We start from the raw sequence: 55,019 nt of genomic DNA, 5'->3' as shown, positions 1-55,019 counted from the left end.
CGTGATCGCCGACTTCAGCGTCTGCGAGAAGATGCTGCAGTACTTCATCAACAAGGTTCACGAAAACAGTTTTCTGCAGCCCAGCCCTCGCGTGCTGATCTGCGTTCCATGCAAGTCCACCCAGGTGGAGCGTCGTGCCATCCGTGAGTCGGCCCTGGGGGCCGGTGCCCGCGAAGTGTTCCTGATCGAAGAGCCTATGGCTGCCGCTATCGGCGCCGGCCTGCCGGTTGAGGAAGCGCGCGGTTCGATGGTGGTCGATATCGGTGGTGGTACCACTGAAATCGCCCTGATTTCCCTGAACGGTGTGGTGTATGCCGAATCCGTGCGCGTAGGCGGCGACCGCTTCGACGAAGCGATCATCACTTATGTACGTCGCAACTACGGCAGCCTGATCGGTGAATCCACCGCCGAGCGGATCAAGCAGGAAATCGGTACCGCTTACCCGGGCGGCGAAGTGCGCGAAGTCGATGTTCGCGGCCGTAACCTGGCCGAAGGCGTTCCACGTGCCTTCACCCTGAACTCCAACGAAGTGCTGGAAGCTCTGCAAGAGTCCCTGGCCACTATCGTTCAGGCAGTGAAAAGCGCTCTGGAGCAATCGCCGCCGGAATTGGCTTCCGATATCGCCGAGCGTGGCCTGGTGCTGACCGGTGGTGGCGCGTTGTTGCGTGACCTCGACAAGTTGCTGGCCCAGGAAACCGGTCTGCCGGTGATCGTCGCCGAAGACCCGCTGACCTGCGTTGCCCGCGGTGGTGGCCGTGCACTGGAAATGATGGATAAACACACCATGGACCTGCTCTCCAGCGAATAAGATCGCCAGGATGGTTCATGCTTCGTCGGCAGGCAGCACTTTGCAGTGCTGCCTGTTGGCGTTTATCTTCTTCAATCTGCATCCAGGCCGGTTAGATGCCGTATGAATAAAGAGAACATTTGCCTGGGAGGAGCGGCTTATTAAACCGCTTTTCGCCAAAGGCCCCTCATTGGGCGTGCGCTTATTGGTGCTGGTCGTGCTTTCGGTCGCGCTGATGGTGGTCGATGCCCGCTTTGCGCTGCTCAAGCCTGTGCGTAGCCAGATGTCGCTGGTGCTGATGCAGACCTACTGGATCACCGACCTGCCGCAACGTCTCTACCAGGGCGTGGCCAGCCAATTCGGCAGCCGCACCGAGCTGGTTGCCGAGAACGAAAAACTCAAGACTGAAAACCTGCTGCTGCAGGGGCGCCTGCAAAAGCTCGCGGCCCTTACCGAGCAGAACGTTCGGCTGCGCGAGTTGCTCAATTCTTCCGCACTGGTCAACGAGAAGGTCGAAGTGGCCGAGTTGATCGGCATGGACCCCAACCCGTTTACCCATCGCATCATCATCAACAAGGGTGAGCGCGACGGTGTGGTCCTTGGCCAGCCGGTGCTCGATGCCCGTGGCTTGATGGGCCAGGTGGTTGAGCTGATGCCCTACACCTCGCGAGTATTGTTGCTGACCGACACGACCCACAGCATCCCGGTGCAGGTCAACCGTAACGGCTTGCGTGCAATCGCCAGCGGCACCGGCAATCCGGAGCGCCTGGAACTGCGGCATGTGGCCGATACCGCCGACATCAAGGAAGGCGACCTGCTGGTCAGCTCCGGTCTCGGCCAGCGGTTCCCCGCCGGCTACCCGGTGGCGACGGTCAAGGAAGTGATCCACGATTCCGGCCAGCCGTTCGCCATTGTCCGCGCCGTGCCGACCGCTGCCCTCAACCGTAGCCGTTACCTGCTGCTGGTCTTCAGTGACAACCGCACGCCGGAAGAGCGCGCCAATGACGCCGCGCAGGCCCAAGAGGCGGAAGACAAGCAAAACGGTACGGCGCCGATCATTCCGGCGACGGTGCCGAAGCCCGCGTTCGTAGGGCCGCCTGCACCGGCAGCCGCTCCGGCGGCGCCCGTAGCAACCCCGGCCAAGCCGGCCGCCCACAGTGCGCGGCCAGCCAAACCGGCAGCAGCTAAACCACCGGCCGCGACGCCAGCCGCCAGGCCGGCGGCAACCACCCCGGCAACTACGCGGCAGAGGGAGGAATAATGGCCGGTACTCATTCGCGCAATGGCTGGATCGTCTGGCTGACATTTGCCATCGGTTTGCTGCTCAGCGTGTCGCCACTGCCGCAATTCATGGAGATCCTGCGCCCACTGTGGCTGGCATTGCTGCTGGCCTTCTGGTCGCTGAACCTGCCGCACAAAGTGGGCATGGTCACTGCGATGTTTCTGGGCTTGGCGGAAGATGTGCTCTATGGCACTTTGCTTGGGCAGAACGCGTTGATCCTGACCCTGATTACCTTTCTGGTGCTGTCGTTGCAACAGCGCCTGCGCATGTTTCCGATGTGGCAGCAGTGCCTGGTGATCCTGGTGATCTTCGGCCTGGCGCAGTTGGTGCAACTATGGCTCAGCGCCTTGACCGGTAACCGCCAGCCAACCCTGGCATTGGTGTTACCGGCTCTGGTCAGTGCGCTACTGTGGCCCTGGATCAGTTTCGGCCTGCGCGGCCTGCGTCGTCGTTATAAAATCAATTGAATGGATTGCGAGGCTCTGCCTGGTTATCGAACTCTACAGGGAGAGTCTGGAATGAATTCGCTTTATCTGGCCTCGGGCTCTGCGAGGCGACGTGAGCTGCTAACCCAGATCGGTGTGCCTTTCACCGTGGTCAGCGCCGCTATTGATGAAACTCCTCTTGCAAACGAACCCGCCGTTGCCTATGTCGAGCGTCTTGCGCGTGGCAAGGCCATGGCAGGTTTTGCTGCGCTTGAACATTCTTCCGGCGCATGTGTGTTGGGTGCCGACACGGCTGTGATCGTCGACGGCCAGATCCTCGGCAAGCCGGTGGATCAGGCCGATGCGCTGGCGATGTTGCTGGCGCTTTCTGATCGCGAGCATGAAGTCCTCACCGCGATTGCTGTTACTGATGGGCTGCGCTGCGTAACCCAATGTGTAAGCAGCCGTGTACGTTTTCGCGGGGTTTCTGTCGAAGAGGCTACAACTTACTGGCACAGTGGCGAACCTCAGGACAAGGCGGGGGGCTATGCTATTCAAGGGTTGGGTTCGGTATTTGTGACCGGTCTCAATGGCAGTTATTCCGCCGTGGTCGGCTTGCCGGTGTGCGAAACCGCGCAACTGCTTGGCCAATTCGGCATACCCTGTTGGCAAAACCTCACCGTGCGCTGATCGCTTCACTCCAGCGCCCAGCCTTAAGCGATCGGCCACTATTGTGAAAACGCCTGAACGAGACCCAGCCATGAGTGAAGAGATTCTGATCAATATCACGCCGATGGAATCGCGCGTGGCGGTGGTAGAGAACGGTGTTCTGCAAGAAGTGCATGTCGAGCGCACCCAGAAGCGCGGGATCGTCGGCAATATCTATAAAGGCAAAGTGGTGCGCGTGTTACCGGGGATGCAGGCAGCGTTCGTCGATATCGGCCTGGACCGTGCTGCGTTTATCCATGCCTCGGAAATTTCCCTGCGCGAAGGCCCGGCGGTGGAAAGCATCAGTGCTCTGGTGCATGAAGGGCAGAGCCTGGTCGTGCAAGTCACCAAGGACCCTATCGGCTCCAAGGGCGCACGCCTGACCACCCAGCTATCGATTCCATCACGCTACCTGGTGTACATGCCCCGTACTGCCCATGTCGGCATCTCGCTGAAAATCGAAGACGAAGCCGAGCGTGAGCGCCTGAAAAAGGTCGTCAGTGATTGTGTGGCCGCTGAGGGCATCAAGGAAGCGGGTGGTTTTATCCTGCGCACGGCCGCTGAAGGCGCCGGCGCGGATGAGATCCTGATGGACATCCGTTACCTGCGGCGTTTGTGGGACCAGATAGGCGCGCAGATCAAGACCGTTGGCGCACCGAGCGTCATCTATGAAGACCTGGGCCTGGCGCTGCGCACCCTGCGCGACCTGGTCAGCCCAAAGATCGAGAAAATTCGCATCGACTCGCGGGAAACCTTCCAGCGCACCACGCAGTTTGTTGCCGAACTGATGCCGGAAATTGCCGATCGCCTGGAACACTACCCTGGCGAACGTCCAATCTTTGACCTGTATGGCGTCGAAGATGAAATTCAGAAAGCCCTGGAGCGCAAGGTGCCACTCAAGTCCGGAGGCTATCTTGTGGTAGACCCGGCAGAAGCCATGACCACCATCGACGTGAATACGGGCGCGTTCGTAGGGCACCGCAACCTGGAAGAAACCATCTTCAAGACCAACCTCGAAGCGGCTACGGCGATTGCCCGCCAACTGCGCCTGCGCAACCTCGGTGGCATCATCATCATCGACTTCATCGACATGGAAGACGAAGAGCACCAGCGTCAGGTGTTGCGCACGCTGGAGAAGCAACTGGAGCGCGATCACGCCAAGACCAATATCATCGGTATCACCGAGCTTGGCCTTGTGCAGATGACCCGCAAGCGTACCCGTGAAAGCCTTGAGCAGGTGCTGTGCGAGCCTTGCAGCAGTTGCCAGGGGCGCGGCAAGTTGAAGACCCCAGAAACGGTTTGCTACGAGATTTTCCGGGAAATCTTACGGGAGGCGCGAGCCTACCAGGCCGAAGGCTATAGAGTGCTCGCCAACCAGAAAGTGGTCGATCGATTGCTGGATGAGGAGTCCGGTAACGTCGCGGAGCTGGAAGGTTTTATCGGGCGCACCATCCGTTTTCAGGTTGAAACCATGTATTCCCAGGAACAATACGACGTGGTGCTGCTCTGATCCCCATTCGCTTTCTTTCCGTGAGACCGGCAGGCCATGATCTGCCGTCCGCCAACTGCCTTGAGGGTCGCCTGACATGGAGCGTCTGATACGCTTTTTTGCCGCTTTGACCCGTTGGGGCCTGGGCCTCTGTGCGCTGCTGCTGGTAATGGCGGCGGTCTACGTGAGCCTGGGTCGTGAACTGACGCCGCTGGTGGCCGAATACCGTGCGCAAGTTGAGGCCAAGGCCCAGGCCGCGGTTGACATGCCCCTGCACATTGGCAGCCTCGAGGGGCGCTGGAGTGGCTTCGCCCCGGTATTGCTGGCCCACGACGTGATGGTCGGTGAGGGCAGCAGCGCCCTGCGCCTGGATCAGGTCGAAGTGGTGCCGGATATCTGGGCCAGCCTGATGGCCCTTGAAGTGCGCATCGCCCATCTGCAAGTCAGTGGGCTGCAATTGAGCGTCAAGGAAGACAAGGACGGTCACTGGGCCTTGCAAGGTCTGCCGGTACGGGATGAACAGCCACTGGACCCCGGGCAGTTGTTGACGCGCATGCAAATGGTCAAGCGCGTGTCGCTGTTGGATAGCCAGGTCACCCTCCAGCCGTTCGATCAGGCGCCGCTGACCATGACTTACGTCGGCTTGAGCCTGCACACCGGCATGACTCGGCAACGTTTGGATGCACGCTTGACGTTGCCTGACGGTCAACCGCTTGCCGTCAGCCTGCGCAGCCGCATTCGCGCCAGCCAATGGCAAGACGCAGAAGTCGAAGCCTATCTCAGCCTGCCCCAGAGCGACTGGGCCAAATGGATTCCCGCGAAGTTGACCCGGCAATGGAAGCTCACGCAGTTCCAGGCCGGCGGTGAGTTCTGGTTGAGCTGGGGCAAAGGTACTGTCCAAAGTGCTGCTGTACGTCTCAATTCTGCGCAAGTGAAGGGCAGCTACGCCGATCGCAAGCCTGTGCATATCGAAAATCTGGCCCTGACCGCTTATCTGCAACGCAGTGATAGTGGCCTTAAGGTGCTGTTCGATTCGCTCGCGATGAACCTGGGCGATACCCGCTGGGAATCGCACATGCAATTGCAGCAAACCCTGGCCACGGACAAGGACCAGGAGGTCTGGAAGCTCCAGGCCGATCGCCTCGATCTGACGCCTATCACCCCCTTGTTGAATGCCTTGGCGCCGTTGCCGGAAGGCTTCGCCAAGACCCTGGAGCATCTGAAGGCCACGGGGGTACTGCGTAATGTACTGGTGGATCTGCGCCCCCAGGACACCACCGACCAGAAAGTCAGCTTCGCCGCCAACCTTGAGCGCATCGGCTTTGATGCTTATTTCGGTGCGCCGGCCGCGCGTAACGTGTCCGGTAGCATCAGCGGCGACCTGGGCCATGGCGAACTGCGCATGGACAGCAAAGACTTTTCCCTGCATCTGGACCCGATCTTCGCCAAGCCTTGGCAGTACATCCAGGCCAATGCGCGACTGGCCTGGAAGCTGGATAAAGAAGGCTTCACCCTGATAGCGCCTTACATCAAGGTGCTGGGCGAGGAAGGCAAAATCGCTGCCGACTTCCTGATTCGCCTGCATTTCGACCATAACCAGGAAGACTACATGGACCTGCGGGTCGGCATGGTTGATGGTGATGGTCGCTTCACCCCCAAGTATCTGCCCGCCGTACTCAGCCCGTCGCTGGATGAGTGGTTGCGCACAGCGATTCTCAAAGGGGCGGTTGACCAGGGTTTCTTCCAGTACCAGGGCTCGCTGAACCACGACGCGCTGCCGGCTTCGCGCAATATCAGCCTGTTCTTCAAGGTGCATGATGCCGAGTTGGCGTTCCAGCCGGGCTGGCCTCATGTGGGCAAGGTCGACGGTGAAGTGTTCGTCGAGGAGAGCGGTGTGCGTATTCTGGCCAGCAAGGGCCAGTTGCTCGACACCAAGGTCAAGGATGTCTATGTCAATATTCCCCACGCTCCTGCCGGCCAGGACAGTCACCTGCTGCTGACCGGAGGGTTTGCCGGTGGCCTGGGTGATGGTCTGAAAATCCTTCAGGAAGCGCCGATAGGCACCGCCTCGACCTTCGCCGGTTGGAAAGGCGAGGGCGATCTGCAAGGCAGCCTGGACCTGGATGTTCCGTTGGCCAAGGGGACCGACCCCAAGATCGTGGTGGACTTCAAGACCGACAAGGCCCGCCTGCAACTGGCCGAGCCGCCACTGGACCTGACCCAGCTCAAGGGTGACTTCCGCTTCGACAGCGCCAAGGGCCTGAGCGGCCAGAACATTTCGGCGCAGGCGTTCGACCGTCCCATCACCGCGCAGATTGTTGCCGATGGCAAGCCCGGCAATATCAGCACCCGCGTGACCGCCAAAGGCCAGGTCACGGTCAAGCGTCTGACGGATTGGTTGAAGGTCAGCCAGCCATTACCGGTTTCCGGCGACATACCTTACCAACTGCAGCTGACCCTGGACGGCGCTGACAGCCAACTCATGGTCAGCTCCAATATGAAGGGCGTTGCAGTAGATTTGCCCGCCCCCTTTGGCATGCCAGCCAGCCAGGGGCGTGACAGCGTCTTTCGCATGACTTTGCAAGGTGCCGAGCGCCGCTATTGGTTCAGTTACGGCGAGTTGGCGAGTTTCACCTTTGCGGCGCCACCCGAGAAGCTCAATGACGGTCGTGGCGAGTTGTTTCTCGGTGATGGCAACGCGTTATTGCCCGGGAACAAAGGCCTGCGCATTCGCGGGGTGCTGTCGGAACTGGATATCGACCCATGGAAAAAACTGGTTAACCGTTACGCGGGCAACGATCCGGGCGGCAGTGCCAAGCAACTGCTCAGTGGTGCCGATTTCAAGGTGGGGAAGCTGACCGGCCTTGGCTCCCAGTTGGATCAAGTCAGCCTGCAGCTCGACCGCAAGCCCTCCGCGTGGGGCTTGCAGCTCGACAGCCAGCAGGCCAAAGGCACGGTGAACCTGCCGGACGCCAAGGGCGCGCCGATTGCGATCAACCTGCAATACGTGAAATTGCCTGCGGTGGACCCAACGGCACAGGCGGACGAAAACGCTCCTGACCCGCTGGCTGATATTGATCCCAAGGATATTCCGGCATTGGATATCGCCATCGACAAGCTATTCCAAGGGCCGGACCTCGTGGGTGCCTGGTCGCTGAAGATCCGGCCGACCGCCAAGGGCCTGGCGTTTACCGACCTGGATCTGGGCCTCAAGGGCATGCTGCTCAAGGGCGCCGGTGGCTGGGAAGGTGCGCCAGGGGCCAGTTACAGTTGGTACAAAGGGCGCCTGGATGGCAAGAATATCGCCGATGTGCTGAAGGGCTGGGGCTTTGCGCCAACCGTGACCAGCGAGGACTTCCACCTGGACGTGGATGGCCGTTGGCCGGGTTCACCGGCGTGGGTCGGGCCCAAGCGCTTCTCCGGCAGCCTCGATGCCTCGTTCCGTAAAGGTCAGTTTGTGGAAGTGGAGGGCGGCGCCCAGGCGTTGCGGGTGTTCGGCCTGTTGAACTTCAACTCCATCGGTCGTCGTTTGCGCCTGGACTTCTCGGACCTGCTCGGCAAGGGCTTGAGCTATGACCGAGTCAAGGGGTTGCTGGCGGCCAGTGACGGAGTCTTCGTGACCCGTGAGCCGATCACCATGACCGGGCCGTCGACCAATCTGGAACTCAACGGCACCCTGGACCTGGTGGCTGACCGCGTGGACGCCAAGTTGCTGGTGACTTTGCCTGTGACCAACAACCTGCCCATTGCGGCGCTGATTGTCGGTGCGCCGGCCATTGGGGGGGCGTTGTTTCTGATCGACAAATTGATCGGTGACCGTGTTTCGCGCTTCGCCAGCGTGCAATACAAAGTGGAAGGGCCTTGGAAAGACCCGAAAATCACGTTCGACAAACCATTTGAAAAACCAAACTGAGAGACTGTGGAGTAGCATGGCCCTATGCCAATCATGGAGTGTGGGCCCATGTCCTTTGCGGTAATTCAAATGGTCAGCCAAAGTGATGTGCTGACCAACCTGATCCAGGCCCGACGCTTGCTGGAACAAGCGGCGATGGGCGGTGCGACGCTTGCCGTGCTGCCGGAAAACTTCGCGGCCATGGGGCGTCGTGATGTGGCCGATATCGGTCGCGCCGAGGCCTCGGGTGAAGGCCCGATCCTGCCGTGGTTGAAACAGGCAGCCCGCGACCTCACCTTATGGATAGTGGCCGGTACATTGCCATTGCCACCCGAGGGCCAGCCGAATGCCAAGCCCAACGCCTGCTCGCTACTGATCGACGATCAGGGCCAGATCGTCGCCCGTTACGACAAGCTGCACTTGTTCGATGTCGATGTCGCCGATGCCCGTGGTCGTTATCGGGAGTCTGACGACTATGCTTTCGGTGCCAAAGTGGTGGTGACGGATACACCGGTGGGTCGACTGGGGCTGACCGTGTGTTATGACCTGCGTTTCCCCGAGCTGTACAGTGAGTTGCGCGCAGCGGGCGCAGAGCTGATCAGCGCACCCTCGGCTTTTACTGCGGTGACGGGAGCGGCGCATTGGGACGTACTGATTCGCGCACGCGCCATCGAGACCCAATGCTACGTGCTGGCGGCCGCACAAGGCGGCGTGCACCCCGGGCCGCGGGAAACCTTTGGACATGCGGCGATTATCGACCCTTGGGGGCGAGTGCTGGCACAACAGGATCAAGGCGAAGCGGTGTTGTTGGCCAAGCGCGATAGCAGTGAACAGGCGTCGATACGGGCGCGCATGCCGGTGGTGAACCATCGGCGCTTTTTCTCGCAGGGCGCCCAGCGGCCTGCTTCAGAATGATGAATTTAAGGCCAAACCTATGAGCGAGTTGTTGTCCTCAGTCAGTGAACACCTCCTGGCACCCGGTGGCGTGACCATCGAAAGCTTGCAAACCGTGCTGGGCGATCTGGCCGGGCCGGGCATCGACGCAGCCGACCTGTATTTCCAGGGGCAGATTTCCGAGTCGTGGGCTCTTGAAGACGGCATCGTCAAGGAAGGCAGCTTTAACCTGGACCAAGGTGTCGGCGTGCGCGCGCAATCGGGTGAGAAGACCGGTTTTGCCTACAGCAACGCAATCACCCTGGAAGCCCTGGGCCTGGCGGCCCGTGCGGCGCGTTCGATCTCTCGTGCCGGTCAAAACGGCACGGTACAGGCGTTCAGCACCCAGGATGTGGCCCAGCTCTACGCACCGGATAACCCTTTGGAAGTCATCAGTCGTGCAGAAAAGGTTGAGCTGCTCAAGCGTGTCGACGCGGCCACCCGAGCTCTGGACCCGCGCATTCAGCAGGTGACCGTGAGCATGGCCGGTGTGTGGGAGCGCGTCCTGGTGGCGTCCACCGATGGTGGGCTGGCGGCGGATGTGCGGCCGTTGGTACGTTTCAATGTCAGCGTGATCGTCGAGCAGAACGGCCGTCGCGAGCGCGGCGGCCATGGCGGCGGCGGGCGTACCGACTACCGCTATTTCCTGGCTGACGACCGTGCCATGGGCTACGCCCGGGAAGCGCTGCGCCAGGCATTGGTCAACCTGGAGGCCATTCCGGCACCAGCGGGGACTTTGCCGGTGGTACTGGGTTCGGGTTGGTCCGGGGTTTTGCTGCACGAAGCGGTGGGCCATGGGCTGGAAGGCGACTTCAACCGTAAGGGTAGCTCCGCCTACAGCGGACGCATGGGCGAGAGGGTGGCTTCCAAACTATGCACCATCGTCGATGACGGCACCCTGGCCGGCCGCCGTGGCTCGCTGAGTGTTGATGATGAAGGTACACCGACCGAGTGCACCACCCTGATCGAGAACGGCGTACTCAAAGGCTATATGCAAGACAAACTCAACGCGCGCCTGATGGGGGTGGCCCGTACCGGCAACGGCCGCCGCGAATCCTATGCGCACCTGCCGATGCCGCGCATGACCAATACCTACATGCTGGGAGGCGAAAGCGACCCGGCGGAAATCATCGCTTCGGTGAAACGTGGGATCTACTGCGCCAACCTCGGCGGCGGCCAGGTGGATATCACCAGCGGCAAGTTTGTGTTTTCCACCAGCGAGGCGTACCTGATCGAGGACGGCAAGATTACCGCGCCGGTCAAGGGGGCGACGTTGATTGGTAACGGGCCGGAGGCCATGAGCAAGGTGTCGATGGTCGGTAATGACCTGTCGCTGGACAGTGGCGTCGGTACGTGCGGGAAGGATGGGCAGTCGGTGCCGGTGGGTGTCGGCCAGCCCACGCTGAAAATTGATGCGATTACCGTCGGGGGTACGGGGTCGTAAGCCGGGGAGCTTCGGGTGGCGAAGGTCGCCACCCGGGGAAGAGGATCAGCGCAGGCCGCGCTGCGTCTCATCCAGCTCACGGATGTACTTGAAGATTTTACGGCTGGTGGCCGGCGCCTTGTTGTGCGCCAGTTCATGTTGGGCCTGACGGATCAGGGAACGCAGTTGCTGGCGATCCGCTTCCGGGTAGTCCACCACGAATTTCTCCAGCACGGCGTCGTCGCCCGATATCAGGCGGTCACGCCAACGTTCCAGGTTATGGAAGCGTTCGTTGTACTGGCGAGTGGAGGCATCGGTTTGATCAAGCAAGGCCAGAATCGCGTCAGTATCTTGATCGCGCATCAGCCTGCCGATAAACGCGATATGCCGTTTACGCGCGATATTCGCGGTGTGCTTGGGCGCATCCGCCAGCGCCCGGCGCATTTCGTCGGTCAGTGGCAGTTTCGCAATCAAGTCTTTCTTGAGCGTTGTAAGGCGCTCGCCAAGGTCAACCAGAGCATGCAGCTCGCGTTTGACCTGGGATTTGCTTTTCTCCCCATCGAGGGAGTCGTCGTAAGAATCAACCATGGTGGCAGTCCGCAAAGAAACGCCGCCATGATAACCAGTCGGGGGCCGCTTGTCCGGCCCGGTCGCTCGATGGCCTTAACCGAAAGCAGAATTTGAGTGGAGAAAACCATGAGTGCAGCCCAAAGCGTCGGTCCGCAAGCTTTACCGGCACTGCAGGAACAAGTCGAGCAGATCCTTGCCGAGGCCAAGTGCCAGGGGGCCAGCGCCTGTGAGGTGGCGGTGTCGCTGGAGCAAGGGCTGTCTACGTCGGTGCGTCAGCGCGAAGTGGAAACCGTCGAGTTCAACCGCGACCAGGGTTTTGGTATTACTTTGTATGTGGGGCAACGCAAGGGCTCGGCCAGCACGTCGGCCAGCGGCCCGGAGGCGATTCGCGAGACCGTCGCGGCTGCCTTGGCCATCGCCAAGCACACCTCTGAAGATGAAAGTTCGGGGTTGGCCGACAAAGCGCTGATGGCTAAAGACCTGAAGGATTTCGACCTGTTCCATGCCTGGGATATCACGCCTGAGCAAGCGATCGAGCAGGCGCTGAAGTGCGAAGCGGCTGCGTTTGACGCCGATGCCCGCATCAAGAACGCCGATGGCACCACCTTGAGTACGCATCAGGGCTGCCGCGTTTACGGTAACAGCCACGGTTTTATCGGTGGTTACGCGTCCACCCGTCATAGTTTGAGCTGTGTGATGATCGCCGAAGCCAATGGCCAGATGCAGCGTGATTACTGGTACGACGTGAATCGCCAGGGCGATCTGCTGGCGGACCCGGTCAGTATCGGCCAGCGCGCTGCACAACGCGCCGCCAGCCGCCTGGGTGCGCGCCCGGTGCCGACCTGTGAAGTGCCGGTGCTGTTTTCGGCGGAACTGGCTGGGGGGTTGTTCAGCAGTTTCCTGGGGGCGATTTCCGGCGGCAACCTGTACCGCAAGTCCTCGTTCCTTGAAGGCGCAATCGGCCAGAAGCTGTTCCCTGAGTGGATGACCATCGATGAGCGCCCGCACCTGATGCGTGCCATGGGCAGTTCGGCGTTCGATGGTGATGGCCTGGCGACGTATGCCAAGCCGTTTGTCGAGAAGGGCGAGCTGGTGTCCTACGTGCTGGGCACTTACGCCGGGCGCAAGCTTGGCTTGCCGAGTACTGCCAACTCCGGTGGCGTGCATAACCTGTTTGTGACTCACGGTGCCGAAGACCAGGCTGCCTTGCTGCGTCGTATGGGCCGGGGCCTGCTGGTGACCGAGTTGATGGGCCATGGTTTGAATATGGTGACGGGTGATTACTCTCGCGGTGCGGCGGGTTTCTGGGTGGAAAACGGTGAGATTCAGTTCGCCGTTCAGGAAGTGACCATCGCCGGCAATATGCGCGACATGTTCAAGCAGATCGTGGCAGTGGGTAATGACTTGGAGCTGCGCAGCAACATTCGCACGGGGTCGGTACTGATCGAGCGAATGACCGTCGCCGGCAGCTGATCACACAGCGCTTCATAAAAAAGCACGCCATCCCGAAGATGGCGTGCTTTTTTTTGGCTATGTAAAAGTCGAACTGAATTTCTCGTCTTGTTTTGATTCTTAATATCATTTAATAATGAATATCATTATCGAGCGAGTGTAGATCATGAGTTCTGTCCTGCATGAGGATCCGTACCTGGAAAGCTGGCGCTGGATGAGCCGTCAGATCCGCTGCGGCCTCGATCCCAATGAGCCTCGCCTGATCGAACATTACCTCAACGAAGGTCGATACCTGGCGTGCTGCACTGCGACCCATCCGTGGACGATCGCCGAAACCTCATTCCGTCTCTTGATCGATACCGCCAGTGATACCGCCTTGCCGTGGCACTGGCGATCCCTGTGCCTGGATCAGGCATGGCGCCCATTGCGTGACCTGGAAAAACTCTCCCGCTGCGCCTGCCGCCTCAAGCGCTGGCAGACCTTTGCCTGGCAATTGGCGACCTGCCAATTGTTGCCATCACTTTCTCACTCTGACCTGGTGCAAGGATCTAACGATGAGTAACACCCGTATCGAACGCGACAGCATGGGCGAACTTCAAGTGCCTGCAGACGCGCTGTATGGCGCGCAGACCCAGCGCGCGGTGAACAATTTCCCGATCAGTCACCAGCGCATGCCGGCGCAATTCATTCGAGCCTTGATCCTGGCCAAGGTGGCTGCCGCCAAGGTCAATGTCGACCTCAAACAGATCAGCGAAGCACAGGGCAAGGCCATCGTCGATGCCGCCCAAGGCTTGCTCGAAGGTGATTTCATGCCGCACTTCCCGGTGGATATCTTCCAGACCGGGTCGGGCACCAGCTCCAACATGAATGCCAATGAAGTCATTGCAACTCTGGCCACCCGTTTGCTTGGTGAGGCAGTCAACCCCAACGATCATGTCAATTGCGGCCAGAGCAGCAACGACATTATCCCGACCACTATCCATGTCAGCGCCGCGTTGGTGCTGCATGAGCAAACGTTGCCAGCCCTGCTGCATCTGGTTCAGGTGATCGAGCAAAAGGCCGAAGCCGTCCATCCCTTCATCAAGACCGGCCGCACCCACCTGATGGACGCCATGCCGGTGCGCATGAGCCAGGTGCTCAACGGCTGGGCGCAGCAACTCAAGGCCAATATCGGGCATTTGCAGGACTTGCTGCCAAGCTTGCAGGCCCTGGCTCAAGGGGGCACGGCTGTCGGCACCGGAATCAACGCACACCCGGAGTTCGCTGCACGTTTCAGCCAGCAACTGAGTAGTTTGACCGGCGTGAAATTCACGCCGGGCAAGAACCTGTTTGCCCTGATCGGTTCCCAGGACACTGCCGTCGCCGTTTCCGGTCAATTGAAAGCCACCGCCGTCTCACTGATGAAAATCGCCAACGACCTTCGCTGGATGAACTCCGGTCCCCTCGCCGGGCTTGGCGAAATCGAGCTGGAAGGGCTGCAGCCGGGCTCCTCGATCATGCCGGGCAAGGTCAACCCGGTGATCCCGGAGGCGACCGCCATGGTGGCCGCGCAAGTGATTGGCAATGACTCGGTGATTACCGTCGCCGGCCAGTCGGGCAACTTCGAGCTGAACGTGATGCTGCCGATCATCGCCCAGAACCTGCTCAGCAGCCTTGAATTGCTGGCCAATTCCAGTCGATTGCTGGCGGACAAGGCCATCGCCAGCTTCAAGGTCAATGAGGCCAAGCTCAAGGAAGCGCTGTCGCGCAATCCGATCCTGGTCACCGCGCTCAACCCGATCATTGGCTACCAGAAGGCCGCCGAAATCGCCAAAAAAGCCTATCAACAAGGCCGGCCGGTGATTGACGTAGCCCTTGAACACACTGACTTGCCCCGTAGTCAGCTGGAAATGCTGCTGGACCCGGAAAAACTCACGGCCGGCGGCGTGTAATCACCGACTCTGCTTTGGAGGCTTACCATGGAGCACTGGAAACGCACGATCGAACGCGCCAATCGCTGCTTTATGCAGGGTGAGTTGGTCGACGCCCGCGAGGCCTATTTGCAAGCCCTGGCCCTGGCTCAAGTGCTGTTTGAGCGCTGGGCGGACGCCGAAGAAGCAGTGGCGGCCTGCGTCATTTCCCATCACAACCTGGCGGACCTGCACCTGCGCCTGAACCAGCCGGAAGAAAGCGCGGAATACCTCTGCGCCATTCACCAACGCCTGTTGCAGACCCTGCAGGACCCGCGTCTGAGCCCGCAGTTGCGCGAGGCGGCGCTGCGCCAGAGCAGCAAGACCTATGTCGAGTTGTTGAATTTCATCAGCGATCACGGTGAATACCCACGTACTCATCGCTTGTTGGGCGGCGCTGCGACGCAACCGGATGCGTCGACCCGCAACAACCCTTATTACGGAGCGCATTGATATGACCTACACCTTGCCTGCCTTGCCTTATGCCTACGATGCCCTCGAGCCGCATATCGATGCACAGACCATGGAAATTCACTACACCAAGCATCACCAGACTTATATCAACAACCTCAACGCGGCGGTTGACGGGACTGAGTTCGAGGGCTGGCCGGTAGAGAAACTGGTGTCCAGCGTCCAGCAATTGCCTGAAACACTGCGCGCGGCAGTGATCAATCAGGGCGGCGGTCATGCCAACCACTCGCTGTTCTGGGCAGTGATGTCACCCAAGGGCGGCGGCCAGCCCGAGGGCGTGCTGGGCCGGGCTATCGACGAGCAATTGGGCGGCTTTGAGCGTTTCAAGGAAGCCTTTACCAAAGCCGCGCTGACCCGTTTCGGCAGTGGCTGGGCCTGGCTCAGTGTCACTCCAGGCAAGACCCTGGTGGTGGAGAGCAGCGGCAATCAGGACAGCCCGTTGATGAGCGGCAATACGCCGATCCTCGGCCTGGATGTCTGGGAGCACGCCTACTACCTGCAGTATCAGAACCGTCGCCCGGAATACATCAATGCCTTCTACAGCGTCATCAACTGGCCGGAAGTCGCCGCTCGTTATCAGGCTGCCTTGGCCTGACACTCACCTCCCTATAACAAGATCCAAGGGTGACCAATGGGCACTGAAACACTGACGATCGGCAGCGGGCGCCTGTTTCGCTATGCGTTTGGCTCGCTGCTGCTATTGGCAGGTACTGCGTTGCTGGTAGCCCATGGGCTGGCCTGGTTGGGCCTGGAACCACGCATTCTGCGTGCCCTGCAGGGCGGGGCGATCTGTGCGCTTGGCACGGCGTTGGGGGCGGTCCCGGTGCTGGTGATTCGGCGCATGCCGGTCGCACTGAGTGATTCCCTGCTGGGATTTGGTGCGGGGGTGATGTTGGCGGCGACCGCGTTCTCGTTGGTCGTGCCGGGTATCTCTGCCGCCCAGAACCTCGGGTTATCGCCCTGGGGCGCGAGCGGATTGATCAGCTTCGGCATCATGCTGGGTGCTTTCTGGCTGTATCTGGTTGATCGCAAGGTTTCTGGTGCCAGCCCCGAAATATTGGTGGGGACACCGGACAAGCCGGTAATCCCGCCGCGTATGTGGCTATTTGTGTTCGCGATCATTGCCCACAACATTCCGGAAGGTATGGCGGTGGGCGTCTCCGCTGGGGGTGGCGTACCCGATGCCGACAGTTTGGCCATGGGCATTGCCCTGCAGGACGTGCCTGAAGGTCTGGTGATAGCGCTGGTATTGGCGGGGGCAGGGATGTCACGGTTTAAGGCATTCTTGATCGGTGCTGCATCCGGGTTGGTCGAGCCTGTCTTTGCCGTGCTTTGCGCATGGCTGGTAAGCCTGGCCGAGGTGCTGTTGCCATTGGGGATGGCGTTGGCCGCCGGTGCGATGTTGCTGGTGGTAACCCATGAAGTGATCCCCGAATCGAGGCGCAATGGTCACGAAAAGCTCGCCAGCCTGGGGCTGTGTATCGGGTTTTGCCTGATGATGGTCATGGATACTGCGTTGGGGTGAAGCCGTTTCAGCTCCACGCAGTTTTCAACGGGTGGGTTTACTCACCCTCATCAAAGTAGTTGTTGATCAACTTCACCAAGGCGTCCATCGCTTCCTGTTCCTGCTCGCCTTCCGTCTTCAGGTGGATCCGGGTGCCCTTGCCGGCAGCCAGCATCATCATGGCCATGATGCTTTTGCCATCGACCATCGATTCCGGGGTGCGGCCGGCGCGAATCTGGCAGGGGAACTGCCCGGCAACGCCGACGAATTTGGCGGAAGCCCGGGCGTGCAAGCCGAGCTTGTTGATGATTTCAATTTCCAGAGCGGGCATCGCGGGGGTGTTCCTTTCAGCTAAGGTCGCGGTGGCGAACCTGGACGTTCTTGAGGGTGTGTTGCAAAACCTGGCCCAGTCGTTCGGTCAAATAGACAGAGCGGTGATGGCCGCCGGTGCAACCAATGGCAATCGTGACATAGGCCCGATTGCTCGCGGCGAAGCGCGGCAACCATTTAAGCAGGTAAGTAGAGATATCCTGGAACATATCCTCTACATCCGGCTGTGCTGCAAGGTAGTCGATAACGGGTTGATCCAGCCCGGACTGGTCGCGCAGCTCTGGCTTCCAGTAGGGGTTAGGCAAGCAGCGGACATCGAACACCAGGTCGGCGTCCACCGGCATGCCGCGCTTGAAGCCGAACGACTCCACGAGAAACGCGGTGCCGGGCTCGGGCTGGTTCAACAGACGCAGCTTGATCGCGTCGCGTAGTTGGTACAGGTTGAGGCTGGTGGTGTTGATCTTCAGGTCGGCGAGGTCAATGATCGGCCCCAGCAACGTGGTTTCGTCCTCAATGGCTTCAGCCAGAGATCGATGTGGGCTGCTGAGCGGATGACGTCGACGGGTTTCCGAGAAGCGTTTGAGCAGCGTCTCTTCGTCGGCATCCAGATACAGCACGTCGCAATGAATGTGCTTGGCGCGTACTTCCTCGAGCAACTCCGGGAAGCGGGAGAGGTGGCTGGGCAGGTTGCGGGCGTCAATCGATACGGCCACCAACGGTTGCGCCAGTTCGGTATGGATCAACGCACGTTCCGCCAATTCAGGCAGCAGACCGGCGGGTAAGTTGTCGATGCAATAAAAACCGTTGTCCTCAAGAACATTGAGGGCGGTGCTTTTACCTGAGCCGGAACGGCCGCTGACGATGATCAAACGCATGATTACTGCCCGTTTTGTTCATCCAGGACAACCTGATAGAGCGCCTCGTTGCTGCTGGCGCTGCGTAGTTTGTCGCGTACTTCCTTGCGGTCGAGCATGCTGGCGATCTGCCGAAGCAGTTCCAGGTGTGCGTCGGTGGCAGCCTGTGGGACCAGTAGTACGAAGAGCAGGTCGACCGGGGCGCCATCGATGGCGTCGAAATCGATGGGCGCTTCCAGGTGCAGCAGGGCGCTCACGGGGGCTTCGCAGCCTTTGAGTCGGCAGTGCGGAATGGCGATGCCATTGCCAAAACCGGTAGAGCCGAGTTTTTCACGGGCAACCAGCGCCTCGAAGACATCCTGCATCTCCAGATCCGGCACTTCGCGGCTGATCAGGTTGGCAATTTGTTCGAGGGCTTTTTTCTTGCTGCCGCCCGGCACGTTCACAAGGGAACGGCCGGGGGTCAGGATGGTTTCAAGTCGGATCATGGGAGGGGAGTTAGCGACCTGTACCTTGCATCAGGTGCAGATTCTTTTCCTTATGCTTTATGAGTTGGCGGTCGAGCTTGTCGTAGAGCGAGTCGATCGCCGCGTACATGTCTTCATGTTCCGCATTGGCGACGAGCTTGGCATTCGGTACGTGCAGGGTGGCCTCGATTTTCTGCTTGAGCTTATCGACCTCCATGATGACCTGCACGTTGGTGATCTTGTCAAAATGCCCCGCAAGCTTGTTCAGCTTGCTTTCGGTGTATTCACGCAGGGGTTTGGTGACTTCCAGCTGGTGTCCACTGATGTTGACTTGCATACAGCTTCTCCTTCGTTGCCAGTGCATAAAGCGGCAGGCCGGGGTGCCTGCCACTGGAACGCTGTGGCCCGCCCGTCACATCAAACGCTTACGCTCGCTGGAAGGCGCGATCCCGAGGGACTCGCGGTACTTGGCGACGGTTCGACGGGCGACCTGAATGCCTTGTGCCTCCAGTAAACCAGCGATCTTACTGTCACTCAATGGCTTTTTCTGATTTTCCGCGGCAACCAGTTTTTTGATGATCGCGCGGATTGCCGTGGACGAGCATTCGCCGCCTTCGGAGGTGCTGACGTGGCTTGAGAAAAAGTATTTCAACTCATAAATACCCCGGGGGGTATGCATGAATTTTTGCGTGGTTACCCGGGAAATCGTCGACTCGTGCATGCCCACTGCTTCGGCGATATCGTGCAGCACAAGCGGTTTCATCGCTTCGTCGCCATACTCCAGGAAGCCGCGCTGATGCTCGACGATCTGGGTGGCCACTTTCATCAGGGTTTCGTTGCGGCTTTGCAGGCTCTTGATGAACCAGCGGGCTTCCTGCAATTGGTTGCGCATGAAGGTGTTGTCGGCGCTGGTGTCGGCGCGGCGCACAAAGCCTGCATATTGCGGGTTGACTCGCAGGCGCGGCACCGACTCCTGGTTCAGCTCGACGAGCCAGCGCTCATTGTCCTTGCGCACGATTACGTCGGGCACGACATACTCGGCTTCGCTGGACTCGATTTGTGAGCCTGGGCGCGGGTTGAGGCTCTGTACCAGCTCGATCACCTGGCGCAGGTCGTCTTCCTTGAGCTTCATGCGGCGCATCAACTGGCTGTAGTCGCGGCTGCCCAGCAGGTCGATATAGTCGGTCACCAGGCGCTGGGCTTCGAGCAGCCAGGGGGTCTTGGCGGGCAGTTGGCGCAGTTGCAGCAGCAGGCACTCGCTGAGCGTACGGGCGCCGATGCCGGCGGGCTCGAACTGCTGGATGCGGTGCAGGACGGCTTCGATTTCGTCCAGTTCGATGTCCAGTTCCGGGTCGAATGCCTCGAGGATTTCATCAAGGGTTTCGTCCAGGTAGCCCTGGTTGTTGATGCAGTCGATCAGGGTGACGGCGATCAGGCGGTCGGTGTCGGACATCGGCGCCAGGTTCAACTGCCACAACAGATGGCTTTGCAGGCTCTCGCCGGCGGACGTGCGGGTGGTGAAGTCCCACTCGTCATCGTCGCTGCTGGGCAGGCTGCTGGCACTGGTCTGGTAGACGTCTTCCCAGGCGGTATCCACTGGAAGCTCGTTGGGGATGCGTTCGTTCCATTCGCCGTCCTCGAGGTTGTCCACCGTAGGGGCGGTTTCCTGATAGGAGGGTTCCTGCACGTCGGAGTTGGGTTTTTGCTCGATGTTGTCGGCCAGCGGGTCCGTATTATCGAAGTCGTCGCCGTCTTCCTGGCGTTCGAGCATCGGATTGGACTCCAGGGCCTCCTGGATTTCCTGTTGCAGGTCCAGGGTCGACAATTGGAGCAGGCGGATGGCCTGTTGCAGCTGCGGTGTCATCGTCAGCTGCTGGCCCATTCTCAGGACTAGCGATGGTTTCATGGCAGGGGCTTAACACCTTATTCGCCGGCGCATTGCGCCATCCACGACAGGGCGCGTGAGCGCCAAACATAAGCAAATTATATGCCTGATATCGGGGGCTTTGCCTAGAGCGCGGTAACAATAAAAAGCCTGAGGTTTTTATTGACTACCGCGCGCATTGGCCAATAGCCGTGACACCGCGGTGTTTACAGGCGGAACTCGTGGCCCAGGTACACTTCCTTGACCAGTTCGTTGGCCAGAATGGTCGCGGAGTCACCTTCGGCGATCAGTTGGCCATCGTTGACGATATAGGCGGTTTCACAGATATCCAGCGTCTCGCGAACGTTGTGATCGGTGATCAGTACGCCGATGCCCTTGGCCTTGAGGTGGTGGATGATCTGTTTGATGTCGCCAACCGAGATCGGGTCGACGCCGGCAAACGGTTCGTCCAGCAGGATGAACTTCGGTGCGGTGGCCAGGGCGCGGGCGATCTCCACTCGGCGACGCTCACCACCGGACAGGCTCATGCCGAGGTTGTCGCGAATGTGGTTGATGTGGAATTCCTGCAGCAGGCTTTCCAGCTCTTTGCGGCGGCCATCACGGTCGAGTTCCTTGCGGGTCTCCAGAATCGCCATGATGTTGTCGGCCACCGACAGTTTGCGGAAGATCGACGCTTCCTGCGGAAGATAGCCGATACCAGCCCGAGCACGACCGTGCATGGGCTGGTGGCTGACGTCCAGGTCGTCGATCAGTACGCGACCCTGATCCGCCTGGACCAGGCCGACGATCATATAGAAGCAAGTGGTCTTGCCGGCACCGTTGGGACCGAGCAAACCGACGATCTGGCCACTGTCGATCGACAAGCTGACGTCGCGCACGACCTGACGGCTTTTATAGGCCTTGGCCAGATGCTGGGCTTTCAGGGTTGCCATTACTCGGCCTTCTTCTTCGGCTGGATAACCATGTCGATACGCGGACGAGGTGCCGTGACCTTGTTGCCATTGGCACGACCGGCGTTGGCGATCTGTTTCACGGTGTCATAGGTGATTTTTTCACCTTCCGTGGAGTTGCCGTCGGTGCTGATCACTTTGGCCTGGTCGATCAAAATGATGCGGTTTTGCTGGGCGTGGTACTGGATGGTCTTACCGTAGCCCTTCATCGGTCCCGGATCGGTCGCGGCTTGCTTCTGCTCGAAGTAAGCCAGGTTGCCCACCGAGGTCACCACGTCGATGTCGCCAGCGGGGGTGCGAGTGAGCGTCACCGTGTTGCCGGTGATTTTCATCGAGCCCTGGGTAATGATCACATCGCCCGTGTAGGTAGCGATGCCTTTCTTGTCGTCCAATTGGGCATCGTTGGCCTGAATGTGGATCGGTTGCTGGCTATCGTTCGGCAGAGCCCAGGCGCTCACGCTTCCCAGTGCTGCGCCCAGACCGAGCAAAATAGGGAGGGTTTTAACGAGCCTCATACTGTCCTCTTACGTTCGATAGCAGGTGTATCCTGCTTTCTTTCAAATACGCTTTCATTCCCTTGCCAGTCGATACACCGCCAGCGCCGTCGATTCTAACGTCTTGCTCGGTCTGCGCATATTGCTGTTGTGGGAATACGGTCATGCGACTGCTGGTGATGATGGTGTCGCGCTTCTGTTCGTCGGTGCGCGCAATGCGTACCGAGTCGATCAACTCTACCTGGGTGCCGTCCGGGTTGACTTCGCCGCGCAGGCTCGTGACATGCCAAGGGAACTCGGTGCCACGGTACAGGTTCATGTCCGGGTTGGTCAGCAAAGTGACCTCGGACGCTTTCAAATGTTCGACCTTGTCTGCCGTCATCTCGTACTGCACTTTGCCATCGGGCAGGAACTGCACGCTGTAGGCGTTGGTTGCGTAATAGTCGATAGCGCCTGCATCAACCTGTACGACAGGTTTGTCGAGGAAGCGCTCCGGGCTGATATTCCAGTAGCCCACCGCCAGGAAGATCGCGGCGATGACTCCGAATAACAGGAAGTTGCGAATCTTTTTGCTCAGCATAAAACGCTCTATAGGTAGGCGGCGTGGGCCGCTTCAAGACTGCCCTGGGCGCGCAGGATCAATTCGCAGAACTCGCGGGCGGCACCTTCACCGCCACGGGCAGTGGTGACGCCATGCGCGTGTTCACGCACAAAGGCTGCGGCGTTCGCGACGGCCATGCCCAGGCCCACCCGGCGAATGACCGGCAGGTCGGGCAGGTCATCGCCCAAGTAGGCGACCTGCTCATAGCTTAGGTTGAGTTGGCCAAGAAGCTCGTCCAGAACCACCAGTTTATCCTCACGGCCCTGATAGAGGTGAGGAATCCCCAGGTTTTGTGCGCGGCGTTCCACAACGGGTGTCTTTCGACCGCTGATAATCGCGGTTTGCACGCCCGCGGCCATCAACATTTTGATGCCTTGGCCATCAAGCGTGTTGAAAGTCTTGAATTCGCTGCCATCCTCGAGGAAATACAGGCGGCCATCGGTCAGCACGCCATCGACGTCGAAAATCGCCAGTTTGATGTTCTTGCCGCGTTGCAGCAGGTCGTCGGTCATTTACATCACTCCCGCACGCAGTAAGTCGTGCATGTTCAACGCGCCAATCGGGCGGTCGTCGCTGTCGACTACCACCAGCGCGCCGATCTTGTGGTCTTCCATGATTTTCAGGGCTTCGGCCGCGAGCATTTCCGGGCGGGCCGTCTTGCCGTGGGGCGTCATCACCGCATCGATGGTTGCGGTGTGGATATCAATGGTACGGTCCAGGGTTCGGCGCAGGTCGCCGTCGGTGAAGACTCCGGCCAGGCGTCCGTCGGTCTCCAGGATCACGGTCATGCCCAGGCCCTTGCGGGTCATCTCCATCAACGCGTCCTTGAGCAACGTGCTGCGTTGGACGTGGGGTAGTTCATCGCCGGCATGCATGACGTTTTCCACCTTCAGCAGCAGGCGACGGCCCAGGGCGCCGCCCGGGTGGGAGAACGCGAAGTCTTCAGCGGTAAAGCCGCGAGCCTCCAGCAGCGCTACGGCCAGGGCGTCGCCCATGACCAGGGCCGCGGTGGTCGAAGAGGTGGGAGCCAGGTTCAGTGGGCAGGCTTCATGGGCCACATGCACGTTCAAGTTGACTTCGGCAGCCTTGGCCAGCGTCGATTCCGGGTTGCCGGTGAGGCTGATCATCTTGATGCCCAGGCGCTTGATCAGCGGCAGCAAGGTCACGATTTCGTTGGTGGTGCCGGAGTTGGACAGCGCCAGGATGATGTCATCCTTGGTGATCATGCCCATGTCGCCATGGCTGGCTTCGGCCGGATGTACAAAAAACGCGGTGGTGCCGGTGCTTGCCAGTGTGGCGGCAATCTTGTTGCCGACATGGCCGGATTTGCCCATGCCGACCACGACAACGCGGCCCTTACTGGCCAGGATCATCTCGCAGGCGCGCACGAAATCCGCGTCGATATGGGCCAGTAAACCTTCTACGGCTTCCAGTTCGAGGCGAATGGTACGTTGTGCGGATTCAATGAGGTCGCTGGATTGGCTCATGTCTGAAGTCGTATAGCCTGACGAAAAGTCGGCGATTATAGCGGTAATGATCAATTCCCTCACGCAAGTTCGTCAGGCTTTATTCGCTGAGCGCTTGAGATTCGTGCTCAGCAACGTTTTTTCCCTGTCGTGAATCTGAACAAGCGCTGTTCCGGCCTTGGGGGCGCTGTACCAGCAGTGATATAGTTCGCCGCCAGTTCGGTCCGCTCAGCCCATGTGGATAATTATTGCGCAGGCGTTGCTAACGAAAGTCGCATACCGGGTGTCTGAGTGAAAGGCTGCATCCCAAGGAGATTAGATGAGTGCCGATAACGCCTACGCGGTCGAGCTGAAGGGCCTTACCTTCAAGCGCGGGACGCGCAGCATCTTCAATAACGTCGATATTCGCATTCCCCGTGGCAAGGTCACGGGAATCATGGGGCCTTCCGGCTGTGGCAAAACCACCTTATTGCGCCTGATGGGCATGCAATTGCGCCCCAGTGCCGGTGAAGTGTGGGTCAATGGCCAGAACCTGCCGACGCTGTCGCGCAGCGATCTGTTCGATGCGCGCAAGCACATGGGGGTGCTGTTCCAGAGCGGCGCGCTGTTTACCGACCTCGATGTTTTCGAAAACGTAGCGTTTCCGCTGCGGGTGCATACCCAGCTGTCCGACGAGATGATCCGTGACATCGTGTTGTTGAAACTGCAGGCCGTTGGCCTTCGTGGTGCCATCGACCTGATGCCCGACGAGTTGTCCGGCGGCATGAAACGCCGTGTCGCCCTCGCGCGGGCTATTGCCCTCGACCCACAGATCCTGATGTATGACGAGCCTTTCGTCGGCCAGGACCCCATCGCCATGGGCGTGCTGGTACGCCTGATCCGCTTGCTCAATGATGCGCTGGGGATCACCAGCATCGTGGTGTCCCACGATCTGGCCGAGACCGCGAGCATCGCTGACTACCTCTATGTGGTGGGTGATGGCCAGGTGCTGGGGCAGGGTACGCCGGAGGAGCTGATGAATGCCGATAACCCGCGTATCCGCCAGTTCATGACCGGCGATCCCGATGGCCCGGTGCCTTTTCACTTTCCGGCAGCGGACTACCGCTCAGATCTTCTGGGGAAGCGCTGATGCGCAAGACATCTCTTATCGAGAAGGTTCGCCTTTTCGGCCGCTCAGGCATCGACATCGTCGAAGTGCTGGGTCGCTCGACTATTTTCCTGTTTCACGCCTTGCTCGGTCGCGGCGGCATCGGCGGCGGCTTTGGGTTGCTGGTCAAACAGCTGCATGCGGTCGGCGTGATGTCCCTGGTGATCATCGTCGTCTCGGGCGTATTCATCGGCATGGTGCTAGCGTTGCAGGGCTTCAATATTCTTTCCAGCTACGGTTCGGAGCAGGCGGTAGGGCAGATGGTCGCCCTGACGCTGCTGCGTGAGCTTGGTCCGGTGGTCACCGCGTTGCTGTTCGCCGGGCGCGCCGGTTCGGCGCTGACTGCCGAGATTGGCAACATGAAGTCCACCGAGCAACTGTCCAGCCTGGAAATGATCGGCGTAGACCCGCTCAAATACATTGTTGCCCCGCGCCTGTGGGCCGGCTTCATTTCCCTTCCATTGCTGGCGATGATTTTCAGCGTGGTGGGTATCTGGGGCGGCTCTTGGGTGGCGGTGGACTGGCTGGGGGTCTATGACGGCTCCTACTGGGCCAACATGCAAAACAGCGTGACGTTCAGTGGCGATGTGCTCAACGGCATCATCAAGAGTATCGTTTTTGCCTTTGTAGTGACCTGGATCGCCGTATTCCAAGGCTACGACTGTGAGCCCACCTCAGAAGGGATCAGTCGCGCCACCACCAAGACCGTTGTGTACGCCTCGCTGGCCGTACTGGGCCTTGACTTCATTTTGACCGCCTTGATGTTTGGAGATTTCTGATGCAAAACCGCACTGTGGAAATCGGTGTCGGCCTTTTCTTGCTGGCTGGCATCCTGGCTTTACTGTTGCTGGCGCTGCGCGTCAGCGGCCTTTCGGCCAGCCCCACCGCCGATACTTATAAACTTTACGCATACTTTGACAATATCGCCGGTTTGACGGTCAGAGCTAAAGTGACCATGGCCGGTGTGACCATCGGCAAGGTCACGGCAATCGATCTGGATCGCGACAGCTTCACCGGCCGAGTGACCATGCAGGTGGATAAGAAGGTAGATAATCTGCCGACGGACTCCACTGCATCTATCCTCACTGCGGGTCTGCTGGGCGAAAAATACATCGGTATCAGCGTGGGCGGGGAAACAGCCCTGCTCAAGGATGGTTCGACAATCCACGACACACAGTCGTCGTTGGTGCTTGAAGACCTGATCGGTAAATTCCTGCTCAATACGGTCAATAAAGACGCCAAATGAGGAACCTGTTCATGATCTCTACCTTGCGACGCGGCCTGCTGGTACTGCTTGCAGCGCTGCCGCTGATGGCCAACGCGGCAGGTTCTGCGCACGATCTGGTGCAGGACACGACCAACAAGATGCTGGCTGACTTGAAAGCCAACAAAGAGCAATACAAACAAGACCCAAGCCAGTTCTACAACGCCCTGAACACCATTGTCGGGCCTGTGGTTGACGCCGAAGGCATTTCCAGAAGCATCATGACGGTCAAGTACTCGCGCAAAGCAACCCCAGCGCAGATGCAGACCTTCCAGGAAAACTTCAAGAGGGGCCTGTTCCAGTTCTACGGCAATGCGCTGCTTGAGTACAACAACCAGGGCATTACCGTTGCTCCGGCCGGCGATGAGTCGGGCGACCGCACCAGCGTGAACATGAGCGTCAAAGGCAACAACGGCGCCGTCTACCCTGTGCAGTACACGCTGGAGAAGGTCAACGGCGAGTGGAAGCTGCGCAACGTGATCATCAACGGCATCAATATCGGCAAGCTGTTCCGTGACCAGTTCGCCGATGCCATGCAGCGCAACGGCAACGACCTGGACAAGACCATCAATGGTTGGGCGGGTGAAGTGGCCAAGGCCAAGGAAGCTTCCGATAAAGAAGCTGGGAAGTCCGCACAATGACCGAGTCGGCTGTTCGTCTTGGCGATGCCGGCGAGCTGCTGCTCAGCGGCGTGCTGGACTACCGCACCGGGCCTGCGCTGCGCAAGCAGGGCCAGGCGTTGATCAAGTCCAGCACTTTGCCCGCTTTGGTGCTCGATTGCTCGGCAGTGACCAAGTCCAGCAGCGTCGGCTTGTCATTGTTGCTGTGCTTCATGCGTGATGCCGAGGCTGCGAAAAAGCCTGTGAGTATCCGCGCGTTGCCCGAAGATATGCGTGAAATTGCCCAGGTCAGTGGCCTGACCGAGCTGTTGGCGCATCCTTAATAGCTATTATCAAGAAAGCCCCCCGTCAGAGTCCTGCTATGCGGGGTTCGCAGGCGCGGGGCTTTTTTGTATGATGTGCGACCCGTGCGCACTGGGCGCCGATAGAGGTTGAGCATGCAGGCCCTAGAAGTTAAGAGCTTCCTTGAAGGAAAGCTGCCGGAAACGATCGTAGAAGTTGAAGGCGAAGGCTGCAATTTCCAGCTGAACGTGATTAGCGATGAACTGGCGGCATTGAGCCCGGTCAAGCGTCAACAGCAGATCTATGCCCATTTGAACCCGTGGATCACCGATGGCAGCATCCACGCGGTCACTATGAAATTTTTCAGCCGCGCGGCTTGGTCCGAGCGCACCTGAGCCCCCAAGGCGTCGAGATTCTTATGGATAAATTGATTATTACCGGTGGTGCCCGCCTTGATGGCGAGATTCGCATTTCCGGTGCGAAAAACTCCGCCTTGCCGATCCTGGCAGCGACCCTGCTGTGCGATGGCCCGGTGACTGTGGCCAACCTGCCGCACCTGCACGACATCACCACCATGATCGAACTGTTCGGTCGCATGGGTATCGAGCCGGTCATAGACGAGAAACTGGCGGTCGAAATCGACCCGCGCACCATCAAGACCCTGGTTGCCCCGTATGAATTGGTGAAAACCATGCGTGCGTCGATCCTGGTACTGGGCCCGATGGTTGCCCGTTTCGGCGAAGCCGAAGTGGCCCTGCCTGGCGGTTGTGCCATCGGTTCGCGCCCGGTTGACCTGCACATCCGTGGCCTTGAAGCCATGGGCGCGATCATCGACGTCGAAGGCGGCTACATCAAGGCCAAGGCGCCGGAAGGCGGCTTGCGTGGAGCCAACTTCTTCTTCGATACCGTCAGTGTGACCGGTACCGAGAACATCATGATGGCCGCTGCCCTGGCCAATGGTCGCAGCGTCCTGCAAAACGCCGCGCGTGAGCCGGAAGTGGTCGACCTGGCGAATTTCCTGATCGCCATGGGTGCCAACATCAGCGGCGCCGGCACCGACACCATTACCATCGACGGTGTGAAGCGTCTGCACTCGGCTACCTACAAAGTGATGCCGGACCGTATCGAAACCGGCACTTACCTGGTTGCCGCCGCCGTGACCGGTGGCCGCGTGAAGGTCAAGGACACCGATCCGACCATCCTCGAAGCCGTCCTGGAAAAACTCAAGGAAGCCGGTGCTGAAATCACCACCGGTGAAGACTGGATCGAGCTGGACATGCACGGCAAGCGGGCCAAGGCCGTTAACTTGCGCACTGCTCCTTACCCAGCGTTCCCGACTGACATGCAAGCGCAGTTCATTTCCTTGAACGCAATTGCCGAAGGCACGGGCGCCGTGATCGAGACCATCTTCGAAAACCGCTTCATGCACGTGTACGAGCTGCACCGCATGGGTGCCAAGATCCAGGTCGAGGGCAACACCGCTATCGTTACCGGCATCGATGAGCTCAAGGGCGCGCCGGTGATGGCGACCGACCTGCGTGCTTCGGCCAGCCTGGTGATTTCGGCACTGTGTGCCAAAGGCGACACCCTGATCGATCGCATCTACCACATAGACCGTGGCTACGAGTGCATCGAAGAGAAGCTGCAGATGCTCGGTGCGAAGATCCGCCGCGTACCGGGCTAGTCCGCTATCACTGTAGTGAGCGGGCTTGCCCCGCGCTGGGCTGCGAAGCGGCCCTAAAAATCTTGGGAGCGCTGCGCACTCCAGCGCGGGGCAAGCCCGCTCACTACAATGAAGTTTGCCGTTATTTCAAGTCGAGGCTGTAATGGCCTCGATCTGTGTCTGGCGCCGTTTGCGCCCGGACAGCAATAGCCTGATGAAGGACTGACGTTTCCTATGTTGACCATCGCACTGTCCAAGGGCCGCATCCTTGACGACACTTTGCCGCTTCTGGCTGAAGCGGGCATCGTGCCGACCGAGAATCCGGACAAGAGCCGCAAGCTGATCATCCCCACGACCCAGGACGACGTTCGCCTGTTGATCGTGCGGGCTACCGACGTGCCGACCTATGTTGAACATGGCGCGGCCGACCTCGGTGTCGCCGGTAAAGACGTGCTGATGGAATACGGCGGCCAGGGCCTGTACGAGCCGTTGGACCTGCGTATTGCCCTGTGCAAGCTGATGACTGCCGGTCGTGTCGGCGACGTCGAACCCAAGGGTCGTCTGCGGGTTGCCACCAAGTTCGTCAACGTTGCCAAGCGCTACTACGCCGAGCAGGGTCGTCAGGTCGACATCATCAAGCTCTACGGTTCGATGGAGTTGGCGCCGCTGATTGGCCTGGCCGACAAGATCATCGACGTCGTCGACACCGGCAACACCCTGCGTGCCAACGGCCTGGAACCCCAGGATTTCATTGCTGACATCAGCTCGCGCCTGATCGTCAACAAAGCTTCCATGAAAATGCAACACGCCCGTATTCAGGCGTTGATCGACACCCTGCGCAAGGCAGTGGAGTCTCGACACCGCGGTTGACCTACCCGCGCGGCCCTAGGTCGCGCCCGTCTATCCGCCTCATAGCCAGAATTCTCAGGTGCCCAAGCGGATCGACTGCTAACTTTCGGCGCCTGAGCATCTTTGCCAATCCTATGAGGCCCTCGCTATGACCACGTCCACTGCAATTGCCCGACTCAATGCTGCCGACCCGGATTTCGCCCATCATCTGGATCATCTGCTGAGCTGGGAAAGCGTGTCCGACGACTCGGTCAACCAGCGAGTGCTCGACATCATCAAGGCCGTGCGCGAGCGCGGTGACGCAGCGCTGGTGGACTTCACCCGCCAATTCGACGGCCTGGACGTCGAGTCCATGGCCGACCTGATCCTGCCCCGCGAACGCCTGGAACTGGCTCTGACGCGCATCACTGCAACCCAGCGCGAAGCTCTGGAAGTCGCGGCGGCGCGGGTACGCAGCTACCACGAAAAGCAGAAACAGGATTCCTGGAGCTACACCGAAGCCGATGGCACCGTGCTGGGCCAGAAGGTCACGCCGCTGGACCGCGCCGGCCTGTACGTGCCGGGTGGTAAAGCTTCGTACCCGTCGTCGGTGTTGATGAACGCGATCCCGGCCAAAGTGGCCGGCGTGACCGAAGTGGTCATGGTGGTGCCCACCCCGCGCGGCGAAATCAACGAGTTGGTGCTGGCGGCGGCGTGCATCGCGGGTGTTGATCGCGTGTTTACCATTGGCGGCGCCCAAGCCGTTGCAGCCTTGGCCTACGGCACCGAGAGCGTGCCGAAGGTCGATAAGGTGGTGGGGCCGGGCAACATCTACGTGGCCACCGCCAAGCGTCATGTGTTCGGCCAGGTGGGGATCGACATGATCGCCGGTCCTTCGGAAATCCTCGTGGTGTGCGACGGCCACACCGACCCGGACTGGATCGCCATGGACCTGTTCTCCCAGGCTGAGCATGACGAAGACGCCCAGGCGATTCTGGTCAGCCCGGACGCCGAGTTCCTCGACAAGGTCGCCGCCAGTATCGATAAGCTGCTGCCGACCATGGAGCGCGCCGAGATCATCGAGAAGTCGATCAATGGCCGCGGCGCGCTGATTCTGGCTCGCGACATGGAGCAGGCCATCGAAGTGGCCAACCGCATCGCGCCGGAACACCTGGAATTGTCCGTGGCCGACCCGCAAGCCTGGCTGCCGTCGATTCGGCACGCCGGAGCGATCTTCATGGGCCGCCACACCAGCGAAGCCCTGGGCGACTACTGTGCAGGCCCTAACCACGTACTGCCGACTTCCGGCACCGCGCGTTTCTCGTCGCCGCTGGGGGTGTATGACTTCCAGAAGCGTTCGTCGATCATCTTCTGTTCGCCGCAGGGCGCCTCCGAGTTGGGCAAGACCGCCTCGGTGCTGGCCCGTGGTGAATCGCTGAGTGCGCACGCGCGCAGCGCCGAATATCGCATCCTCAAGGGAGAGTAAGGCATGAGCAAATTCTGGAGCCCTTTCGTCAAGGACCTGGTGCCTTACGTGCCCGGCGAGCAACCCAAGTTGACCAAGCTGGTCAAGCTCAACACCAATGAAAACCCCTATGGCCCCTCGCCCAAGGCACTGGCGGCCATGCAGGCCGAGTTGAATGACAATCTGCGCCTGTACCCGGACCCCAACAGCGATCTGCTCAAGCAGGCTGTGGCCAAGTATTACGGGGTCGACGCCGGCAAGGTATTCCTCGGCAATGGTTCCGATGAAGTCCTGGCACACATTTTCCACGGTCTGTTCCAGCACGACTTGCCGCTGCTGTTTCCAGACATCAGCTACAGCTTTTATCCGGTGTACTGCGGCCTGTACGGCATCAAGTCCGACCCGGTGCCGTTGGACGAGCAGTTCCAGATTCGTGTGGCCGATTACGCCAAGCCTAACGGCGGGATCATTTTCCCCAACCCGAACGCGCCGACCGGCTGCGTGATGGCATTGCAGGCAGTCGAGCAGATGCTCAAGGCCAGCCCGGATTCGGTGGTGGTGGTCGATGAAGCCTATATCGACTTCGGTGGCCAAACCGCTATCAGCCTGGTGGACCGCTACCCGAATCTGCTGGTGACCCAGACCCTGTCCAAATCGCGCTCACTGGCCGGTTTGCGGGTGGGCCTGGCCGTAGGCCACCCGGACCTGATCGAGGCGCTGGAGCGGGTCAAGAACAGCTTCAACTCCTACCCGCTGGATCGCCTGGCGATTGTCGGCGCGACGGCAGCGTTCGAGGACCGTGAGTACTTCGAGAAAACGTGCAAGCAAGTGATCGACAGTCGCAACACACTGGTCGCACAACTGGAAGGCAAAGGCTTTGAAGTGTTGCCGTCGGCAGCCAACTTCATCTTTGCCCGCCACCCTCGGCACGACGCAGCCGGCCTGGCGGCCAAGTTGCGTGAGCGGGGTGTGATCGTACGGCACTTCAAGCAGGAGCGGATTGCCCAGTTCCTGCGGATCAGCATCGGCACGCCTGAGCAGAACCAGGCGCTGGTCGATGGGCTCGGCGAGCTCTAAGCGACACTGGAGATCAAAAAATGTGGGAGGGGGCTTGCTCCCGATGGCAGTAGATCAGTCAATCATGTATCGACTGACACTCCGCCATCGGGAGCAAGCCCCCTCCCACATTTTGTTAGATCAACGGCTTGTCAGACTGCTTGTTCTTCCAGCCATCATTACCCGGCAGCAGCAGGTTCAAACCAATCGCCACCACCGCGCACAGGGCGATGCCCTTGAGGCCGAAATCATCCGGGCCAGTGCCGGTGCCTACCAGTACACCGCCGATACCGAACACCAGGGTCACGGACACAATCACCAGGTTGCGTGCCTCACCCAGGTCGATCTTGTGGCGGATCAGCGTGTTCATCCCCACCGCGGCAATCGAGCCGAACAGCAGGCATAGAATGCCGCCCATCACGGGTACCGGAATGCTTTGCAGCAATGCGCCGAACTTACCGATAAATGCCAGGCTGATGGCAAAAATTGCGGCCCAGGTCATGATTTTAGGGTTGTAGTTCTTGGTCAGCATCACCGCGCCGGTCACTTCGGCGTAGGTGGTATTCGGCGGGCCACCAAAGAGGCCGGCGGCCGTGGTGGCGATCCCGTCACCCAGCAAAGTACGGTGCAGGCCCGGTTTCTTCAGGTAGTCGCGACCGGTCACGCTGCCCACCGCAATCACACCACCGATATGTTCGATCGCCGGGGCCAGGGCTACCGGCACGATAAACAGAATCGCCTGCCAGTTGAATTCCGGCGCGGTGAAGTGGGGCAGGGCGAACCAGGGGGCGGCGGCGATCTTCGCCGTATCGACCACGCCAAAGTAGAACGACATGGCGAAACCCACCAGTACCCCGGAGATGATCGGCACCAGGCGGAAAATACCCTTGCCGAACACCGCCACGATCAAGGTGGTCAGCAAGGCCGGCATCGAGATCATCATGGCGGTCTGGTAATGAATCAGCTCGCTGCCATCACCGGCCTTACCCATCGCCATATTGGCGGCAATCGGCGCCATGGCCAGGCCGATGGAGATAATCACCGGGCCGATGACCACCGGCGGCAGCAACCGGTCAATGAACCCGGTGCCCTTGATCTTCACCGCCAGGCCCAGGAAGGTATAAACGAAACCGGCCGCCATCACGCCGCCCATGGTCGCTGCCAGGCCGAACTGGCCCTTGGCGAGAATGATCGGGGTGATGAACGCGAAGCTCGATGCCAGGAACACCGGCACCTGCCGCCCCGTCACCACCTGGAACAACAGCGTCCCCAGGCCGGCAGTGAACAGCGCGACGTTTGGATCCAGACCTGTGATCAGCGGCATCAACACCAGCGCGCCAAATGCCACGAAGAGCATTTGTGCGCCAGACAGGATCTGGCGCCAAAGCGGGTCGTTGAATTCATCCTGCATGTTCACGCGTCCTTCTGTTTGGTGCCGAAGATCTTGTCACCGGCATCGCCCAGGCCAGGGATGATGTAGCCGTGTTCGTTCAGGCGCTCGTCGATGGATGCGGTGTAGATCTGCACGTCGGGGTGGGCCTTCTCGACGGCGGCAATGCCTTCGGGGGCGGCGACCAGCACCATGGCGCGGATGTCCTTGCAACCGGCCTTTTTCAGCAGGTCAATGGTGGCGACCATGGAACTGCCGGTGGCGAGCATCGGGTCGATGATCATTGCCAGGCGTTCGTTGATTTCCGGAACGAGTTTTTCCAGGTAAGTGTGCGCCTGCAGGGTTTCTTCATTGCGGGCCACGCCGACGGCGCTGACCTTGGCGCCTGGAATCAGGCTGAGCACGCCTTCGAGCATGCCGATACCGGCGCGCAGGATCGGCACCACGGTAATCTTCTTGCCGGCGATTTTCTCGACCTGGACGGGACCGGCCCAACCGGGGATCTCGTAGCTTTCCAGGGGCAAATCCTTGGTGGCTTCGTAAGTGAGCAGCGCTCCGACCTCCTGAGCAAGCTCACGGAAGTTCTTGGTACTGATATCGGCACGGCGCATCAGGCCGAGTTTGTGTCGGATCAGCGGGTGGCGGATCTCGCGAGTGGGCATGGGGAAGGCTCCGGCAGCGGGCAAAAAAACCGGCCTAGATTAATCTATCCGAGGGTGTTGTCCTATAGACATCAAGTACGTTAGTCCATAAAGGCTTGATTGGAGCGCACGAGAAGCGTACCTTCGCCCGCTTTTCTTGCCACAGCACCCCTTGGAGAGCGCCATGTCCGCTGATCTCGAGCATATCCGTCAAATCATGCGCGAGGCTGACTGCCTGTACACCGAAGCGCAAGTCGAAGCAGCGATCGCCGAGGTTGGAGCGCACATCACTCGCGAAATGGCCGACACCAACCCGGTGGTTTTCTGTGTGATGAACGGTGGCCTGATCTTCGCCGGCAAATTGCTGACGCACCTGCACTTCCCTCTTGAAGCGTCCTACCTGCACGCTACGCGCTATCGCAATGAAACCAGCGGCGGCGATCTGTTCTGGAAAGCCAAGCCGGAAGTCTCGTTCATCGACCGCGACGTACTGATCATCGACGACATCCTCGATGAAGGGCACACCCTGGGCGCGATCATCGACTTCTGCAAGCACGCCGGCGCGCGCAAAGTGCACACTGCCGTGCTGATCGACAAAGACCACGACCGCAAAGCCCGCCCGGACCTGAAAGCCGATTATGTCGGCCTGCCGTGCGTCGACCGCTACATCTTCGGTTATGGTATGGACTACAAAGGCTACTGGCGTAACGCCAATGGCATCTTCGCCGTTAAAGGAATGTAATGAATGGCCCGCTTTCTTGATCAATCGCTGTTTGCTGAGTTGGCCGAGAAAGCGGCCAGCAGTCCACGCGGTCGGCACCATCACAACTTTCACCAGATGGAAGAGCCGTGCCATCGCCTGGCGGTGAGCCTGCAGCCCACCACCTACGTACCACCCCATCGGCACCTGAGCGCGGACAAGGCGGAAACCTTGTTGGTGCTCAAAGGGCGTTTGGGCTTGTTGATATTCAACGAGGCCGGCGAGGTCATCGCCAAGCGTGTCATGCAGGCCGGTGGAGAGTGCTCGGGCGTCGATCTGCCGCCGGGTGTGTTCCACGGCCTGGCGGTCCTGGAGCCGGACACCGTCATGTTTGAGTGCAAAGCCGGTCCGTATCGCCCGGTGGGTGAAGGGGAGCTTGCCAAGTGGGCGCCTCGCGAGGGCGATGCCGAGGTCGCTCAATACCAGCGCTGGATGCTTGCCCAGTTCGAATGAGCGGTTTGATCCTCGCCTACACAAGGCCGAGCCCCGCAGGTAGACTTCAATCCCCGTGTAAATGTCTGCAGGCTGGAGTCGGTAATGCGTAAAGATAAGAAACAGGTGATTGGTGATGAGATCGGTGACGATCAGATCAAGTTGTTCCTGGATTTCGAGCCGGCTGATGCGACTTCACCGTCCCTGCACAAACTGATCAAGGCCTACCGTGGCTTGCGTATCGACGATTTCGAGCGGTTCCTGGGCTTTTTCAAGGCTGCAGGCCTGGATCTCGATGGCAAGGATGAGCATGGTCAGACCTTTGTCGACCTGATCAAGGATCAGCGCCATGCGGACGAGTACATCGAGTTGATCGAAAACGCTCGCGGCTGATTATCTGAACATAAAAAAACGCCCCGTCCTCATGCAGAGGGCGGGGCGTTTTTTATGGGCTCTTCTGTAGGAGCGAGCTTGCTCGCGAAGAGCCCCAGGGCGCCGGGCTAAACCAGGCGCGCTGCGTTATCGTTAACGATCTTCGCGAGCAAGCTCGCTCCTGCCAGTCTCGGCGGCAGGCTCAACCAGTTCCAGGCTGATGTTGTTTTGCGTGTTGATCTTGCGGTACAGCTCGGCATCGGTTTCGAGGGTCTTTTCCCGTGCCGGGAAGATCTCGTGCAGCTTGGCTGCCCACTCACCAGCGGCTTTCTCCGGGAAGCACTTCTCGATCAACTCCAGCATGATCGAAACGGTTACCGAAGCACCTGGGGATGCGCCCAGCAGTGCTGCCAGCGATCCATCCTTGGCCGCGACCAGCTCGGTGCCAAATTGCAGCACGCCGCCTTTCTTCGGATCTTTCTTGATGATCTGCACCCGCTGGCCGGCCACTTCCAGGCGCCAGTCTTCGGCTTTCGCCTCGGGGTAGAAGCGGCGCAAGGATTCCAGGCGTTGCTCCATGGATTGCATCACTTCGCTGACCAGGTACTTGGTCAGGTCCATGTTGTCCCGGGCGACGGCGAGCATCGGGCCGATGTTGCCGGCGCGGACCGACAGCGGCAGGTCAAGGAACGAACCGTGCTTGAGGAACTTGGTGGTGAAGCCGGCGTATGGCCCGAACAGCAGGGATTTCTTGCCGTCTACCACGCGGGTGTCCAAGTGCGGGACGGACATCGGTGGCGAACCCACGGCCGCCTGGCTGTAGACCTTGGCCTGGTGGTGCTTGACCACTTCCGGGTTGTCGCAACGCAGCCATTGGCCGCTGACCGGGAAACCGCCAAAGCCTTTGCTTTCTTCGATACCCGAGGCTTGCAGCAACGGCAGGGCCGCGCCACCGGCGCCGAGGAACACGAACTTGGCATCCACTTCGCGGCTGTTGCCACTGTTGACGTCCTTGATGCTCACGGTCCAGCCCGCGCCATTGCGCTTGAGGCCGGTGACGCGCTTGCTGTACTTGACCTGGGCGTCTGCAGAGCTGGTCAGGTGGCTGAGCAGTTGGTTGGTCAGGGCGCCAAAGTTGACGTCAGTGCCGTTCATCACACGGGTGGCGGCGATTTTTTCATCGAGCGGACGACCCGGCATCATCAAGGGCATCCACTCGGCCATTTCGCTACGGTCTTCGGTGTAGTGCATGTCCGAAAACGCGTGGTGCTGGCTGAGGGTTTCAAAACGCTTCTTGAGGAAAGACACGCCTTTTTCACCCTGCACGAAGCTCAGGTGCGGCACCGGGCTGATAAAGGACTTGGACGAGCCAAACGTGCCTTTCTTGGTCAGGTAGGCCCAGAACTGCTTCGATACCTCGAATTGGGTGTTGATGTGCACCGCTTTCTTGATGTCGATGGAACCGTCAGCCGCCTGCGGCGTGTAGTTCAGCTCGCACAGCCCGGCGTGGCCAGTACCGGCGTTGTTCCACGGGTTGGAACTTTCCGCGGCACCCGAGTCCATCAGCTCAACGACTTCCAGCTTGAGGCCGGGGTCGAGCTCTTTGAGCAGTACGGCCAGGGTGGCACTCATGATGCCGGCCCCTACCAGTACTACGTCGACTGCTTCGTTATGCGCCATTTAACGCGTCTCCAAAATCTGCAGCACCAAATTGACGGCATGGCTGCCAGGAGTGACGGGGCGGTTCACGTGTTGCCCCAGGTTACCCATGGCCAGGATCGCCATGTCCGATTCTTCGCAATTTTTTTGCAACTTCAGCGCACGCTTCCTGCCGGGCTAATCTGCCTATGAACGCATTCATGGGCGCCTGTGGCAATTCGACTTATGGTCAAAGCGTGCGGTTCGTGCAACCAAATCCGTAGCGGACAGGTTTCAAGCTCCAGTTTTCGGGGAGTTCTCGGTCCTGTGTTGGGCTGTTCCAGACGCTGATGGTGCTTGTACAAACGCAAAACTATTCATTTGCTCGCCACACTCTTGTGAAGTTGTGAAAACCCGTTTTTTCACGCTCTTTTGAAGACGTGAACCTCAAAAATGGGCTGCCCCAGCCTGGCACCTGGCCCGAGGTCCTTGCCGACACGCGGCAAAACGGGCAAACAACTCAAGTGGCCGAGCGCAATGGCAGCTCTGGCAGATTCGGTAAAGGCGGGTGGTTTGCAAGAAAACAGCAAGCGCGCCGGCTTCACACGATCTGTGTGGGCGGCTCTCTGTGGGCGGTTTGGGGGTTAATGCCGGGGCATTAACGATGCTGCGGGGCCCGATCAGGAGACGTCCTTATAATCGGGGGGAGATTGTAGCGAAGAACGCCAGGGAAATGGGCGTGTTTTATGACTTTTATTAGCGCCTCGGTCAGGAGGCCAACGCTTGCGGTGGTTGTGCATGCGCAGACAACGGGCGCACCCGGGCGCTGGCCGGCAACGGGCGGTTCATCCACCCCAGGTGAGTCTCCGTCACCTCCACCCAACCCTCACCGACGGGCGGCAGGCGGCACTGCTTGAATGCCAGGCAATAGCCACGGGCATCGAGCCGGGCAAAGTGGCGATGGTCGGCGCGTGGCATGAACAGTGATTTGAGAAGGCGCATGGTTTTGTACCTGTTACGTTACATGCTCGAAGGTTGCCAGTGTGCCATGACACTGGAGTGACCAAATTATGTGAAATTGTAATTTCCGCGTGCCTTCAGCTGCCGTTCAGGATGGCTGGTGAGCGGCGCGCCTGCACCGTTATACTGGCGACCTGTTTGCCTCTAGTTCTGGAGAAATGAGTATGTTGCAACGCCTGTTGTTCGGTTTGATCACTGTGACCAGTTTGACGCTGGTTGGCTGCGCCAACAGCCCGCAACAACTCAGCCCGCAACCTAAAGTCACTGCGCAGTTGGCACCTGTGGGGCATGGCCAGCCGGTGTCGGTACGCGTGGTGGATGGTCGTCCGTCGCCGACCCTGGGCTCTCGCGGGGGCCTGTACCCTGAGACCGCGCTTATTTCGGTAACCGGCCAGGATGTGCTGCCCAAGCTGCAAGCCCAGGCCGAAGCGGCTGTACGCCTGCTGGGTTTCACGCCGGCCAACTCGCCGGGCGCACCTCAACTGACCATTACCTTGGCCGAACTGAAGTACCAGTCGCCTAAACAAGGCTTGTATGTGACTGAAGCGTCCATCGGCGCGACGTTCAAGTCCGACGTCGTTGCCGGCACCCGTCGCTACAGTGGCCGTTACGGCGCCTCCCTGGACCAGCGTTTCGGCATGTCGCCGAACCAGGAAACCAACACCAAGCTGGTCAGCGACGTGCTCAGCGACGCCCTGACCCGCCTGTTCAAAGACCCAAGCATCGGCCAGTTGCTCGGCTCGCAGTAAACACCGCTCAATAAAAAACCGGGTTCAGTGATGAGCCCGGTTTTTTTATGCCTGTGATGTTCATGCCGCCGTTTCGACATAAAGCTCCAGCACACTGACACCAGTGAGCAGATCCAGCTCCGGCAGGTCGGCATGCTGATGCCCGGCGAGGGCGCAATACACCAGCCAATGGCGGTCTTGGACGTTGAATGCCAGGCTGCCGACCAGCGCCTCTTGCTCGTCGCTTTGTGCGACCCAATACAGTCGATCCTGGTTTTGCGCGTGCAGCATGACAAGCTCCTCAAACGTCGAAGGGCAACAGAGTGGCTTGTTAAGGTGACGTTCAGGTGACGCTGTAAATTACTGGATACATTAGCGCTATGGGGGAGGGAGCAGGAAGGCGCAGGAGGCGACTATCGTTCAGGTTTGTATCTGAGCTGATACCAGGCCACTGATACATCGAGGTTTGCGATGGCACTGCCCGCACTGCTCATCAATACTGCCGCGCTACTGGTTGCCTGCCCGAGCGCCGCGCTGCTATTCATAACCCGCCTGCGATCACAGCGTGCGATGGCCGATCTTACCGCGCGAAGCGAAGAGCGCGCCGTTGACCAACCGATGCTGTTTCTGGATGTACACACCGAACGGGCGTATCGCCTGGCCTATCGTGTCGGGTTTGCCTGCCTTGGGCTGGCGCTGGCCACCTCCTGGCTCAGCACCCATCTGTAAAAAAAGCACTGCAAAAACATCTGTGGGAGAGGGCAAGCCCCCTCCCACAGGTGTCATCGGCGGTTACAGAGGCATTCCGGCCTTGACCCGGTACTGATTGCGCACCGGTGTTGCATATTGCACCACCAGGTACGGGCGGTGCTCGGCCGGGCATTCGTTCAAGCGCCGCTCCCATTCCGCTTTGGCCTTGGCCAGTTCGTCGGCCGGGAACAGGTCTGCTGCCTTCGGCACCTGCAGTTGAGGGTCGGCATCACTCCACTGTGCATAAGCCAGGTAGTGCACCGGGAACAGTCGATACCCACCCAGGATCTGCCGGTCCATTTCCACGGCGAGCAGCTTGGTGTCTTCAAAGCGTTCGGTGATCGGCGGCGCGAAGTTGACGTGCACACGGCCCTTGTAGCCGGTGATACCCAAGGCAATGCTCACATCATCCTCGCCTGGGGCCTTGCTGTAGGTGCCGGTTGTGGCACGGATATACAGCTCACGGGCCTTGGCCGCATCGCAGGGGTCGTATTCGTAGCTGATGGACACCGGCGTCAGGTTCAGCGACTGGATGACCTCGGCAAACGGTTCGTCCTTGCGGCTGACGTGGAACATCTTGAGGATCGCCGACTCGGTGCGATCGTCCCCATCCTTGGCGCGACCTTCGGCCTGGGCGATCCAGATCGACTGGCCGTCGTTGCGGATCGAATGATTGATGTAGGCCGACAGCAGGTTGAACGCCGCCATCTTCTCCTTTCGCCCGGTGATCGAGCGGTGCACGATGAAGCTCTTGTTCAGGCGCATCAGGTCGCTGACAAACGGCTTTTGCAGCAGGTTGTCGCCAATGGCGATGCGGGGTGTCGGCAGGCCGGCGTGGTACACGGCGTAGTTGACGAAGGCCGGGTCCATCACGATATCGCGGTGGTTGGCCAGGAACAGGTAGGCGGTGCCCGATTTGAGTTGCTCGACGCCGGTATAGGTCACGCCGTCGGTCGCCCGGTCGATGGTATGGTCGACGTAATACTCGACTTTGTCCTGCAGCGTCGCCACGGTGGTGACGCCGGCAAACTCGCGGCGCAACTTGCGCGCGATCATCGGCTTGAGCAACCAGCCCAGGGCGCCGGCAAAGCGCGGGAAGCGGAAGTGGGTCAGGATGTCCAGAAAGGCCTTGTCACTGAACAGGCGTGCCAGCACTGCCGGGACTTCGCTGTCGTTGTAAGGTCGGATGGTATCGAATTCGCCCATCATGCTCTCTTGTTAGAAACGGCTAGGGTAAGTAGAAGGAAACATCAGGGTGCGGCCGCAATATTGGCTCTGCCGTGAATAGCCCTGTAAATAGACCGGCGATTATACGCACAAGTCACCTGGGAGACCGCGATGCTGGAAACCGCACTGTACGAATGTCCTTATTGTGGCGAAGAGGTCGAGACAACGGTGGACCTGTCTGGCGGTGACCAGACTTATATAGAGGACTGCCAAGTGTGTTGCCGGCCGGTCATTTTCACCCTGCAGGTGCACGGTGACGAGTGGATGCTGGACACCCGCAGCGAGAACGAATGACCGGCAGGTCATGAATAACAGGTGCGCGCATGCAGCGAATCTACGAACCGGAAAACCTGATGGAAGGCGAGCTGCTGCAACAGATGCTTGCCAGCGAAGGTATCGAGGCGCATCTGGTGGGGCGCCATTTGCTCGGCGGTACGGGGGAACTGCCGATTTTCGGACTGCTGGGCCTGGAAGTGGACAACGATCAGGCCGCCTATGCCCGTGAGCTGATTACTGCCTACATCGGCGCCCAACCCCTGCCCGGTGAAGAACCCGACAGCTTCCCCGACGTGCTGGTCTGTTAGGCTGTCGGTCGGTTTACCCAAGAGTCGTGTTACCCCATGTGTGGACGTTATGCCTTGTTTCGCTGGAACTCATCGTTTGCTGCCCTGCCGGGCTTCCCGGCGGATCAGCAGGCCCAGTGGAATATCTCCCCCAATGACTCGGTGCTGATCCAGCGCCTGAGTGAGGGTCAGCGCACGCTGGCGCGTGCGCGCTGGGGCCTCACGCCACCCTGGCTGACCGATCTGTCGCGCACCCCGGCCCACGCCCGCGCCGAGACCCTGGCCGAACAACCGATGTTTCGCGAAGCCTTTCGCCAGCGTCGCTGCCTGCTGCCGGCCAACGGGTTTTATGAATGGCGAGGCACCCAGCGCAAGCGCCCGTATTGGCTGACGCCGGGGGAGGGCTCCACGTTGTTTTTTGCCGCCATCTGGGAAGCGTACCCGGTGCAGGAGCAGGTCTGGCTGAGTACGGCGGTGGTGACCCAGGCTGCACAAAACCAGCGGCGTCCATTGATTCTGGACGCGCAGGGGCAGGAGGCCTGGCTCAATCCCGAAACCTCCCTGCCTGCCCTGCAGGCCCTGCTGGCCAGTGAGCCCGCCGCATTGCGCGAGCGGGTCCTGGCCAATATGGTCAACGATCCCAAGCTCAACGGGCCGGAGTGCCTGACCCCGGCCTAGTGGTGGGATTGACCGGCCTCATCGGGAGCAAGCCCCCTCCCACAGTTTGATTTGTGGATACATTCAAATGTGGGAGGGGGCTTGCTCCCGATGCGGCCTCAAAGTCGCCGCAAATCTCAAACCTTGAACTGATTGATCAGGCGCCGCTGCTGTTCAGCCAGTTTGGTCAGGTCGGCGCTGGCCGTGCTGGACTCATCCGCACCGCCCGCGACTTCATTGGCCACCTGGCCAATATTGATCACATTGCGATTGATGTCCTCGGCCACCGCGCTTTGTTCCTCGGCAGCACTGGCGATCTGGGTGTTCATGTCGTTGATCACCGACACCGCCTGGGTGATGGTCTCAAGCGCCTCAGCCGCCTTGGCTGCGTGTTGCACGCTTTCATCGGTGCGGTTTTGGCTGTCTTCCATCACCCGTACCACATCGCGGGTACCTTGTTGCAACTGCTGGATCATGGCCTGGATTTCTTCGGTGGCCTTCTGGGTTTTCTGCGCCAGGTTGCGCACCTCATCGGCGACCACGGCAAAACCACGGCCTTGTTCGCCGGCCCGGGCCGCTTCGATGGCCGCGTTGAGCGCGAGCAGGTTGGTCTGCTCGGCAATCCCGCGAATCGCCGTGAGGATCGCATTGATGTTCTCGCTGTCCTTGGCCAGGGTCTGGACCACGCCCACGGCTTTGCCGATTTCTTCTGCGAGCGCCCCGATGGAGGAGGAGGTGTCGCGCACAATGCGCATACCCTGGCTGGCCGCCTGGTCGGCATGGCTGGCGGCTTGCGCGGCCTGGGTAGCGTTGCGCGCCACATCCTGTGCGGTGGCGGTCATCTCGTGCACGGCGGTTGCCACCTGGTCGATCTCGACCATTTGTTTGTGCACGCCCTGGTTGGTGCGGATCGCAATGTCAGCGGTGTGTTCCGACGAGTCACTGACCTTCTGCACCGAACTCACCACTTGCGTAATCATGCCTTGCAGCTTGATCAGGAAGGTATTGAAGCCGCTGGCGATTGCGCCCAACTCGTCGGCACGGTCACTGCTCAGGCGGCGTGTGAGGTCGCCTTCACCCTGGGCGATATCGTTGAGCATGGCCACCATTTGTTTGAGTGGGCGGGCGATGCCGTGGCCGACCAGCCAGATCACCAGCAGGCCGAGGCCGGCGATCACCAGGCCGACCATGGCCATGCCGAAGATGTCCGCCTTGCGCTGGGCCTGCAGGTCACTTTGCAGCGCGTTCGAATCCGCCATCACGGCGCTCAGGGGCAGTTGCAGCATCAAGGTCCAGCGCGCGTCGGTCTGGCCGATATTGAACGGCAGGAGCAACTCGATATGCCCGTGTTCCTTGTCGATGTCGTAGCGCACTTCGCCAACCTTCAATTGGCCAAGATTGGACAGCTCACTGCTGTCGAGCAGGTCACTGGCTTTCTCGCCGAGTTTGCTTGAGTCCTTGGTGTAGGCCACCAGGCGTCCATTGTTGGAGATCAGCGCCAATTCGCCGGCGCCGTCGTAGAGGTTCTGGTCGGCGCGGGTCAGCATGTCCTGGATAAAGTTCACCGACAGGTCGGCACCGACGATGCCCTGGAACTTGCCGTCGATCATGATTGGCTCGATAAACGACGCCAGCATCACCATGGCATTGCCGACCTTATAGGGGGCAGGGTCAATGGCGCAGGGTTTCTGGCTTTCCTTGGAGCACAAGTAGTACTCGCTGGCGCGTATGCCGGTGGAGAGAATGCTCTGGTCGTTGACGTCGGCGAGTTTGTCCAGGCCCAGGCTGCCATCGGCGTTGCGGTACCACCAGGGTAGAAAGCGGCCGTCGGTGCCCATGCCGACGATCGGGCTGTTTACATAATTGGCATCGTTATGGTCGATTGCATTGGGTTCCCAGCCGATGTAGGCGCCGAGGATTTTCGGGTTACGCACCACCGTTTCATGCAGCAGGCTGATCAATTGCTCGCGGCCGATCTGCAGCGCGGGTTCGCCCTTGGCGTCCTTCATGCCGAGCAGGGCGTTGGTGGTGGCCAAACCTTTGGCGGTCACCAGTGGCGCCTCCAGTTCACGCTGGATCAGTGTGGCCTGGGTCTGTGCCAGCGCGGTGAGGCGCTCCTTGATGATTTGCTTGAATTGGGTTTGAGTGCGTTCTTGCACCATCTCCTGGGTGCGCGCACCGGAAAACAAGGCGTAGAGCACCAGCACGGCGACCACGCTCAGCACGATGGCGCCGGTGAGTGCCGCGACAGAAAACTGAATCGACTTGAATTTCATGAAGGCTCCGGGCGCAAAGAGGTTGGGCTTATTGTTATATCGGCCATGCCGGAGGGAGTCTTAAGGCTTGTCCTGCAAATGAGTGGGGGGTGTCGCAAATGCGATGATGGCTGGCGTTGTGAGATGTATCCGAAAATCAGCGGTTAAACGTCTGTTGTATCTGGCGTCGATATAAATGACCGCCTACGATATGCGCCAGATTTTCAGGGAGAGTGTCATGAAGAAAACATTGGCGGTAAGTCTACTCAGTTCAGCGGTGTTGCTCGCAGGTTGCCAGTCGGTCAACACCACCAGTGGTGGCGCCGTGGGTGTGGAGCGTAAGCAGTACATGTTCAGCATGCTGTCGAGTCAGGAAGTCGACCAGATGTATGCCCAGTCTTACCAGCAGACGTTGGGTGAGGCGAGCGGCAAGGGGTTGGTCGACAAGACCAGCACCAACGCCAAGCGCGTGCAGGCCATCGCCAACCGCTTGATCGCCCAGGCGCCGAACTTCCGCCCGGATGCGGCGCAGTGGCAGTGGGAAGTGAACCTGATCAAGAGCGATGAGATGAACGCCAACTGCGGGCCTGGCGGCAAGATCTTCGTGTACAGCGCGTTGATCGACAATCTCAAGCTCACCGATGACGAGCTGGCTGCCGTAATGGGCCATGAGATTGCCCACGCCTTGCGTGAACACGGCCGCGAAGCCATGTCCAAGGCGTATGGCATCCAGATGGCCAAGCAGGGCGCCGGTGCGTTGTTTGGCCTGGGCCAGGACAGCCTGGCACTGGCCGACACGGTCGCCAACTATGGCATGACCTTGCCTAACAGCCGCGCCAACGAAAACGAAGCGGACCTGATCGGCCTGGAGCTTTCGGCACGTGCCGGTTACAACCCGAACGCCGCCATCACGCTGTGGAACAAGATGGCCAAGGCTTCAGAGGGCGCGCCACCGGAGTTCATGAGTACTCACCCGGCGTCCGACAGCCGGATCGCCTCGCTGCAGGCGGCCATTCCGAAGGTGATGCCGCTCTACCAACAGGCCCGGAAATCCTGATACTCCGAACCTTGTGAAGATCCAAGTGTGGGAGGGGGCTTGCTCCCGATGGCAGTATTTCAGTCGGTATATATGTTGACTGATTCACCGCCATCGGGAGCAAGCCCCCTCCCACAATGGGTTTGGGTTTACAGCCTTAGATCCAACCGCTGCTTTGCATGGCCTTGTACACCGCCACGATCGCCAGGATGAAAAACGCCGAAGCCGCCAGTCGACGAATCAAGGTCAGCGGCAGCTTTTCGGCTGCAAAATTCCCCGCCAATACAACCGGCACGTTGGCAATCAGCATGCCCAGGGTGGTGCCGATGATCACCAGCCACAACTCCGGATACTGCGCCGCCAGCATCACTGTGGCGATCTGCGTCTTGTCGCCGATCTCGGCGAGGAAGAATGCGATCAAGGTGGTCAGGAATGGCCCGAACTTGCGTGTGGTACTGGCTTCGTCATCGTCGAGCTTGTCCGGCACCAACGTCCACAGTGCCGTCGCGCAGAAGCTCGCCGCCAGGATCCAGTGCAGCACCGCATCCGAGAAGAAACTACCGAACCAGGCCCCCACGGCACCGGCGGCCGCATGGTTGGCCAGGGTCGCGGCGACGATGCCGGCGATGATCGGCCAGGGCTTGCGAAAGCGTGCGGCGAGGATGAGCGCGAGCAGTTGCGTCTTATCGCCGATTTCGGCCAAGGCAACGATTGCGGTAGGAACGAGTAATGAATCCAGCATCAGGTAGGCTTCCAGGGGCGGGTCGACACGGCTATGACACGTACAGCCTTCCCGCCCCGGGTAAGGTGTGCGTGTCATAGGTCTTGTCAAACCCCGGTCCGTCTGTGCGGACTCCTGGGTCGCATACGCCATGGCCTGCTGACCAAGTATGTTGACGTATGCCGGACGAGCGTGACGCTCGTGGGAGACTACTCCCCTAGGACGGAGCGGATTCTGCCTAGGCAAAATCCATTCGGCAAGCGTTCTTTTTCAAACGCCCGTCAGCCGCGCTTGGCACGGTAAATGCGAAAGCCGTTGCCTTCGGCCTTGATCGCACAGACCCCAAGATGCTCTTCGATCAGCGGCTGATACTTCAGGAAGCTGTTGGCGACTAACCGCAGTTCGCCGCCTTTTGCCAGGTGTTTCGCGGCTTTTCGCAGCAGGTTCTCGGTGGCGAAATAATCGGTATGCACCCCGACATGGAACGGTGGGTTGCTCAGGATTGCGTTCAAACCCATCGGCGCGGCGTCGATACCATCACCGGTCAATACCTCGGCTTCCAGGCCATTGGCAGCCAATGTCAGGCGACTGCTGGCAGCGGCAAATGCGTCCACGTCGAGCAGCGTGACGCTGTTGTGCGGGTAGCGCCGCTTGACGGCCGCCCCCAGCACACCGGCGCCGCAACCAAAGTCGAGCAAGTGACCGCCAGGCAGCTTGTCCAGATTCTCCAGCAACAGTTCGGTACCGCGATCCAGACGCCCATGGCTGAACACGCCCGGCAGGCTCACGACCTTGAGCGGGCCTTCGGCCAGCGGTACGTCGAACACCTGCGCCAGGCTTTCCAGCTCGACCGCTTGCGGGGCATTGGCCACGGTGACCTGCCACAGTTGGCAATGCCGCGCGCTATCGAGCTTGCGCGGCTTGCCGAAGGGGATCATCTGTTTGGCGGCACTTTCGATACCGCCTTTTTTCTCCCCAACCAGAAACAGCTCGGCGCCGGGCAGGCGTGCGGCCACGGCGTTGAGCAGGTAGTCGGTGAGGTCCTTGGACTTGGGCAGGAAGATCACTGCCGCGTCGAACGAGCGTTCGGGCACGTTCACACCGAACTGGCTGCGCTCGGGGAAGCGTGCATCGAGCGCGGCCTGGTCGCCGGCATGCCAGCACCAACCGTGGGCGTTGGGCAGGCGGCCCAGCAGGTCGTCGGCGGGCAAGCCGACCAGCAGCAGGTTGCCTTGAAAAAGTTCGGCCTGACGAAGCAGTACTTCACTGCGCGGATCCATGGTCTGCTCCTTGAAAAGGGGCGCAGTTTATCAACTGACGACGCGCAACGGGGCGCCGTTGAAAAAGCCTTGGGCGTTTTCCACCAATTGGCCGACGATCCGCTGTCGAGCTTCGCGGCTGCCCCAGGCATTGTGGGGCGTGACGATCAACCGAGGAATGTCGCCTGCCAGCAGCGGGTTACCCTGCACCGGCGGCTCGACACTCAGCACATCGGTGGCTGCGCCGCCCAGGTGGCCGCTGCGCAAGGCGTCTGCCAGCGCCTGTTCATTGATCAAGCCACCGCGCGCGGTATTGACGATAAAGGCGCCGGGCTTGAGCAATGCCAGTTCGCGGCCGCCGATAAAGTCGCGGGTGTGTTCATTGAGCGGGCAGTGCAAGGTCAGCGCGTCGACCTGTGCGAGCAATTCATCCAGCGGCACGCGGTCGGCGCGGGCAGGGCGTCCGGGAATCGCGCCGAGCACCACGCGCATGCCGAAGGCTTGCGCCAGGCGTGCCACGGCGCCGCCCAGTTCGCCATGGCCGAGCAGGCCGAGGGTTTTGCCTTCCAGCTCGACGATGGGGTAGTCCAGCAGGCAGAACTGCTTGGCTTGCTGCCATTTGCCGGCCGCCACATCGCGTTGATAGTCCTTCAAGCGTGTCGCCAGGTTGAGCAGCAACATGATCGTGTGCTGCGCCACCGACGGTGTGCCGTAGCCCTGGCAGTTGCTCACGGTAATGCCATGGGCGCGGGCGGCGGCGAGGTCGACGTTGTTGGTGCCGGTGGCCGATACCAGGATCAGTTCCAGTTCAGGGCAGGCCGCCAGGTTTTCGGCGTTGAGCACGATCTTGTTGCTGATCACCACCTGGGCGTTTTGCACGCGCTCAAGCACATTCTGTGGCGTGGTATCCGTAAACAGCTGCAGCTCGCTGAAGCTGTTGCGCAACTCGCCGAGGTCGAGGTCGCCCAAGTCCAGAGAGGAGTGATCAAGGAAGACGGCGCGGCGATTGTTCATCTCAACTGTACCTTTTGTGACGAGGTTCGAAGGCGTAATCTGCCGAGCCTATCAGATGAAATAATCAGTTACTTAATGGAGTAAGCATGTACGTCGCCGAGTTTTTGACCGTAGCGCTGATTCACCTGTTGGCAGTGGCCAGCCCCGGCCCGGATTTCGCCGTGGTCGTGCGCGAAAGTGTGACCCATGGCCGCCGCGCCGGGACGTGGACGGCGCTGGGCGTCGGCTCGGCGATTTTCCTGCACGTGGGTTACTCGTTGCTCGGCATCGGCTTGATCGTGTCGCAGTCCATCGTGCTGTTCAACGCGCTGAAATGGGCGGCCGCCGCGTATCTGCTGTACATCGGTTTCAAGGCATTGCGTGCGCAGCCGGCCAAGCCTGCCGCCGAAGGCGAGTTGCACCGCGAAGCCGGCGAGCGCACCCCGCGTGGCGCATTTACCGCAGGTTTCGTGACCAATGGCTTGAATCCCAAGGCCACGCTGTTTTTCCTTTCGTTGTTCACTGTGGTGATCAACCCGCAGACGCCGCTGGCCATTCAAGCGGGTTACGGCGTGTACCTGGCGGTGGCGACGGCGCTGTGGTTCTGCCTGGTGGCGATGTTGTTCAGCCAGCAGCGCGTGCGTGCCGGGTTTGCGCGGATGGGCCACTGGTTCGACCGCACCATGGGTGCGGTACTGATCGCTATCGGTGTGAAGTTGGCCTTTACCAGCATGAAATGAGTTTTTCAGTTGCCGGGTGCTGGCTTAAAGCTAGCATTCGCCGGGGTCTGCAAATCATTCCTTTGGCTGATTTAGCTGACACATAAGCTCTCTAAAGTGCAGGTCTTCAAGCCAAGACCGTGCAGTCAGATAAGGGATTAGTATGTTGCAGACCCGCGTTATCCCGCCCGCCGAAGGTGCGTACCAGTACCCGCTGTTGATCAAACGCCTGTTGATGTCCGGCACCCGTTACGAGAAAACCCGGGAAATCATCTACCGTGACAAGCTGCGTTATACCTACCCGACCTTGATCGAACGGGTCGCGCGGCTGGCCAACGTATTGACCGAAGCCGGCGTCAAGGCCGGTGACACCGTGGCGGTCATGGATTGGGACAGCCACCGGTACCTGGAGTGCATGTTCGCTATCCCGATGATCGGTGCGGTGATCCACACCATTAACGTGCGCCTGTCGCCGGAGCAGATCCTCTACACCATGAACCACGCCGAAGACCGCTTTGTGTTGGTCAACAGCGAGTTCGTGGGGCTTTACCAGGCGATCGCCGGGCACCTCACCACCGTCGACAAGACCCTGCTGCTCACCGATGGTGACGCCCAAACCGCCGAGCTGCCGAACCTGGTGGGCGAGTATGAAAGCCTGCTGGCCGCCGCCAGCCCGAAGTACGACTTCCAGGACTTCGACGAGAACTCGGTCGCGACCACCTTCTACACCACCGGCACCACCGGCAACCCCAAAGGTGTGTACTTCACTCATCGCCAACTGGTGCTGCACACCATGGGCGTGGCAACCATCATGGGCAGCGTCGACAGCGTGCGCCTGCTGGGCACCAACGATGTGTACATGCCGATCACGCCGATGTTCCATGTACACGCCTGGGGCCTGCCCTATGTAGCCACCATGCTGGGGCTCAAACAGGTCTATCCCGGCCGCTATGACCCGGAATACCTGGTGGAGCTGTGGCGCAAGGAAAAAGTCACCTTCTCGCACTGCGTGCCGACCATCCTGCAAATGGTGCTCAACGCCAAGGCCGCCCAGGGCGTGGATTTCGACGGTTGGAAAATCGTCATCGGCGGCAGTGCGCTGAATCGCTCGTTGTATGACGCCTCGAAGGCGCGGGGCATTCAACTGACCGCCGCGTACGGCATGTCCGAGACCGGGCCGCTGGTGTCCTGTGCTCACCTCAATGAAGAACTGATGGCCGGCAGTGAAGACGAGCGCACCACCTACCGCATCAAGGCCGGCGTGCCCGGGCCATTGGTGGAAGCGGCGATTATCGATGATGACGGCAATTTCCTGCCCGCCGATGGCGAATCCCAGGGCGAGCTGGTGTTGCGCGCCCCTTGGCTAAGCGAAGGCTATTTCAATGAGCCGCAGAAGGGCGCCGAGCTGTGGGCCGGCGGCTGGATGCACACCGGTGACGTGGCGACCCTGGACGCCTTCGGGGTGATTGATATCCGCGATCGCATCAAGGACGTGATCAAGACGGGGGGCGAATGGATCTCCTCCCTGGCGCTTGAAGACCTGGTCAGCCGTCACCCGGCGGTACGTGAAGTAGCAGTGGTAGGCATCGCCGACCCGCAGTGGGGCGAGCGCCCGTTTGCGTTGCTGGTGGTGCGTGATGGCCATGTGATAGGTGCGCGTGAGCTCAAGGAACATCTCAAGCCTTTTGTCGAACTGGGCCACTTGAGCAAGTGGGCCATTCCAAGCCAGATCGCGGTTGTTACTGAAATTCCCAAGACCAGCGTAGGAAAACTCGACAAAAAACGTATCCGTATCGACATCATCGAATGGCAGGCCAACAACAGTACGTTCCTGTCGACCCTGTGACGCCCTTCGCCGCGCCCGCTCGGGCGCGGCAATGCTCTATCTCAAGCCTTCACTTGTGATTTATCGATTTTCAGCCATCCTTGCCACGCCGATCTTCGTCGGTGTGGCGAAAGGGTTGTGGCAGACGGGTTGGTGATGCAAATCACACTTTAGAGGGATCAAGCGCTCCCCCCCTGCTGGCTATAGTCCCTTCCAGAGTTATTCACGGATGCTCCGCTTCGGGCCATGGGGGCTCGGGTGCCGTACGGCATTGGGATCGTTGTATCCCGGCCGTTACATGCATCTGTAGGAAAGAACTCACTGCCATAACAATAATGCACATGGAGTAGCGTCGATGACCTCAGTAAACCAGTTCTGGCGCCGGGCGAGATTGCCTCTGGCCGTCAGTCTCGCTTCTACGCTCGCCGGGCCCGCATTCGGCGTCAGTTTCAATATCGGTGAAGTCGAAGGGAGCTTTGACTCGTCGCTTTCCGTGGGGGCGAGCTGGTCGACAGCCAAGCCTAACCGAGACCTGATCGGTGCCAACAACGGCGGCAAGGGGTTGTCCCAGACCTCTGATGACGGCCACTTGAACTTCAAGCGCGGCGAAACGTTCTCGAAGATCTTCAAGGGCATCCACGACCTGGAACTGAAATACGGCGACACCGGCGTGTTTGTGCGCGGCAAGTACTGGTACGACTTCGAACTCAAGGACGAAAGCCGTCCGTTCAAGGACATCAGCGACAACAACCGCAAGGAAGGCGCCAAGTCCTCCGGCGGGCAGATCCTCGATGCCTTCATTTATCACAACTACAACATCGCCGATTTGCCGGGCAACGTGCGTTTCGGCAAACAGGTGGTGAGCTGGGGGGAAAGTACCTTCATCGGCGGCGGCATCAACTCCATCAACCCGATCGACGTGTCCGCATTCCGTCGTCCGGGCGCCGAGATCAAGGAAGGCTTGATTCCGGTCAACATGTTTTATGTGTCGCAATCATTGACGGATAACTTGTCGGCTGAGGCGTTTTATCAGCTGGAGTGGGACCAGACGGTGACCGATAACTGCGGCACGTTCTTCTCCCAGCCCGACGTGATTTCCGATGGCTGTGACAACAACCTGCGTGTGCTCAACAAGCGTTCGACCATCCCGGGCGCTGCGTTGCCGACGCTCAATGCCCTGGGGGTGGACGTCAACAACGAAGGCGTACTGGTACGTCGCGGTCCGGACCGGGATGCCCGCGACAGCGGCCAATTCGGCGTGGCCATGCACTACAACTTCGAGCCGCTGGATACCGAGTTCGGCGCGTACTTCATGAATTACCACAGCCGCGCGCCGATCTTCAGTGCACAAGGTGCTCCTTCATCGGCTTACACCCGCCCTCTGGGGCCTCTGGCTGCCTTGCGTCCGTTGATCGTGGCCGGCAGTTCCAACTACTTCGTCGAGTACCCGGAAGATATCCGCCTGTACGGTTTGAGCTTCTCGACCACGTTGCCGACAGGCACGGCCTGGAGTGGTGAACTGAGCTACCGTCCAAACGCTCCCGTGCAATTGAGCACCACCGATATCCTGTACGCCGGTGTCACGCCGATCCCTGGCTTTGGCAACGCCTCCGTGCTCAAAGGTACGCCGGGCCAGGACCTGCATGGCTACAACCGTAAGGAAGTGACGCAGTTCCAGACCACCTTCACGCACTTCTTCGACCAAGTCATGGGCGCCAGCCGCCTGACCACCGTCGGTGAGATCGGGGTGACCCATGTCGGGGGGCTGGAAAGCAAATCACAAGCCCGCTATGGCCGCGATCCGGTCTTCGGCCCTGGCAGCTTGCCGGGTGGCTTCTGCAATGCGCTCAACAATTCCACCGCGACGGGGGCGGGCCTGCCCAATGCCGCTGGCCTGAACACCAACTGCAACAACGACGGCTACACCACAGCCACGTCCTGGGGCTACCGCGCCCGAGCCATCTGGGAGTACCCGGACGTGTTCGCGGGCGTCAACCTCAAGCCAAACGTGGCTTGGTCGCATGACGTGAAGGGGTATTCACCCGGCCCCGGCGGTAACTTCGAAGAAGGTCGCAAGGCTGTCAGCCTGGGCCTGGATGCCGAGTACCAGAATACTTATACCGCCAGCCTGGCCTACACCAACTTCTTTGGTGGCAAGTTCAGCACGGTGGATGACCGCGACTTCATCGCCCTGAGCGTCGGCGCCAACTTCTAAGCACACTGTATTTTCAGGAAGACCAGAATATGCAAATAACAAAAAGTCTGTTGCACGTGGGTGTGCTGGGGCTGTCGATCCTGGCGAGCAATGTCATGGCGGCGGTATCGGCGGATGAAGCCGCCAAGCTGGGCACGAGCCTGACCCCGATGGGCGCTGAAATGGCCGGTAACGCGGCGGGCACCATTCCGAAATGGTCGCCGCTGCCCACCAATGCCGGTGCCGTGGATGCGCGTGGTTTCCTGGCCAACCCCTACGCCAACGAACAGCCGCAGTTCACCATCACCGCAGCCAACGTCGAGCAGTACAAAGACAAGCTGGCACCCGGGCAGTACGCGATGTTCAAGCGCTACCCGGACACCTTCAAGATGCCGGTCTACCCGACCCATCGCGGCGCGACCGTGCCGGCGGATGTGTTTGCAGCCATCAAGAAGAATGCCACGCACACCAACCTGGTTTCCGGCGGCAACGGCCTGGAAAACTTCGAAACCGCGGTGCCGTTCCCGATTCCAAAAAGCGGCGTGGAAGTCATCTGGAACCACATTACCCGCTATCGTGGCGGCAGCGTGACCCGCCTGGTAACCCAGGCCACGCCGCAAACCAACGGTTCGTACAGCCTGGTGTATTTCCGCGATCAGTTCGTGTTCCGCGACAAGATGAAAGACTTTGATCCGAAAAACCCAGGCAACGTGCTGTTCTACTTCAAGCAGCAAGTGACCGCGCCGGCGCGTCTGGCCGGTGGCGTGCTGCTGGTGCACGAGACCCTGGACCAGGTGAAGGAACCGCGTTCGGCGTGGGTCTACAACGCGGGTCAGCGCCGCGTGCGTCGGGCGCCGCAAGTGTCCTATGACGGGCCGGGTACTGCCGCCGATGGCCTGCGCACTTCCGACAACCTCGACATGTACAACGGCGCCCCGGACCGCTACGACTGGAAACTGGAAGGCAAGAAAGAGCTCTACATCGCCTCCAACAGCTACAAGGTCGACGATCCCAAGCTCAAATACGCCGACATCATCAAGGCCGGTCACATCAACCAGGACCTGGCACGCTACGAGCTGCGTCGCGTCTGGCATGTGGTCGCCACCTTGAAGGAAGGCCAGCGCCACATCTACGCCAAGCGTGACTTCTTCATCGACGAAGATACCTGGCAAGCCGCCGTGATCGACCACTATGACGGCCGTGGCCAACTGTGGCGTGTCGCCGAAGCCCATGCCGAGAACTACTACGACAAGCAAGTGCCGTGGTACGCCCTGGAAACCCTCTACGACCTGCAGTCCGGCCGCTACCTGGCGCTGGGCATGAAAAACGAAGAGAAGCAGGCATATGACTTCGGCTTCACCGCCACCACCAGCGATTTCACTCCAGCGGCCCTGCGCCAGGACGGTGTGCGCTAAGCGGCAACGGAGTTCCAGTGTGGGAGGGGGCTGGCCCCCTCCCTAATGCTACTCAGTCAAGAGAACCTGCCGCGACCAAACTCTGTAGTGAGCGGGCTTGCCCCGCGCTGGGTGGCGCAGCCGCCCCAAACCCAGGCACCTCGGTCCTCCTGAAATACCGCGGCGTC

At 60.0% G+C, this 55,019-nt stretch carries 58 protein-coding genes, 1 pseudogene and 1 riboswitch (1 of these 60 running past the window's edge); of the genes and pseudogenes, 37 read left to right on the top strand and 22 right to left on the bottom strand.

Going from position 1 to position 55,019, the window contains the following annotated elements; translation table 11 throughout:
• The 8 genes from mreB to tldD form a co-directional block, all read left to right on the top strand.
• Positions 1 to 808 carry the 3' portion of a rod shape-determining protein MreB gene (mreB, locus tag C9383_RS10395; RefSeq protein ID WP_002555108.1) on the top strand. Its footprint begins 230 nt before the window's first position, so only the last 808 of its 1,038 coding nucleotides appear in the window; its start codon lies beyond the left edge, outside the window; its stop codon occupies positions 806 to 808.
• Between the two features lie 139 nt (positions 809 to 947).
• Positions 948 to 2,048: a rod shape-determining protein MreC gene (mreC, locus tag C9383_RS10390; RefSeq protein ID WP_081087022.1), complete on the top strand. Its 1,101-nt coding sequence runs from the start codon at positions 948 to 950 to the stop codon at positions 2,046 to 2,048.
• A complete protein-coding gene (mreD, locus tag C9383_RS10385; RefSeq protein WP_003171788.1) occupies positions 2,048 to 2,536 on the top strand; it encodes a rod shape-determining protein MreD in 489 nt (162 codons plus the stop codon). The genes mreC and mreD overlap by 1 nt, the downstream gene beginning before the upstream one ends.
• Before the next feature lie 51 nt (positions 2,537 to 2,587).
• A complete protein-coding gene (locus C9383_RS10380; protein ID WP_090366764.1) occupies positions 2,588 to 3,184 on the top strand; it encodes a Maf family protein in 597 nt (198 codons plus the stop codon).
• A gap of 70 nt (positions 3,185 to 3,254) precedes the next feature.
• Positions 3,255 to 4,712 (top strand): ribonuclease G, encoded by a 1,458-nt coding sequence (gene rng / locus C9383_RS10375; RefSeq protein WP_010567681.1) that lies wholly within the window; start codon positions 3,255 to 3,257, stop codon positions 4,710 to 4,712.
• 76 nt (positions 4,713 to 4,788) lie between these two features.
• Positions 4,789 to 8,604 carry a YhdP family protein gene (locus tag C9383_RS10370; protein WP_090366762.1) on the top strand — a complete coding sequence of 1,272 codons (3,816 nt, stop codon included), beginning with the start codon at positions 4,789 to 4,791 and terminating at the stop codon, positions 8,602 to 8,604.
• A 48-nt stretch (positions 8,605 to 8,652) separates the two neighbouring features.
• A complete protein-coding gene (locus tag C9383_RS10365) occupies positions 8,653 to 9,498 on the top strand; it encodes a carbon-nitrogen hydrolase family protein (protein WP_090366760.1) in 846 nt (281 codons plus the stop codon).
• A 19-nt stretch (positions 9,499 to 9,517) separates the two neighbouring features.
• The gene (tldD, locus tag C9383_RS10360; RefSeq protein ID WP_060754936.1) at positions 9,518 to 10,960 is read left to right on the top strand and encodes a metalloprotease TldD; all 1,443 of its coding nucleotides are present in this window, start codon (positions 9,518 to 9,520) and stop codon (positions 10,958 to 10,960) included.
• 45 nt (positions 10,961 to 11,005) lie between these two features.
• On the opposite strand, the gene yjgA is transcribed toward tldD, so the two are convergent.
• Positions 11,006 to 11,527 (bottom strand): ribosome biogenesis factor YjgA, encoded by a 522-nt coding sequence (yjgA, locus tag C9383_RS10355; protein WP_060754937.1) that lies wholly within the window; start codon positions 11,525 to 11,527, stop codon positions 11,006 to 11,008.
• Positions 11,528 to 11,635: 108 nt separating this feature from the next.
• On the opposite strand from yjgA, the gene pmbA reads away from it, so the two are divergent.
• The 6 genes from pmbA to C9383_RS10325 all read left to right on the top strand — a co-directional run bounded on the left by pmbA (position 11,636) and on the right by C9383_RS10325 (position 16,906).
• A complete protein-coding gene (pmbA, locus tag C9383_RS10350) occupies positions 11,636 to 12,982 on the top strand; it encodes a metalloprotease PmbA (protein ID WP_090366758.1) in 1,347 nt (448 codons plus the stop codon).
• Between the two features lie 145 nt (positions 12,983 to 13,127).
• Positions 13,128 to 13,523: a FagA protein gene (locus C9383_RS10345; RefSeq protein WP_090366756.1), complete on the top strand. Its 396-nt coding sequence runs from the start codon at positions 13,128 to 13,130 to the stop codon at positions 13,521 to 13,523.
• Complete coding sequence (locus tag C9383_RS10340; RefSeq protein ID WP_090366754.1) at positions 13,516 to 14,892, top strand: class II fumarate hydratase; 1,377 nt, start codon at positions 13,516 to 13,518, stop codon at positions 14,890 to 14,892. The genes C9383_RS10345 and C9383_RS10340 overlap by 8 nt, the downstream gene beginning before the upstream one ends.
• A 27-nt stretch (positions 14,893 to 14,919) precedes the next feature.
• Positions 14,920 to 15,363 (top strand): DUF2753 family protein, encoded by a 444-nt coding sequence (locus C9383_RS10335; RefSeq protein ID WP_060754941.1) that lies wholly within the window; start codon positions 14,920 to 14,922, stop codon positions 15,361 to 15,363.
• Between the two features lies 1 nt (position 15,364).
• A complete protein-coding gene (locus C9383_RS10330; RefSeq protein WP_090366752.1) occupies positions 15,365 to 15,976 on the top strand; it encodes a superoxide dismutase in 612 nt (203 codons plus the stop codon).
• A gap of 36 nt (positions 15,977 to 16,012) precedes the next feature.
• On the top strand, positions 16,013 to 16,906 hold the full coding sequence (locus C9383_RS10325) for a ZIP family metal transporter (protein ID WP_090366750.1): 894 nt from the start codon (positions 16,013 to 16,015) through the stop codon (positions 16,904 to 16,906).
• 37 nt (positions 16,907 to 16,943) lie between these two features.
• On the opposite strand, the gene C9383_RS10320 is transcribed toward C9383_RS10325, so the two are convergent.
• The 10 genes from C9383_RS10320 to C9383_RS10275 form a co-directional block, all read right to left on the bottom strand.
• Positions 16,944 to 17,216: an HPr family phosphocarrier protein gene (locus tag C9383_RS10320; protein ID WP_060754944.1), complete on the bottom strand. Its 273-nt coding sequence runs from the start codon at positions 17,214 to 17,216 to the stop codon at positions 16,944 to 16,946.
• 16 nt (positions 17,217 to 17,232) lie between these two features.
• Entirely contained in the window at positions 17,233 to 18,090 is an 858-nt protein-coding gene (rapZ, locus tag C9383_RS10315; RefSeq protein ID WP_060754945.1) for an RNase adapter RapZ, read from the bottom strand.
• Between the two features lie 2 nt (positions 18,091 to 18,092).
• Entirely contained in the window at positions 18,093 to 18,557 is a 465-nt protein-coding gene (ptsN, locus tag C9383_RS10310) for a PTS IIA-like nitrogen regulatory protein PtsN (RefSeq protein WP_090366748.1), read from the bottom strand.
• A gap of 10 nt (positions 18,558 to 18,567) precedes the next feature.
• Positions 18,568 to 18,873, bottom strand: a complete 306-nt coding sequence (gene hpf, locus C9383_RS10305; protein WP_003171804.1) for a ribosome hibernation-promoting factor, HPF/YfiA family — start codon at positions 18,871 to 18,873, stop codon at positions 18,568 to 18,570.
• Between the two features lie 75 nt (positions 18,874 to 18,948).
• Positions 18,949 to 20,442 (bottom strand): RNA polymerase factor sigma-54, encoded by a 1,494-nt coding sequence (locus C9383_RS10300; RefSeq protein ID WP_090366745.1) that lies wholly within the window; start codon positions 20,440 to 20,442, stop codon positions 18,949 to 18,951.
• A 185-nt stretch (positions 20,443 to 20,627) separates the two neighbouring features.
• Entirely contained in the window at positions 20,628 to 21,353 is a 726-nt protein-coding gene (lptB, locus tag C9383_RS10295; protein ID WP_003171806.1) for an LPS export ABC transporter ATP-binding protein, read from the bottom strand.
• Positions 21,353 to 21,886: a lipopolysaccharide transport periplasmic protein LptA gene (gene lptA, locus C9383_RS10290; protein ID WP_090366743.1), complete on the bottom strand. Its 534-nt coding sequence runs from the start codon at positions 21,884 to 21,886 to the stop codon at positions 21,353 to 21,355. Before lptA ends, lptB begins: the two co-directional genes overlap by 1 nt.
• Positions 21,873 to 22,445, bottom strand: a complete 573-nt coding sequence (gene lptC / locus C9383_RS10285; protein WP_060754949.1) for an LPS export ABC transporter periplasmic protein LptC — start codon at positions 22,443 to 22,445, stop codon at positions 21,873 to 21,875. The genes lptA and lptC overlap by 14 nt, the downstream gene beginning before the upstream one ends.
• An 8-nt stretch (positions 22,446 to 22,453) precedes the next feature.
• On the bottom strand, positions 22,454 to 22,978 hold the full coding sequence (locus tag C9383_RS10280) for a KdsC family phosphatase (protein ID WP_090366741.1): 525 nt from the start codon (positions 22,976 to 22,978) through the stop codon (positions 22,454 to 22,456).
• A complete protein-coding gene (locus tag C9383_RS10275) occupies positions 22,979 to 23,953 on the bottom strand; it encodes a KpsF/GutQ family sugar-phosphate isomerase (protein ID WP_090366739.1) in 975 nt (324 codons plus the stop codon).
• Positions 23,954 to 24,251: 298 nt separating this feature from the next.
• Between C9383_RS10275 and C9383_RS10270 the strand changes: the two genes are divergently transcribed.
• From C9383_RS10270 to hisC, 10 genes are all read left to right on the top strand, one after another.
• Positions 24,252 to 25,061 carry an ATP-binding cassette domain-containing protein gene (locus C9383_RS10270; protein WP_003171811.1) on the top strand — a complete coding sequence of 270 codons (810 nt, stop codon included), beginning with the start codon at positions 24,252 to 24,254 and terminating at the stop codon, positions 25,059 to 25,061.
• Positions 25,061 to 25,858: a lipid asymmetry maintenance ABC transporter permease subunit MlaE gene (mlaE, locus tag C9383_RS10265; protein WP_060754952.1), complete on the top strand. Its 798-nt coding sequence runs from the start codon at positions 25,061 to 25,063 to the stop codon at positions 25,856 to 25,858. The genes C9383_RS10270 and mlaE overlap by 1 nt, the downstream gene beginning before the upstream one ends.
• Complete coding sequence (mlaD, locus tag C9383_RS10260; RefSeq protein ID WP_010170575.1) at positions 25,858 to 26,325, top strand: outer membrane lipid asymmetry maintenance protein MlaD; 468 nt, start codon at positions 25,858 to 25,860, stop codon at positions 26,323 to 26,325. The genes mlaE and mlaD overlap by 1 nt, the downstream gene beginning before the upstream one ends.
• An 11-nt stretch (positions 26,326 to 26,336) precedes the next feature.
• Complete coding sequence (locus C9383_RS10255; RefSeq protein WP_090366737.1) at positions 26,337 to 26,984, top strand: MlaC/ttg2D family ABC transporter substrate-binding protein; 648 nt, start codon at positions 26,337 to 26,339, stop codon at positions 26,982 to 26,984.
• Positions 26,981 to 27,286, top strand: a complete 306-nt coding sequence (locus C9383_RS10250; RefSeq protein ID WP_090366734.1) for an STAS domain-containing protein — start codon at positions 26,981 to 26,983, stop codon at positions 27,284 to 27,286. The genes C9383_RS10255 and C9383_RS10250 overlap by 4 nt, the downstream gene beginning before the upstream one ends.
• A gap of 114 nt (positions 27,287 to 27,400) precedes the next feature.
• Complete coding sequence (locus C9383_RS10245) at positions 27,401 to 27,640, top strand: BolA family protein (RefSeq protein WP_060754955.1); 240 nt, start codon at positions 27,401 to 27,403, stop codon at positions 27,638 to 27,640.
• A gap of 23 nt (positions 27,641 to 27,663) precedes the next feature.
• The gene (gene murA, locus C9383_RS10240; protein ID WP_060754956.1) at positions 27,664 to 28,929 is read left to right on the top strand and encodes a UDP-N-acetylglucosamine 1-carboxyvinyltransferase; all 1,266 of its coding nucleotides are present in this window, start codon (positions 27,664 to 27,666) and stop codon (positions 28,927 to 28,929) included.
• A gap of 213 nt (positions 28,930 to 29,142) precedes the next feature.
• The gene (gene hisG, locus C9383_RS10235) at positions 29,143 to 29,778 is read left to right on the top strand and encodes an ATP phosphoribosyltransferase (protein ID WP_003188599.1); all 636 of its coding nucleotides are present in this window, start codon (positions 29,143 to 29,145) and stop codon (positions 29,776 to 29,778) included.
• Positions 29,779 to 29,905: 127 nt separating this feature from the next.
• A complete protein-coding gene (gene hisD, locus C9383_RS10230) occupies positions 29,906 to 31,222 on the top strand; it encodes a histidinol dehydrogenase (RefSeq protein WP_090366732.1) in 1,317 nt (438 codons plus the stop codon).
• Positions 31,223 to 31,225: 3 nt separating this feature from the next.
• A complete protein-coding gene (gene hisC, locus C9383_RS10225) occupies positions 31,226 to 32,278 on the top strand; it encodes a histidinol-phosphate transaminase (protein WP_090366730.1) in 1,053 nt (350 codons plus the stop codon).
• A gap of 115 nt (positions 32,279 to 32,393) precedes the next feature.
• Here the strand turns inward: hisC and C9383_RS10220 are convergent, their stop codons facing one another.
• Complete coding sequence (locus C9383_RS10220; RefSeq protein ID WP_060754959.1) at positions 32,394 to 33,668, bottom strand: uracil-xanthine permease family protein; 1,275 nt, start codon at positions 33,666 to 33,668, stop codon at positions 32,394 to 32,396.
• A 2-nt stretch (positions 33,669 to 33,670) separates the two neighbouring features.
• Positions 33,671 to 34,309 (bottom strand): uracil phosphoribosyltransferase, encoded by a 639-nt coding sequence (gene upp, locus C9383_RS10215; RefSeq protein ID WP_024073483.1) that lies wholly within the window; start codon positions 34,307 to 34,309, stop codon positions 33,671 to 33,673.
• A gap of 163 nt (positions 34,310 to 34,472) precedes the next feature.
• Between upp and C9383_RS10210 the strand changes: the two genes are divergently transcribed.
• From C9383_RS10210 to C9383_RS10200, 3 genes are all read left to right on the top strand, one after another.
• The gene (locus tag C9383_RS10210; protein ID WP_060754960.1) at positions 34,473 to 35,030 is read left to right on the top strand and encodes a hypoxanthine-guanine phosphoribosyltransferase; all 558 of its coding nucleotides are present in this window, start codon (positions 34,473 to 34,475) and stop codon (positions 35,028 to 35,030) included.
• A gap of 3 nt (positions 35,031 to 35,033) precedes the next feature.
• Positions 35,034 to 35,501 (top strand): WbuC family cupin fold metalloprotein, encoded by a 468-nt coding sequence (locus C9383_RS10205; RefSeq protein WP_090366728.1) that lies wholly within the window; start codon positions 35,034 to 35,036, stop codon positions 35,499 to 35,501.
• 84 nt (positions 35,502 to 35,585) lie between these two features.
• Positions 35,586 to 35,873 (top strand): PA4642 family protein, encoded by a 288-nt coding sequence (locus tag C9383_RS10200; protein WP_090366726.1) that lies wholly within the window; start codon positions 35,586 to 35,588, stop codon positions 35,871 to 35,873.
• A 132-nt stretch (positions 35,874 to 36,005) separates the two neighbouring features.
• Here the strand turns inward: C9383_RS10200 and mqo are convergent, their stop codons facing one another.
• The gene (gene mqo, locus C9383_RS10195) at positions 36,006 to 37,532 is read right to left on the bottom strand and encodes a malate dehydrogenase (quinone) (protein WP_090366724.1); all 1,527 of its coding nucleotides are present in this window, start codon (positions 37,530 to 37,532) and stop codon (positions 36,006 to 36,008) included.
• Between the two features lie 726 nt (positions 37,533 to 38,258).
• Entirely contained in the window at positions 38,259 to 38,492 is a 234-nt protein-coding gene (locus C9383_RS10190) for a hypothetical protein (RefSeq protein WP_060754964.1), read from the bottom strand.
• Between the two features lie 182 nt (positions 38,493 to 38,674).
• On the opposite strand from C9383_RS10190, the gene C9383_RS10185 reads away from it, so the two are divergent.
• Positions 38,675 to 39,259 (top strand): YajG family lipoprotein, encoded by a 585-nt coding sequence (locus C9383_RS10185; RefSeq protein WP_060754965.1) that lies wholly within the window; start codon positions 38,675 to 38,677, stop codon positions 39,257 to 39,259.
• 60 nt (positions 39,260 to 39,319) lie between these two features.
• Here the strand turns inward: C9383_RS10185 and C9383_RS10180 are convergent, their stop codons facing one another.
• Positions 39,320 to 39,529: a hypothetical protein gene (locus C9383_RS10180; protein WP_060754966.1), complete on the bottom strand. Its 210-nt coding sequence runs from the start codon at positions 39,527 to 39,529 to the stop codon at positions 39,320 to 39,322.
• Positions 39,530 to 39,709: 180 nt separating this feature from the next.
• On the opposite strand from C9383_RS10180, the gene C9383_RS10175 reads away from it, so the two are divergent.
• Positions 39,710 to 39,967 carry a hypothetical protein gene (locus tag C9383_RS10175; protein ID WP_090366722.1) on the top strand — a complete coding sequence of 86 codons (258 nt, stop codon included), beginning with the start codon at positions 39,710 to 39,712 and terminating at the stop codon, positions 39,965 to 39,967.
• A gap of 63 nt (positions 39,968 to 40,030) precedes the next feature.
• On the opposite strand, the gene C9383_RS10170 is transcribed toward C9383_RS10175, so the two are convergent.
• The gene (locus C9383_RS10170) at positions 40,031 to 41,194 is read right to left on the bottom strand and encodes a 1-acyl-sn-glycerol-3-phosphate acyltransferase (protein ID WP_174554023.1); all 1,164 of its coding nucleotides are present in this window, start codon (positions 41,192 to 41,194) and stop codon (positions 40,031 to 40,033) included.
• A 132-nt stretch (positions 41,195 to 41,326) separates the two neighbouring features.
• Between C9383_RS10170 and C9383_RS10165 the strand changes: the two genes are divergently transcribed.
• From C9383_RS10165 to C9383_RS10155, 3 genes are read left to right on the top strand one after another with little or no spacing between them, the layout of a single operon-like run.
• On the top strand, positions 41,327 to 41,509 hold the full coding sequence (locus C9383_RS10165; RefSeq protein ID WP_060754969.1) for a CPXCG motif-containing cysteine-rich protein: 183 nt from the start codon (positions 41,327 to 41,329) through the stop codon (positions 41,507 to 41,509).
• A gap of 29 nt (positions 41,510 to 41,538) precedes the next feature.
• Entirely contained in the window at positions 41,539 to 41,799 is a 261-nt protein-coding gene (locus tag C9383_RS10160) for a putative signal transducing protein (RefSeq protein ID WP_060754970.1), read from the top strand.
• Between the two features lie 36 nt (positions 41,800 to 41,835).
• The gene (locus tag C9383_RS10155; RefSeq protein ID WP_060754971.1) at positions 41,836 to 42,456 is read left to right on the top strand and encodes an SOS response-associated peptidase; all 621 of its coding nucleotides are present in this window, start codon (positions 41,836 to 41,838) and stop codon (positions 42,454 to 42,456) included.
• 116 nt (positions 42,457 to 42,572) lie between these two features.
• On the opposite strand, the gene C9383_RS28640 is transcribed toward C9383_RS10155, so the two are convergent.
• Both C9383_RS28640 and C9383_RS28635 read right to left on the bottom strand, forming a co-directional pair.
• On the bottom strand, positions 42,573 to 43,316 hold the full coding sequence (locus C9383_RS28640; protein WP_372241662.1) for a methyl-accepting chemotaxis protein: 744 nt from the start codon (positions 43,314 to 43,316) through the stop codon (positions 42,573 to 42,575).
• Between the two features lie 114 nt (positions 43,317 to 43,430).
• Positions 43,431 to 43,625 (bottom strand): annotated as a pseudogene (locus C9383_RS28635) (HAMP domain-containing protein); the annotation flags it as partial.
• 1,303 nt (positions 43,626 to 44,928) lie between these two features.
• Between C9383_RS28635 and C9383_RS10145 the strand changes: the two are divergent.
• Positions 44,929 to 45,747 carry a M48 family metallopeptidase gene (locus C9383_RS10145; protein WP_060754981.1) on the top strand — a complete coding sequence of 273 codons (819 nt, stop codon included), beginning with the start codon at positions 44,929 to 44,931 and terminating at the stop codon, positions 45,745 to 45,747.
• Between the two features lie 136 nt (positions 45,748 to 45,883).
• Here the strand turns inward: C9383_RS10145 and C9383_RS10140 are convergent, their stop codons facing one another.
• The 3 genes from C9383_RS10140 to C9383_RS10130 form a co-directional block, all read right to left on the bottom strand.
• Positions 45,884 to 46,468 carry a TMEM165/GDT1 family protein gene (locus C9383_RS10140; RefSeq protein WP_016978300.1) on the bottom strand — a complete coding sequence of 195 codons (585 nt, stop codon included), beginning with the start codon at positions 46,466 to 46,468 and terminating at the stop codon, positions 45,884 to 45,886.
• An 88-nt stretch (positions 46,469 to 46,556) separates the two neighbouring features.
• Positions 46,557 to 46,678: riboswitch (yybP-ykoY riboswitch) on the bottom strand.
• Between the two features lie 50 nt (positions 46,679 to 46,728).
• The gene (locus tag C9383_RS10135) at positions 46,729 to 47,727 is read right to left on the bottom strand and encodes a methyltransferase (RefSeq protein WP_090366718.1); all 999 of its coding nucleotides are present in this window, start codon (positions 47,725 to 47,727) and stop codon (positions 46,729 to 46,731) included.
• A 30-nt stretch (positions 47,728 to 47,757) separates the two neighbouring features.
• Complete coding sequence (locus C9383_RS10130) at positions 47,758 to 48,720, bottom strand: 2-hydroxyacid dehydrogenase (RefSeq protein WP_090366716.1); 963 nt, start codon at positions 48,718 to 48,720, stop codon at positions 47,758 to 47,760.
• A gap of 86 nt (positions 48,721 to 48,806) precedes the next feature.
• On the opposite strand from C9383_RS10130, the gene C9383_RS10125 reads away from it, so the two are divergent.
• The 4 genes from C9383_RS10125 to C9383_RS10110 all read left to right on the top strand — a co-directional run bounded on the left by C9383_RS10125 (position 48,807) and on the right by C9383_RS10110 (position 54,852).
• Positions 48,807 to 49,439, top strand: coding sequence for a LysE family translocator (locus C9383_RS10125; protein WP_060754975.1), 633 nt, complete (start codon positions 48,807 to 48,809; stop codon positions 49,437 to 49,439).
• A gap of 142 nt (positions 49,440 to 49,581) precedes the next feature.
• Positions 49,582 to 51,264, top strand: a complete 1,683-nt coding sequence (locus C9383_RS10120) for a fatty acid--CoA ligase (RefSeq protein ID WP_090366714.1) — start codon at positions 49,582 to 49,584, stop codon at positions 51,262 to 51,264.
• A 334-nt stretch (positions 51,265 to 51,598) separates the two neighbouring features.
• On the top strand, positions 51,599 to 53,458 hold the full coding sequence (locus tag C9383_RS10115; RefSeq protein ID WP_060754977.1) for a DUF1302 domain-containing protein: 1,860 nt from the start codon (positions 51,599 to 51,601) through the stop codon (positions 53,456 to 53,458).
• Between the two features lie 29 nt (positions 53,459 to 53,487).
• Positions 53,488 to 54,852 carry a DUF1329 domain-containing protein gene (locus C9383_RS10110; RefSeq protein ID WP_060754978.1) on the top strand — a complete coding sequence of 455 codons (1,365 nt, stop codon included), beginning with the start codon at positions 53,488 to 53,490 and terminating at the stop codon, positions 54,850 to 54,852.
• Positions 54,853 to 55,019 lie beyond the last annotated feature (167 nt).

Origin of the sequence: Pseudomonas palleroniana (assembly GCF_003031675.1) — a bacterium.
In the GTDB taxonomy this organism is placed as follows: Bacteria; Pseudomonadota; Gammaproteobacteria; order Pseudomonadales; family Pseudomonadaceae; genus Aquipseudomonas; species Aquipseudomonas palleroniana.
This window is presented reverse-complemented; position numbering and strand designations above follow the sequence as displayed.

Coding starts and splice junctions, on each gene's coding strand:
- ptsN (WP_090366748.1), bottom strand. CDS start 18,557: ATGATCCGACTTGAAACCATCCTGACCCCCGGCCGTTCCCTTGTGAAC.
- lptA (WP_090366743.1), bottom strand. CDS start 21,886: ATGAGGCTCGTTAAAACCCTCCCTATTTTGCTCGGTCTGGGCGCAGCA.
- C9383_RS10200 (WP_090366726.1), top strand. CDS start 35,586: ATGCGTAAAGATAAGAAACAGGTGATTGGTGATGAGATCGGTGACGAT.
- rapZ (WP_060754945.1), bottom strand. CDS start 18,090: ATGCGTTTGATCATCGTCAGCGGCCGTTCCGGCTCAGGTAAAAGCACC.
- mreD (WP_003171788.1), top strand. CDS start 2,048: ATGGCCGGTACTCATTCGCGCAATGGCTGGATCGTCTGGCTGACATTT.
- C9383_RS10335 (WP_060754941.1), top strand. CDS start 14,920: ATGGAGCACTGGAAACGCACGATCGAACGCGCCAATCGCTGCTTTATG.
- C9383_RS10190 (WP_060754964.1), bottom strand. CDS start 38,492: ATGCGCCTTCTCAAATCACTGTTCATGCCACGCGCCGACCATCGCCAC.
- C9383_RS10125 (WP_060754975.1), top strand. CDS start 48,807: ATGTACGTCGCCGAGTTTTTGACCGTAGCGCTGATTCACCTGTTGGCA.
- C9383_RS10380 (WP_090366764.1), top strand. CDS start 2,588: ATGAATTCGCTTTATCTGGCCTCGGGCTCTGCGAGGCGACGTGAGCTG.
- C9383_RS10330 (WP_090366752.1), top strand. CDS start 15,365: ATGACCTACACCTTGCCTGCCTTGCCTTATGCCTACGATGCCCTCGAG.
- hisD (WP_090366732.1), top strand. CDS start 29,906: ATGACCACGTCCACTGCAATTGCCCGACTCAATGCTGCCGACCCGGAT.
- C9383_RS28640 (WP_372241662.1), bottom strand. CDS start 43,316: ATGGTCGAGATCGACCAGGTGGCAACCGCCGTGCACGAGATGACCGCC.
- upp (WP_024073483.1), bottom strand. CDS start 34,309: ATGCCCACTCGCGAGATCCGCCACCCGCTGATCCGACACAAACTCGGC.
- C9383_RS10115 (WP_060754977.1), top strand. CDS start 51,599: ATGACCTCAGTAAACCAGTTCTGGCGCCGGGCGAGATTGCCTCTGGCC.
- hisC (WP_090366730.1), top strand. CDS start 31,226: ATGAGCAAATTCTGGAGCCCTTTCGTCAAGGACCTGGTGCCTTACGTG.
- C9383_RS10140 (WP_016978300.1), bottom strand. CDS start 46,468: ATGCTGGATTCATTACTCGTTCCTACCGCAATCGTTGCCTTGGCCGAA.
- C9383_RS10180 (WP_060754966.1), bottom strand. CDS start 39,529: ATGCTGCACGCGCAAAACCAGGATCGACTGTATTGGGTCGCACAAAGC.
- C9383_RS10175 (WP_090366722.1), top strand. CDS start 39,710: ATGGCACTGCCCGCACTGCTCATCAATACTGCCGCGCTACTGGTTGCC.
- C9383_RS10120 (WP_090366714.1), top strand. CDS start 49,582: ATGTTGCAGACCCGCGTTATCCCGCCCGCCGAAGGTGCGTACCAGTAC.
- pmbA (WP_090366758.1), top strand. CDS start 11,636: ATGAGTGCAGCCCAAAGCGTCGGTCCGCAAGCTTTACCGGCACTGCAG.
- yjgA (WP_060754937.1), bottom strand. CDS start 11,527: ATGGTTGATTCTTACGACGACTCCCTCGATGGGGAGAAAAGCAAATCC.
- C9383_RS10245 (WP_060754955.1), top strand. CDS start 27,401: ATGCAGGCCCTAGAAGTTAAGAGCTTCCTTGAAGGAAAGCTGCCGGAA.
- C9383_RS10280 (WP_090366741.1), bottom strand. CDS start 22,978: ATGACCGACGACCTGCTGCAACGCGGCAAGAACATCAAACTGGCGATT.
- C9383_RS10145 (WP_060754981.1), top strand. CDS start 44,929: ATGAAGAAAACATTGGCGGTAAGTCTACTCAGTTCAGCGGTGTTGCTC.
- mlaE (WP_060754952.1), top strand. CDS start 25,061: ATGCGCAAGACATCTCTTATCGAGAAGGTTCGCCTTTTCGGCCGCTCA.
- murA (WP_060754956.1), top strand. CDS start 27,664: ATGGATAAATTGATTATTACCGGTGGTGCCCGCCTTGATGGCGAGATT.
- C9383_RS10210 (WP_060754960.1), top strand. CDS start 34,473: ATGTCCGCTGATCTCGAGCATATCCGTCAAATCATGCGCGAGGCTGAC.
- C9383_RS10255 (WP_090366737.1), top strand. CDS start 26,337: ATGATCTCTACCTTGCGACGCGGCCTGCTGGTACTGCTTGCAGCGCTG.
- hpf (WP_003171804.1), bottom strand. CDS start 18,873: ATGCAAGTCAACATCAGTGGACACCAGCTGGAAGTCACCAAACCCCTG.
- C9383_RS10365 (WP_090366760.1), top strand. CDS start 8,653: ATGTCCTTTGCGGTAATTCAAATGGTCAGCCAAAGTGATGTGCTGACC.
- C9383_RS10220 (WP_060754959.1), bottom strand. CDS start 33,668: ATGCAGGATGAATTCAACGACCCGCTTTGGCGCCAGATCCTGTCTGGC.
- C9383_RS10155 (WP_060754971.1), top strand. CDS start 41,836: ATGTGTGGACGTTATGCCTTGTTTCGCTGGAACTCATCGTTTGCTGCC.
- C9383_RS10160 (WP_060754970.1), top strand. CDS start 41,539: ATGCAGCGAATCTACGAACCGGAAAACCTGATGGAAGGCGAGCTGCTG.
- C9383_RS10250 (WP_090366734.1), top strand. CDS start 26,981: ATGACCGAGTCGGCTGTTCGTCTTGGCGATGCCGGCGAGCTGCTGCTC.
- C9383_RS10110 (WP_060754978.1), top strand. CDS start 53,488: ATGCAAATAACAAAAAGTCTGTTGCACGTGGGTGTGCTGGGGCTGTCG.
- C9383_RS10130 (WP_090366716.1), bottom strand. CDS start 48,720: ATGAACAATCGCCGCGCCGTCTTCCTTGATCACTCCTCTCTGGACTTG.
- rng (WP_010567681.1), top strand. CDS start 3,255: ATGAGTGAAGAGATTCTGATCAATATCACGCCGATGGAATCGCGCGTG.
- C9383_RS10135 (WP_090366718.1), bottom strand. CDS start 47,727: ATGGATCCGCGCAGTGAAGTACTGCTTCGTCAGGCCGAACTTTTTCAA.
- tldD (WP_060754936.1), top strand. CDS start 9,518: ATGAGCGAGTTGTTGTCCTCAGTCAGTGAACACCTCCTGGCACCCGGT.
- C9383_RS10205 (WP_090366728.1), top strand. CDS start 35,034: ATGGCCCGCTTTCTTGATCAATCGCTGTTTGCTGAGTTGGCCGAGAAA.
- mqo (WP_090366724.1), bottom strand. CDS start 37,532: ATGGCGCATAACGAAGCAGTCGACGTAGTACTGGTAGGGGCCGGCATC.
- C9383_RS10370 (WP_090366762.1), top strand. CDS start 4,789: ATGGAGCGTCTGATACGCTTTTTTGCCGCTTTGACCCGTTGGGGCCTG.
- C9383_RS10325 (WP_090366750.1), top strand. CDS start 16,013: ATGGGCACTGAAACACTGACGATCGGCAGCGGGCGCCTGTTTCGCTAT.
- C9383_RS10340 (WP_090366754.1), top strand. CDS start 13,516: ATGAGTAACACCCGTATCGAACGCGACAGCATGGGCGAACTTCAAGTG.
- C9383_RS10345 (WP_090366756.1), top strand. CDS start 13,128: ATGAGTTCTGTCCTGCATGAGGATCCGTACCTGGAAAGCTGGCGCTGG.
- lptC (WP_060754949.1), bottom strand. CDS start 22,445: ATGCTGAGCAAAAAGATTCGCAACTTCCTGTTATTCGGAGTCATCGCC.
- C9383_RS10275 (WP_090366739.1), bottom strand. CDS start 23,953: ATGAGCCAATCCAGCGACCTCATTGAATCCGCACAACGTACCATTCGC.
- mlaD (WP_010170575.1), top strand. CDS start 25,858: ATGCAAAACCGCACTGTGGAAATCGGTGTCGGCCTTTTCTTGCTGGCT.
- C9383_RS10165 (WP_060754969.1), top strand. CDS start 41,327: ATGCTGGAAACCGCACTGTACGAATGTCCTTATTGTGGCGAAGAGGTC.
- C9383_RS10300 (WP_090366745.1), bottom strand. CDS start 20,442: ATGAAACCATCGCTAGTCCTGAGAATGGGCCAGCAGCTGACGATGACA.
- C9383_RS10170 (WP_174554023.1), bottom strand. CDS start 41,194: ATGGGCGAATTCGATACCATCCGACCTTACAACGACAGCGAAGTCCCG.
- C9383_RS10185 (WP_060754965.1), top strand. CDS start 38,675: ATGTTGCAACGCCTGTTGTTCGGTTTGATCACTGTGACCAGTTTGACG.
- C9383_RS10320 (WP_060754944.1), bottom strand. CDS start 17,216: ATGCCCGCTCTGGAAATTGAAATCATCAACAAGCTCGGCTTGCACGCC.
- hisG (WP_003188599.1), top strand. CDS start 29,143: ATGTTGACCATCGCACTGTCCAAGGGCCGCATCCTTGACGACACTTTG.
- C9383_RS10270 (WP_003171811.1), top strand. CDS start 24,252: ATGAGTGCCGATAACGCCTACGCGGTCGAGCTGAAGGGCCTTACCTTC.
- lptB (WP_003171806.1), bottom strand. CDS start 21,353: ATGGCAACCCTGAAAGCCCAGCATCTGGCCAAGGCCTATAAAAGCCGT.